The following is a 57,671-nucleotide window of genomic DNA, read 5'->3' as shown; positions in this document are numbered from 1 at the left end:
CGCACGACTGCGACCAACGGCCCGTCGGCCAAAGCGGCCGCGCGGCCCGCAGTCACGACGGGCAGCGCCCGTTCCATGCTGATCACCGTGCTGGGCGAGCTGGTGCACCCCAGCGGGCAACCGGTGTGGACGTCGTCGCTGCTGTACATGCTCGTCGGCATGGGAATCGAACAGCGCACCGCGCGGCAGGCGATCTCCCGTGCCTCGGCATCCGGCTGGATCACCGGGCATCGCCAGGGACGCGAAGTGTGCTGGGAGCTGACCGAAAGCGGCAAGAACCTGATGGACGACGGCGCCAAGCGCGTCTACTCGTTGCACGCCGACTCCGGTCCGTGGGACGGGAACTGGCTGATCCTGCTGGTCACCATCCCCGAAGCGCAGCGCTCGATGCGCAAGATGCTCTACACCGCGCTCGACTGGGAAGGCTTCGGAAATCCGACCCCAGGAGTCTGGGTCTCACCGCACATCGATCGCGAGGCCCAGGCCCGGAAGGCCATCGACGATCTCGACCTGAAGGCGTCCACCCTCGCGTTCATCGGGAAGGCGAGCGACGTCGGCCAGGCCGAGCAGGAGATCGTCGACCTCGCCTGGGACCTCAGCGAGGTCACCGAGAAGTACGAGGAGCTGCTGATCCGCTACAGCGGCATGCAGCCCGCCCAAGGCGACCCGCTGCTGTTCACCCACGTGAAGCTCGTCAACGAATGGCAGCGATTCCCTTTCATGGACCCGCAACTGCCGGCCGAACTGCTGCCAAACTGGATCGGCAGGCGCGCCGCGGTGCTGTTCCACCAACTCCGCGAGGCGTGGTACGAGGACGCCCAGCAACGTTGGCGGGAAGTGCTCAAGGAAACCTCCCCGGCCTGAGTCGCCCTTGCGGTCGTGTTGCGGTGCGGGCAGCGGAACCTTTCGCGAATACTCCCTTGTGGGGACGGCCTGGATGGATCCCGCGGCGAGAAGACCCCTGAGTTCCGCTGACCGACCCTCTGCGCGAACAAGAACAGGACCGAACGACGGACGCGACCGGGTGAGGTGGCACTGCGCCACCGCCACCCTGGCCGTCGTCCCGCCGATCGCTCCGGACTACACCAACTTCAGGACGGGCTTGATGGTCTTACCCGACTCCGCGTCCTCGCACGCCTTGTTGATGTCGTCGAACTCGTAAGCGGTGATCAGCCGGTCGTAAGGGAACCGGCCCTGCTTGTTGAGCTCGATCATCTGCGGGATGAACTCATCCGGCCGGGCGTCGCCCTCCGTGACGCCGGTGATGGTGCGTCCTGCCATCAGGAACTCCAGCATGTCGACCTGGATCTCGGTGCCCGCGGTTCCGAAACCCAGCGTCGCGCAGGTCCCCTTCAACGCAAGGCAGCCGACCGCCTGCCGGACGACGGACGTGACCGCCGTCGTGTCCACCGAGAAGTCCGCCCCGCGACCGGTGATGGCCTGGATCTCGGCCACCACGTCCTCACTGGTCTTCCCGTTGATCGTGTGCGTGGCGCCCAGCTCCTCGGCCAGCGCCAGCCGGTCCGGCACCAGGTCCACGGCAATGATCTTGGTGCAGCCGGCGACCTTGGCCGCCATCAGCGCAGCCAATCCGACCGCACCGACGCCGAACACCACCAGGCTGCTTCCCGCCTGCGGCTTCAGCCGGTTGAGCACCGTGCCCGCGCCGGTCTGAATGCCGCAGCCCAACGGCCCCACAATGGAGAGATCGGTCTTCGGATCCAGTTTGACGGTGTTGCTCTCCAGCGTGATCGCGTACGTGGCGAACGAAGACTGGCTGAAGAAGAAGCCGTTCACGTCCCCGCCTTGGCCGTGCAGAGCGGTCGTGCCGTCCGTCCGGGTGCCCGCGACGTTGCGCAGCACGAACTGCTCGCAGTAGCTGGGGTCGCCACGGTTGCACATCGTGCAGTTGCCGCAGGACCCGTAGCTCAGCACAACCTTGTCGCCCGGTTCGACCTTGGTGACGTCCTTGCCGACGGCCTCGACGACACCGGCGCCCTCGTGCCCCAGCACGACCGGCAGCGGCACTGGCAACCACTGGTTGCGCACACCGATGTCGGTGTGGCAGACACCGGCCGAGTGCACCTTGACCAGGATCTCGTCGGCGCGAGGTTCGTCGAGTTCGAGTTCCTCGATTTGGAACGGTTTCTCCGCCTCGCGGACCACCGCAGCAGTGATCTGCATGAACAACTCCCCTGAAAAGTAGAAGGTGGGTGGCAGCGCCGGGTGTCAGCCCGGCAGGTAGATGGACTTCAGCTGCTGGTAGCCCGCCAGCGCCTCCGGGCCGAACTCGCGGCCGATACCGCTGGCCTTGACACCGCCGAACGGCGCGTTCAGGTCGATGACGTAGCCGTTCACGCCGATCGTCCCGGTCTGCACCTGACGGGCCAGGCTGATCGCGCGTTCCGAATCCGCGGACCAGACGCTGCCGCCGAGCCCGTACTCGGAATCGTTCGCTATCTTCACCGCGTCGTCGTCGCTGTCGTACTTGATCACCGACAACACCGGGCCGAAGATCTCCTCACGGGCGACCGTCGCCGAGTTGTCGACGTCCGCGAAGATCGTGGGCTCCACGAACCAGCCCTTGTCGATGCCGAGCGGGCGGCCACCGCCGAGCGCCACCTTCGAGCCTTCCGCACGTCCCTTGGCGATGTAGCCCTCGACCCGCTCGCGGTGCTCGGCCGAGGCGAGCGGACCGAGCTGCGTGGCCGGATCCAGCGGGTCACCGATCTTCAGCGAGGACAGCGAGACGGTCAGCGCATCAACGACCTCGTCGTAGCGGCTGCTGGGGGCGAGAATGCGAGTGCACGCCATGCAGGTCTGGCCGTTGTTGGCCAGCGAGGCGAAGAACAGGCCGTCGGTGACCTTGTCCAGGTCGGCGTCGTCGAGGATGAGCGCGGCGGACTTGCCGCCGAGCTCCAGGTTGACCGGACGCATCAGACGTCCGCAGTTCTCCGCGATCGTCCGGCCCGCCGCCGTGGAGCCGGTGAACGCGACCTTGTCGATGCCAGGGTGCTTGACCAGGTAGTCGCCGAGCTCCCGGCCACCCGGCACCCAGTTGATCACCCCGGGCGGAACGCCCGCTTCCTCGGCGGCTTCCGCGAGGATGAAGCTGTCCAACACCGTTCCCGGCGACGGCTTGAGCACGAGCGTGCACCCGGCGGCCAGCGCGGGACCGATCTTCGTGACCGCCAGCAGTACCGGGTAATTCCAAGGCACGATCCCGGCTACGACACCGATCGGTGTGCGCTGCACGAGCGTGTCGAATCCCAGCGGGGACGGACGCCGTTCCTCGGACTCCGCCGAAGCGGCCAGGCCCGCGTAGTAGCGCAGCAGCGCCACCACGTAGCCGCCCTCGAACTGCTCGCTCAGGCTGACCGGCATCCCGTTCTGCATGCTGACCGTCCGGGTCAGCTGCTCGGAACGCTTCTCCAGCGCGTCCGCGAACCTGTTGAGCACCGCGGCACGCTCGGCCGGATCCGTGGTGGCCCAACCGGAATCGTCGAAAGCCCGACGAGCGGCCTGGACGGCGCGGTCCACGTCGGCGTTCGTGGCTTCCGGCACGCTCCCCAGCGATTCCTCGGTCGTCGCGTTGACCACCTGGATCCGGCGATCGCTGGCGGGCGTCACCCAACTGCCGTCGATGAAAAGACTGTCATGGACCACTGCCATGGTCAGCTCCTTTGCTGTGACCGTTGAAACAGGCGCGGATCAGCGCCGAGACCGCAGATCGCCCGGTCTGCCGGGGTGACCCTGCTCACCGAGCAAGGTAGGCGAGCATCAACAGATTAGTCAACATCCATTGGTACTTGGTTTCTTTATCTGTATCAGGTATCTCTCGTGTCGATCAGTTCGAACGCGCGAGAATCCGGCGGAAGTCGACGCGGGATACGGGCGGTGGCGGAGGATCAGCGAGCCAGGCGGCGGGCGCCGATCAGCTTGAGCGCGTCCTGCCAACCGGACCGCTGGGCGATCAGCCGCTGGCACTTGGCGCTGTGCCCCGGGTTGTTCATGGTGAATGCGCCGACAATGCGGTCATCCCGGCGGTACAACGCGGTGAACTTGGCGGATTCGAGGTCACCGGCGGCGATGTGGACCTCCTCAACGCCCTCCGCCACACCGGCGAACTGCATCTTCCGGTCGTAGCAGTCGGACCAAAAGTAGGGCACCTCGTCGTAGCGTTCCGCTGCGGCGGACCCGAGGGCGTTGCGCGCCGCCAGGGCTCCCTGCTCTGCGGCTGCTGTCCAGTGCTCCACCCGCAGCGACCTGCCGAACAGGCCGCTCCGCCACCTGGCGACGTCCCCCGCGGCGTAGACACCGGGGGTCCCCGCGCTCAGGGTCTCGTCGCACACCACGCCGTCGTCGACATCAAGTCCGGACGAACGCAACCAGTCCGTCTCCGGTACGGCACCGATGCCCACGACGACCAGGTCGACGTCCAGCACGCTGCCGTCGGACAGGTCCACCTGCTCCACCCGATCCGTCCCGCTGACGCCCGTGACCGTGATGCCGCAGCGGAGATCGACCCCGTTCTCCTCGTGCAGCCTGGCGACCGCCGAACCGATCTCGGGACCGACCGCGCGCACCAACGGCACCGGCATCGCCTCCACCAGCGTGACCGGCAAACCCCGCCGACGCGCCGCGGCGGCGACCTCCGAGCCGATGAAGCCACCGCCCACGACCAGAGTGCGCGCTCCGCCATCGAGCGCGGCCCGGACGGCACGGGCATCGTCGAGCGTGCGCAGGGTGTGCACGCCGCGGAGGCCCTCCGCGCCGGGCAATGATCGAGCCGCCGCCCCCGTCGCGATGACCAAGCCGTCGTACTCGATCAGCTCACCGCCTACGGAGATGCGGCGCTCCCCGATGTCCAATTCGGACGCTCGCCTGCCCAGGCGCAGATCCACCTCGAGCTCCGCGAAACGCGCTTCGCCCCAGTGCAATGCGGGCTTCGGCCTAATATCGGCGGCAAGGAAATCCTTGGAGAGCGGCGGACGATCGTAGGGCAGGTGGGGCTCATCGCCGATGAGGGTGATGCGGCCTGGATGACCGGACTTGCGGGCCGATTCCACCGCCCGCAGACCCGCGAGCGACGCGCCGACCACGACCAGGTGCGCCGCACTCATGAGCACCAACCGAAGCTATATGCGACATGATATGCCACTAAGTTTCTCATGGTGTATAGTTTAAACACGCGTCGATGCCCCTGACCAGCATCGGCCGCGTTCCGGATCACGAGCGGTTCCGGAGCGCGGCCGACATCGCCGAGGCGCGGGAAGTGACAAGCTCTACAGCCAATCGGCGGCCGGCTCGGGCGCGGCAACGGAACACCGGCTTCAAACCGGCGGCGGCCTGCCGGCAGGTCCCGCGCCGCGCCCGCTCGGTGCGTCTCACGCTCAGCGCCGCAGACCCATCGCGCCGCACAGCGGGGCGCGCCACTCCAGGTTCACCGAGCGGGCGATCTCGTGGTCCAAGCCGGCGGCGATGTCCGCGGGCAGCGGGGTCGCCCGGCGCGAGTCCATCGCGACGTGCACCATGACGATCTCCAGTGTGCAAGCGAGCCGTTCGTTGCTGCGGTCGAGCAGCATCGAAACTGCGTGCAGGGCCTTGTCGGTGCGCTCCAGGAACCGCACGTGCACCGAGAACTTCTCGCCTTCCCGCAGTTCGCGCTGGTAACTCAAATGGTGTTCCGCGGCGAAGACGCCCATGCGTCGCCGGCTCCGGTAGTCCTCGTCCATCCCGATGGCACGGCAGATCGAATCCGCGCCCACGGCCCCGTACTCCAGGTAGTGCCGGATGTTCATGTGCCCGTTCAGGTCGATGAACTCCGGCGTGACGGTGCCTTCCAGCACCGCGGGGAGCGCGATCATCTGGTCGAACCTCGGGGTATTGCCGGTCATTCGCTGCTCCGGTTGCACTGGGCGGCCGCCGTCCGGCCCGCGAGGCGATTCATGCTGAGAGGACTCGTCATTCCGGAAGAGGCGACGATCACCATCACCTCTCACGTCGGGTCGGTCCGGAATCGGCGCGGCGCACGACCGTCCGGTTCACATCGACCGGTTTGGGCCTCCACACCCGCGACGCGGCGTCGAGCCAGTTCCGCACCGCCTTGTAGCAGGTGCGGCACATCGATCCGGGCGTGTACAGCTGCAGCTCCGGGTAGTTCAGCACGCATGCCGGATCCGCCTGTTCCTGGCAGATGCCGTGATGGCCGGCCTTGTTGCACAAGCAGGTGCACAGCGTATGCATTTGCGCCTCACCCCGGTCAGCTCTTGCGCTTGGCGATCTCTTCGGTGAGCTGCGGCGCGACGTCGAACAGGTCGCCCACCACACCGAAGTCGGCGACCTCGAAGATCGGCGCCTCGGCGTCCTTGTTGACCGCGACGATCGTCTTCGAAGTCTGCATGCCCGCCCGGTGCTGGATCGCACCGGAAATGCCGAGGGCCACGTACAGCTGCGGCGAGACGGTCTTCCCCGTCTGTCCGACCTGGAACTGGTGCGGGTAGTAACCCGAGTCCACCGCCGCGCGCGAGGCACCCACCGCCGCACCCAGCGAGTCGGCGAGCTCCTCGACCACCTTGAAGCGCTCGGCCGAACCGACACCGCGACCGCCCGAGACGACCACTGAGGCCTCGGTCAGCTCGGGCCGGTCGCCGCCCTCCACCGGCTGCCGTCCCGTGATCCGCGCGGATCTCGCCGGGTCCGCCGCCGGCACCTCCACCACCTGCTCGACCGCGGCGCCCTCAGCCTGCTCCGCCTCGATCGCGCCTGGGAGGACCGTGATCACCGGCGTGCCCGTGACCACCTTGGCTTTCGCCTCGTACCCGCCACCGAACAGCGAGTGCTCACCGACGCCCTCGCCGTCGAGACCGACGACCTCCGACAGCAGGCCAGATCCGGTGCGCACGGCGAGCCGTCCAGCGATCTCCTTGCCGTCCACTGTGGCCGGTACCAGCACCGCGGCCGGCGATGCGGATCGCACCAGTTCGGCCAGCACGTCCACCGCCGGGGTCACCAGGAACCGGTCGACATCGCTCGACTCCGCCGAGTACACCTTCGCCGCGCCGTAGGCGCGCAGCGCCGCGGTGAGCTTGCCGCTCGTGCCCGGCTCGCCGACGACGACCGCGGCGGGTTCGCCCAACTCGCGCGCCGCGGTCAGCAGCTCGAACACGACCTTCTTGACCTCGCCGCCCACGTGATCGACGAGAACCAGGACCTCAGACATACGCACTTCCCCTCGCGAATCCGATGGGCTAAACGAGCTTCTGACCGATAAGGAACTCGGCGGCGGCAACGCCTCCCGCGCCCTCGTCGGCAACCCGCTGCCCCGCCTGCTTCGGCGGCCTGGGCGCGGATTCGACGACTCGCGACCCGGCGTTGGCCAGCCCGACCTCAGCGAGGTCGATACCGGCGTCGGCAGCCGACAACACCTTCACCGGCTTCTTCTTGGCAGCCATGATTCCCTTGAACGACGGGTATCGCGGCTCGTTGATCTTCTCGGTGACGGACACGACCGCGGGCAGTCCCGATTCCAGGTGCACGATCCCGGTGTCGGTCTCCCGCTCCGCCCGTATCGTCGATCCGTCCGCGGAGAGCTCGCGGACGTAGGTCAGCTGCGGGATGCCCAGCAACTCCGCCAGCATCGCGGGCACGGCGCCGACACGACCGTCGGTGGACTCGTTGCCCGCGAGCACCAGATCCACAGATTCCACGGTGCCGATCACCGCTGCCAGCGCGCGTGCGGTCGCCGGTGCGTCGGTTCCGGCCAGCGCTTCGTCGGTCAGATGCACCGCCTGGTGCGCGCCCATCGACAAAGCCTTGCGGATCGCTTCCGCCGTGCGCTCCGGACCCATGCACACGACCGTCACCTCGCCGCCCTGAGCTTCGGTGAGCCGCAACGCCTCTTCGACCGCGCGCTCGTCGATCTCGTCCAGCACGGCGTCGGCCGCCTCGCGGTCCAGCACGTGATCGGCCGGCGCGAGCCTGCGCTCGGAGTACGTGTCGGGCACCTGTTTCACCAACACCACGACGTTCACTGGTCCACGTCCCAACTTCAGATCTCGAGCTCGCGATCGACCGCGGGCCGGGCTGCGGGGCCGTTCATCGGTCTCCCGTCGATGCGAATTTTGGCCTAAACTATTAAAGGACAGACCAAAGTGCAACACTGTGCCGAACCGGAGCAGAGCCCCAGGGACCACGAGGAGCCGAGTTGACGACGAGACACCAAGAAGCCGCCGATCCCTCCGGAACCGGGTCGCCGGGACCGCTGGACGGCGTCACGGTCGTAGCACTCGAGCATGCCGTCGCGGCGCCGATCGCCACGAGGCAACTCGCCGACCTGGGTGCGCGCGTGATCAAGGTGGAACGGCCCGACGGCGGCGATTTCGCACGCGGTTACGACGACGCGGTGGGCGGGGAGCTGTCGAGCGTCTTCCTGTGGACCAGCCGGGGCAAGGAGTCCATCACCCTCGACCTCAAACAACCCGAAGGACGCGAGGCGCTGCAAGCGCTGATCGCCGGTGCCGACGTCTTCGTGCAGAACCTCAGCCCCGGTGCCATCGATCGGATGGGTTTCGGCGCGGAGGTCCTGCGGGCCCGCCATCCCCGTTTGATCGTCGTGTCCAACACCGGATACGGCGAGCCCGGCCCGTACTCGGGCCGCCGCGCGTACGACGCGCTGGTGCAGTGCGAATCCGGGATGGTCGCGACCACCGGCAACCAGGACATCATGGTCAAGCCCGGGTTCTCCGCCGCGGACGTCGCCAGCGGCATGCACATGTACTCCGCGGTCCTAATGGCGCTCTACCAGCGCGAGCGAACCGGCGAGGGAACGGTGCTCGAGGTCGCCATGCTCGACGCGATCACCGATTGGATCGCTAATCACCTCTACTACACGCGGCACAAGGGCACCGAGCCGGAACGCATCGACATCGGCCACCCCTCCCTGGTCCCCTACGGGGCATTCGACACCGCCGACGGCGACCGGGTGGTGATCGGCGTGCAGAACGACCGCGAATGGGCGAGATTCGCCAGCACGGTCCTGCGGACCCCGGATCTGATCGGCGACCGGCGAACCGCGACCACCATCGCGCGCGCGGAGAATCGGGATTACGTCGAAGGAATCGTGAATGCCGCCACGACCCGTCTCGCCACCTCGGAGCTGCTCCAACTGCTCGAGGAAGCGCAGATCGCCAACGCAAGGGTCAACGGGCTGCACGAAGCCGTTGAGCACCCCCAGCTCGCGGCCAGGGACAGATGGGTGGATGTCGACACCCCGGTGGGCCCCGTCGCCACGCTGCGGCAGGTGATCCAAGAGCGCGGCCGGGAGTACCCGGCCCGCCCGGTCCCGGCCCTCGGCGCGCACACCGACGCGATCTTGCGAGAGCTCGGCTACCCGACGGAGAAGATCGCCACCCTGCGCAGGGACGGTGTCACGTGAGACTGAGTCCGCAGCGCACTCTCACCCAGCGGCCAGCCGGGGCGCCGCGCCGACGGCCGCATCGGTGAATCCGCTCGCGCCAGCTTGACCGACCAATGTGGATCGTATCCGGTTCCTGTCCGCCATGACCGAACGATCAAATTCCCATCTCCACGAAAGGTGCCCCTCCGGTGGTTTCGTTCGCCTTCACCGAAGAACAACGCGAGTTCCAGCAGGCCCTCCAGGACTTCTCACGCAAGCGGCTGCTCCCCGGCTACCGCGACCGCGCGGCGTCCGCCGAGTTCCCCTTCGACGTCCTCCGGCAGCTCGGCGAGCTCGGCGTGCTCGGCATCGGGCTCCCCGAAGAGTACGGGGGAACCGGCGCGGAGGATCCGATCACGCTGGGGCTGGCGACCGAGACCTTGGCCTACGGCGACGTCAACCTGGCCTCCGCCCCGATCCAGATCGGCCTCATCGGATCACAGTTGGTGCACGCGACCGAGGAAATCCGGCAAAACTACTTGCCAGCGATGATCGAAGGGCGCAAGACGGTCGCCATCGCCCTCACCGAACCGGGGTCCGGATCCGACGCGGCCGCGATGACCACGGTGGCTCGCCCCGTCAACGGCGGCTGGCAGCTCACCGGGGAGAAGACCGCGATCTCCTGGGCGTGCAACGCTTCCGCGGCACTGATCTACGCTCGCGATCCGGGCAGCACGCGCGCAGCCGGCGTGAGCTGCTACCTGGTTCCGCTGGATTCCGAGCGGGTGAAGGTCCACCACATGCCGGGCATGGGGTGTCTTCCCCTCGGCTGGGGGTCGATCCACCTCGATGACGTCTTCGTGCCCGAATCGCATCTCGTCGGAGAGCAGGGCAAGGGATTCCAAGCGGTCATGAGTCATTTCGACTTCAGCCGCGCCGCCATCGGGCTGATGTGCCTGGGCGCCGCCCAGGCGAGCATGGACGAGGCCATCGGCTATGCCACCGATCGCCACGCCTTCGGCAAGCCCATCGCCGACTACCAGGGTGTGTCCTTCCAGCTCGCCGAGCACGCCACGTACCTGGAGGCCGCCCGGTGGATGTGCTATCGCGCGCTGTGGCTGCGCGAGGAGAACGAACCGCACACCGCGCTGGCGTCCATGAGCAAGTGGTGGCCGCCGGTGGTCGCGAAGAACGCCATCGAGTCGGCCATGCGGATTCACGGGAACCTGGGCTACTCCACCGAGTTCCCCCTCCAGCAGCGCTACCGCGATGTGATGGCTTACCTGGTCGCCGATGGCACCGCGGAGATCCAGAAGAAAATCATCGCGAAGGACGTGTTCGAGCACCGCGGCATCGTGTCCTGAGCGGACGAAACCCCTCGGGAGACCGATGCCGGTCTCCCGAGGGGAATACTGGCCGGGAGTCAGTTCCCTGTCATCTTCGCCGCTTCCTTGATGGCGGTTCGGATGCGGAAGTAGGTTCCGCACCGGCAGACGTTCTCGATCTCGTCGATCTCGGCGTCAGTGGGTTCACTGGTCTTGCGCAGCAATGACACCGCTTTCATGATCTGCCCCGGCTGGCAGAAGCCGCACTGCGGGACGTCGATCTCCAGCCAGGCCTGCTGGACGGGGTGCAGCTCGTCGCCGTCGGCGAGACCCTCGATCGTGGTGACCTCGCGGCCTTCGACATCGGCCATGCCGGTGACGCACGTCGTGTACGCCTCGCCGTCGATCAAACAGGTGCAAGCTTTGCACACATCCAGGTTGCATCCCATTTTCGGGCCAGTGACGCCGAGCTGGTCCCGCAGCGTCCAGAGCAGCGGGTGGTCTGCGGGCGCCTCGACGCTGACCTGATTCCCGTTGAGGGTGAAGGAATAACGTGGCACGATGTCTCTCCTCAGTGGACTGTGGTCGGCGACTCCGGTTCGGTCAGGTCCGTGCAGGGAGAGGACGCATCGGCGGACGCGGGACCGGCCCCGGCGGATACGGCTCGAAGTCCACCTCGGAGTCGATCGGGAAGCTGGCCGGCATGATCCCCGTGGCTCGCCGGTAGGCGTTGACGACCGCCGCGAACGAAACGGGGACCGCGAACTCGCCCATGCCGCCCGGCTGCCCCTCCCCTGGCTGCACGAAGATCCGCACGTCGGTCGGGGTGTTCTTCTGCCGCGCGAAGTGGAAATTGTGGTAGCTGCCCTCCAGGAAGTAGCCGTCCCGCAAGTGCAATCCGCCGCGCAAGGCCACCGAAATACCGTCGGTCAGGCCACCGAGAGCTTGCGCCTCGATCCCGCTGACGTTGATCGGCCGTCCGACGTCGACGACCATGACCGCCTTGACCACCCTCGGCTTCCCTGGGTCCCGCGCGTCGATCTCGACGAGGCAGGCGAGCACGCCCTTCATCTCGTCGTGGAAAGCGACTCCCTGCGCGAACCCGTCCGGCATCGGCCGTCCCCAATCGCCCTCGGCCGCGACCTTGTCGAGGACCGCCCGCTGCCGGTCGTCCTTGAGGAAATCGCGGCGGAACACGACCGGATCCTTGTGGAGCCGCCGGGCGAGCTCGTCGACCACGACCTCCTCGACGCCCCGGACGTTGAGCGAGTACACCGATCGCCAGCTCCCGGTGTTCATCGGGACGGAGACCTCGTGCAGGTGCGTCGCGACCGCACCGAAGTTGTACGGGCAGTGCACCATCGACCGGAACATGATCTGGCTGACGCTCTCGTTGCCGACGGCGGGGATCTTGGCGGCGGCGGTCGTGAGCGCCTCACCGAAGCCGTGTTCCAACGAGGTGTCGACGGCCGCGTTCCAGTGCTCGTAGGACAGCACCTGGTCCCGCCCGTAGTGCACCCGAACCTTGTGGTGCTTCGCGGGATGCACACGTCCGTGCCGGATGTCGTCGGTGCGATGCCAGATCAGCTTCACCGGTTTGCCCATCGCTTGGGAGATCTGCGCGGCCTCCACCGCCGCGTCGTTGAACAGGCGGCGGCCGAACGATCCGCCGCTGGGCATGACGTGGACCGTGACGGCGGTCTGCGGCAGTCCCAGCTCCCGGGCGATGTTCTCTTGCGCGCTGGTGGGAACCTGTACCGCCGTCCACACCTCCGCGCGGCCGTCCCGCACATCGGCCACCGCCGCGTTGGTCTCCAGCGGGGCGTGGCTCAGGAAAGCGAAGTCGAACTCCAGCTCCAGCGTTCCGGCCCCCGACGGCAACGTCACCGGCGGATCGCCCAGCGGTCCCACCGCGGCGCGCAGTTTGCGGCGAACGGTCTCGTCGCTCTCGTCGTCAACGGTGCCCGGTCCCCACGTGGCGTCGATCGCGTTCATGCCGTCCAGCGCCATCGCGAAGGTCTCGGCCAGCACCGCGACACCTGTCGGGATCACAGCGACGTCGATGACGCCGGTCATCCGCTTGACGGCGTCCGCGTTGTGCACCGCCTCGACGGTGCCGTTGATCGTCGGTGGCCTGCGGACCAGGCACGGCTTCGCGCCCGCCACGTCGAGGTCCTGGGTGTAGGTGTTGGTTCCCGTCACGATCCGGTGGCCGTCGAGCCGGCGCACCCTGCTTCCGATGAGCTTGAACTCGGACTCCGGCTTGAGCACCACCGGCAGGTCCGGCAACTTCGCCGAAACCGCCGCCACCGCCAGCGAGCCGAACGACGCACTCCGCCCGTCCGGAGCGTGCACGACGCCGTCGGAGACCGTGAGCCGATCACGGGACAGTCCCCAGCGCAGCGCTGCGGTGGCCACCAGCCGCGTCCGAGCGGCCGCGGCGGCGAGCCGGGCCGGGCCATACAACGAGGTGATGCTCGACGAACCGCCGGTGAGCTGACCGAACAGCAACTCCGGCCGCGCGTCCGCGAGGGGCATCTTGACGTTGGCGAGCGGGATGTCCATCTCTTCCGCGATCAGCATCGGCACCGACGTGGTGAGCCCTTGCCCCACCTCGGCCCGCGGCAGCGGAACGGTCACCGTGCCGTCCTCGTGCACCGTGATCTGGAAGAGCAATGCTGCCGTGGGGGCGCCGATCACGTTGATGACGTCTTGGAGATCGACGGTTTCCCCGATGAGCTGCGGAGGTGACGGAACGGCGGCCTCGGCGGAGTCCGCGGCTCCGGCCAACGCGACCTCGGTCGCGACCGTCAGCGTCGGAGCGGCCAGCAGGTAGCTCAGGAACCTGCGACGGCCGATGGCCGGTGTGGTCGAGGACTTCTTCGTTGGATCGAAAACCACCGGTACCTCACAGTTCTCGGTCGCTCGGCCCGTCGCGCTGATCAGGCCGTCGGTCCGGCCAGCACGGAAACCGCCGAGCTGCACTGATGATTTCGCGACCTGCCGACGCGGCGCCCCGGAAGACAGCCGTGGTGACCCATTGCCCGGCTGAAACGCCTGCGTCCGGTGCTGAAACCCGGATCAACTCGGCCACGCGGTATGAAGATAGAGCCCAAACAGTGACAAATCAAGCAACTGAGTTCACGTTCGCGTAATACTTTCTCGAGCGTCACTGCACGGGAAGCCCGACGCCTCCGGGCCGAGCGTTCCGCGGTCCCGGTTGCACGCCGCCCAACGGAAACGGGGACCATGTGGACGTGACTCGGAGTGATACAGCAGGCGCCTCGCTACTGCCCGCGGCGAGCGCCCGGTCGTTGTTGCTCACGGTGATGGGCGAATTCTCCTACCCCGAGGACGAGGCGATCTGGACTACCGCCCTGGTCCGAGTCCTCGGTGGACTCGGCGTGGAGGGGCACGCCGCGCGCCAGGCGATCTCACGGTCGGCTGATGCGGGCTGGATCGAACGGGAGCGCATCGGCCGCACCGCACGCTGGCGCCTGACCTCGTCCGGCAAGACGGTCATCGAAGACGGTTTGGAGCGAGCCACGGCATTCCTCGATCGCTCCGAGCCCTGGGACGGGCGATGGCTGGTCCTCCTGGTCTCGATACCGCAGGGCGAGCGCACCACCCGAAAGCGCCTCTACGGCGGTCTGGCATGGCTGCGGATGGGGAACCCGACACCCGGCGTATGGCTCACCCCGCACGTGAACGCCGTGGACGACCTCCGGTCGCTCATCGCGGAGTTCGACCTCACCGGCAACGCCCTCAGCCTCGTCGGGCACACCGAGGACGTCGGACTCAGCGATGAGCAGATTGTCCAGCGGGCTTGGAACCTCGCCGAGCTTGCGGACAGCTACCGAGCACTGCTGGCCCGCTACGCCGACTTCCGGCCCGCGGGAGGAGACGAAGTGCTGCTGAGCTACCTCGAACTGCGGAACTTCCTGCAGCAGTTCATGCGCCTGGACCCGCAACTGCCGGAGGAGCTGCTGCCGGAGTGGGTGGGGCACGCGGCCTCGGAACTGTTCCTCGACCGGCGCGACCGCTGGTCCCCCGGCGCCTGGGAGCGCTGGCGGGAGATCCTGCTGGAAGCGCGGCCGAACGGCGCGCTCTGAACTCATCCGCTCCGGTACGGCACGAAAACGGAGCCGAAGAGCTCCCTGGCGACGATGATCTTCTGCACCCGCGCGGTCCCGTCCGCGATCTCCAGGGCCAGGACGTCGCGCAGGCGCTGCTCGAACGGGAACGAGACCCCTTCGAAGCGGGCCAGCGGTGAGCCGAAAGCCGACCGCTCGCGCACGTACGCCGCGGTGTCGTCCAGACTCGCCTGGGCGCACCCGATTCCGGTGAGCGCGAGCAGCGGCCTGGTGCAGTCGAAACCGTTGAGCACGCTGCGGAAAGCACCCCCTTCAGCCCCGAGCACCGCGTCCTCGGTCACCCGGACCTCGTCGATGTGGACCATGCTCCGCCCCATCGGTTTCCAGCCGGTGTCCCCAATGCCGGAGGTCGCGATGCCGGGGTCGTCCATTCCGACGAGGAACGCGGACACCCCGAGGTTGACGTCGTCGCGGTACGTCCGCGCGGTCACGATCAACGCGTTCGCATTGGCCGACATCATGACCGAGATCTTCTCCCCGCGATGGCGGCGTTCGCCACGTTGACGTCGCGTACCCAGTTTCCTCCACCGCCAGGCCCGCGGCGACGAAATCCCTGGTGTCCAGCGGATTGTGGTCCGCTCCGGTCAGCACTCCGAGAACACCGAGTTCGGCCACCTGCTGGTGAACCGACCACGGGAAATCGCTCCGCTTGACGCGTGCCAGGTGCCCGGGAGCCAGCTCGGCGGTAGCGAAGCTCCGCACGCTGTCGCGCACGGAGGCCTGGTCCTCTGCCAATCCGAATCCATCCGGGTGTCCCGATTCACTCGCTCCGATTCGACCGTCCGTCCGACTCCGGTCGGTACGTGTCGACATCGAGTTCGCCGGCGGAAAGCTGTTTGCGCAGCATGTATTTCTTGATCTTCCCGGTCGGAGTGACCGGGAACTCTTCCACGAAGCTCCAGTAAAAGGGGGTCTTGTGGGCGGACATCTGCGAACGGGAGAAGGTCCGCATCTCCTCGACGGAAGGCCGGCTCACCCCCGCGCTGAGCCGGACGACGGCCGCCAGCTGCTCGCCCCACTTGTCATCGGGCACACCGACCACCGCGACGTCGGAGACGGCGGGATGGGTCATCAGGAACTCCTCGATCTCCCGCGGGTAGATGTTGATCCCACCACGGATGATCATGTCTTTCAGGCGGCCGGTGATCTGGATGAACCCGCGTTCGTCCATGCAGCCCCGGTCGCCCATGTGCAGCCAGTTCTCGGAGTCGATGGTCGCCTGGGTCGCTTCCGGCATGTCGTGATACTCAATCATGTTCTGGTAACCGCGACAGCAGATCTCGCCGGACTCCCCGAGGGGCCGGATCTCGCCCGTCACCTCGTCGGCGATCTTGACCTCTAGGTGCGGCAGCGGCTGCCCGACCGTCTCCGACTGGTCTTCAGGCGAGTCGGTCACCCGCGTCTGGGCGATGACTCCGTGCATCTCCGTCTGTCCGAACAGGATGCTCGTCCGACACCCCAAGATCTCAGCCGTGCGACGGACGAGCGCGGCCGGCACCGTAGCGGCGCCGCTCATGACGGTCTGCAAGCTGGACAGGTCCCGCTTCTCTCGGTCCGGGTGGTCGAGCAGAGCCAGCAGCATCGTGGGGACGAGAAGGGTGTGGGTCCCGCGATAGGTCTCGATCGTCTCCAACATCAGCTCTGGGAGGAACTGCGGGACGATGACGAACTTGCCGCGTTTAGCCAGTGTTCCCAACGAGGTCACCGCTCCCCCGCCGATGTGGTACATCGGCATAGAGTTCACGTTCACGCCGCCGTCGTGCATCCCGGCGCGCTCCGCGACGAGCTTCGCGGCGTTGGCGAGGCCCTTGTGGTGCAGCCGCGCTCCTTTCGGAAAACCGGTCGTGCCGGAGGTGTACTGCACCTGGATCGGGTCCGTCGGAGCGACTTCGGGCAGCTCGACATCCGCGCCGCTGTCGAGGAAGCCAGGCCACTCGGCGAAAGTGATCGCGTCGCGGAGGTCCGGTAGCCGGGGCCGAATCTCATCCACGACGGTCCTCAGGTCGAAGTCCCGGTAGGAGTCGGCGTAGAAGAGCGCGACCACTCCGGAATGCCGCAGCACGTACTCGAGCTCGCGCTCCCGGTACGCCGGATTGGCGGCCACCAAGACCATCCCTGCGAGACTGATCCCCTGCTGGAGGATGATCCAGTCCGCGCCGTTGGGCGCCCAGATGGCCACCCGGTCCCCTGGGGCATAGCGAGTCAGGAGCGCCTTCGCGGCTCGCGTGCTGTCGGCGAGGAACTCCGCGTAGGTCCAGCTCCGCCGGGCGCCCGGGTCCTCGACGGCGTCCACGAGCGCGATCCGGTCGGGCACCGTGGCGGCGGCTTCCCGGAGAAGGTCCCCGATCGTGACCTCGAGGACGTCCTCGTCCCCGTTGGCCGGCCAGTACGACTCGGTGAGGACTTTGTTCGCTGTGGTCATACCGCAACTCCCGGCGAAGTTCTCGTGGACTGACTTTCCTTCGTGGACGCAGAACGAATCCCGGCGCCGGACGTTCGACGACCTGATCCCCGACCCGCTCTCGTGATCGCCGCCTCAGCGGCACGCGGAAAGCCGATGCAGCACCCGGGGTCCATCACTGGTGACTCCGCGAGCTCCCGGGAACCTCGGCTCTTGCTGCGCGATGCACCACGAGCCCTCATGTGACATCACTTCCTATTAGCACATTACGCCTGTAGTGTGACCGTGGACACTATCTTTGGTCTTAAATACTAAAGGTCGGACCGAAGGAGAGCAACAGTCCCCACTCGCTCGGACCGCGCGAATCAGAAGCGAGGCGAGCACGATCCGCCGCTCGAGCGCGGCACGGGTCACACCGGGACGGCGCGAACAACGGCTCCCTACGGCGCTCCGCAGACCACCCGCGCACCTCACGCGTTGTGCGCGGGTGTGAAGATGGACGGCATGAGTGGTCGTCCCCGCAGTCCTCGTGGTCACGGCGAGCAGCTCCGCGTGGAGGTGCTCGCCGCGGTGAACCGGTTGCTGGCCGAGTGGGGCAGCGACGAGAAGCTCACGATGCGGGCGGTGGCGAAGGAGGTCGGAGTCTCGGCGCCGAGCATCTACCTGCACTTCGCGGACAAGGCGGAGCTGGTGTGGGCGGCGTTGGCGGACAAGTACGAGCAATTGGCCGACCGGATGGGGCTGGCCGACGAAGCAGTGGCCGGCGAGGACGCTCGCACGCGGTTGCTGGCCCAGGTCCGGACCTACTGCCGCTTCGCGATGGAGAATCCGGGGCATTACCGGTTGATGTACGAGGTCCGCCAACCCGCAGTGGACCCCGAGCGGGTCGGTCGGCACCCGTCGCGGCTGGTGGCCGCGCGTTTCCGGCTCGCGTTGCAACGTTGCCTCGACGAGGGCTACGCGATCGGGCTACCACCGCGCCAGGCGGCGCACACGCTCTGGACCGGCCTGCACGGCATGGTCTCGCTCCAGCACAGCCTGTCCTTGAACCCGGCACCCGAGTTGATCGACGGGTTGGCCGAGGGCTTGACCGGCGTGATCGTCAGTGCGAAACCGGAAGGCGGCGCCGCGGCCCCGGACACCGCGATCGAGCGGATGCTCGCGCTGACCATCACCGACGCCGAGAGCTGACTTCCGGCGCTCTTCATACGGGCGACTCTGCGACTCCTCCTTCCTCCCGCTCACTCCCGCAGCCGAAGCGTGACCGGAGACACCTGTCGCCCCGCGAGCTAATGCCCGGAGGAGAGGTCTATCGTTCTAAGTGAACTTAGTTAGGCTAGTTTGCGGCCGCCCGGTCAACGGACCGCGGCGACCCGGCGACCCGGTGAAAGAGAGGTTCTCGTGGCTGAACTTGATCCCAGAGGCCGAAGCTCGGGCCTGCCCGCCCCTGCCGTGGCCGTGGTTCCTCCGCGTACCGGTGGCCTGCGGGGGCCTGCGCGGCGCACGGTCTCCCACCGAGTCGCCGCATGAGCCCGGGCAAGGTCGTGGTGGTGGGTGCCTCCGCTGCCGGTCTGGGCGCTGCCGAGGCGCTGCGGCGCGGGGGTTTCGACGGCGGGGTGACCGTGGTCGGAGCCGAACCGCATCTGCCTTACGATCGCCCGCCGTTGTCGAAGCAGTTGCTGTCCGGGGCGTGGGAGGCCGACCGGCTGCGGTTGCGCTCGGACGAGGCGATCGACGACCTCGACCTGGACCTGCGGCTGGGCACCACCGCCTCCGCGCTGGACCCCGGCGCCCGCAAGCTCAGCCTGCACAGCGGCGAGATCGTCGGCTACGACGAACTGGTGATCGCGACCGGCGTCCGACCGCGGCGGTTGCCAGGGACCGAGGATGTGGCCGGGGTGCACGTGCTCCGCACGCTCGACGACGCCTTGGCACTGCGGGAGGCGCTCGCCGGCCACCCCCGGCTCGTTGTGGTCGGTGGCGGATTCATGGGCGCGGAGGCCGCTTCAGCGGCGCAAGAACTCGGAGCCGAGGTCACGCTGGTGACCGACACCGCGATGCCGCTCGCGGACGTGCTCGGCGAGGAGCTGGGCGGAGTCCTGACCGCCACGCACCGCGACCACGGCGTGCGGATCGAAGCGGGTGTGCTCGTCGGAGAAGTGCTGGCCGAACGCGGCCGGGTCACCGGTGTGCGGCTCAGCGATGAGCGGACCCTGCCCGCCGACCTCGTGCTTGTGGCCATCGGCGCGATCCCGAACGTCGAATGGCTGGCGGGCAGCGGAGTGCCGGTCGGCAACGGGGTCGAGTGCGATGAGACCTGCAGCGCGGGTCCGGGCGTGTGGGCCGCCGGTGACGTCGCTTCCTGGCCGCACCCGGACCTCGGGCGGCGCATCCGGATCGAGCACCGGACCAACGCGACCGAGCAGGGCATGGCGGTCGCGCGGAACCTGCTCGCCGACGACGGCGGCGGGAGCGCTTTCGCTCCCGTGCCCTACATCTGGTCCGACCAGTACGACCGCAAGATCCAGATCTACGGCCGCCCGCAGGGCGCGGATCGGGTGTGCGTGGTCGAGGGCTCGCTCACCGAGCGCCGGCTCGTCGCCCTCTACGGCAGGCAGGGGCGGGTCTGCGCGGTGGTCGGCATCAACATGGCGCGCGCCGCGCGGGGATTCCGGCCGCTCGTCGCCGAGCAGCGCCCGTGGCCTGCGGCCACCGAACTCGTCAACGCCACCAAGGGAGAACGAGCATGAAAGCACGGCAGGACGAACCCGCGCGGCTGCGCGCAGGTGTGATCGGCCTCGGGATGATCGGCGGTGGCGTCGCGGTCAGCCTGGCCCGCAGCGGCCGGGTGCCGGTCGTCCACGACATCCGGCCGGAGGCCGCGGAGCTGCCGGGCGATCCTGAACTGCTGGGCTCCCCCGCTGAGGTGGCCGCGAACAGCGATGTCGTGCTCATCGCCGTGGTCTCCGCCGATCAGGCACGAGAAGTGATCACCGGGGACTCCGGTCTGCTGGTGGGCGCACAGCCCGGATCGACCATCGTCCTGCTGAGCACCGTCGAGCTGCCGGTCGTGCGGGAGCTGGCCGCCGCGTGCGCCGCCTCAGGTGTCGGGTTCCTGGATTCCGGTGTCACCCCCGGCGACAAGGCCGCCGAGAACGGCTTGGTCACGATGGTCGGCGGCGACGCGGACACGGTCGCCCGCGCCATGCCGGTGCTGGCCGACTTCGCCAAGGAGGTCGTGCACTGCGGACCGCTCGGGGCGGGCATGGCGACCAAGCTCGCGCGCAACGTCGTGACCTACGGCAGCTGGCGGACCGTGGCGGAAGCCGCATCGTTGGCGGGCGCGGCCGGGGTCGAGCCGGAGACGCTCATGCGGGTCATCACGACCGCTGACCCCGAAGGCCACACCCTCCTGCAACTGCTGGAGATGCAGCGCGTCGACCAGGCGGGAGCACTGGCGATGAGCGAGCAGATCGCCGCGTTGACGGGCCAAGGCCTCGACGGTCCTGGGGCGCTGGCGGCGATCCGCAAGCTGGTGCGCGGTATCGAGCCGTTAATGGACAAGGACCTCGCCGCCGCGCAGAAGCTCGCCGCGGACCTGGAGGTCGAACTCCCCTTGGTGGACGTGACCCGCCGAGAAGAACGGGACACCCTCGGAATTCAGGAAGGGAAGGACGTATGAGCGACCAGTACCAGCGCGGTCTGGACGTCATGGACGAGGTCTACGGCGCCGGTTTCAGCGAGTCCCTCGACGGGCAGAGCGGCGCGTTCCTCGACGAGACGGTCGGCCACCTCTTCGGTGAGATCTGGAACCGCCCTGGTCTGTCCACTCGGGACAGGAGGTTGCTCGTGCTCGGCGCGACCGCCTCCCTCGGCCGGGCGGACCTGGTGCAGGTGCAGGCCCGCGGCGCCCTCTCCGGCGGGGACTGCACTCCCGAGGAATTGCACGAATCCGTGCTGCAGCTGGCTTTCTACGTCGGCTGGGGCAACGCCACCTCGGTGCACGAGGGAGTCTCGAAGGCCGTCGCCGAGCACACCGCCCACCAGAACTCGAACTGACCCGCCACACAGGAGAGAAGGACGAACATGACCCGGTCGATGCCCACCACGCGCGACACCGCCGCCCCGCTGGACCCGCCGCCCGAATACCAGGCCCTGCAAGAGGAACAGCCGATCCACTGGGTGACGTTCCCGAACGGCACCGAAGGCTGGCTGGTGACCCGGTTCGACGAGGGCAGCGCGGTCTTCGCCGACCCGCGCATGAGCGCACGCCGTCCGCGCCACGACAACCCCCCGGGAGAGGAACCCGAAACCGCCGGTGACGGTGAAGGGGGTCTGCCGCCGCTGTTCGTGATGATGGACGAGCCCGATCACGGAGCCTACCGCAAGCTGCTGACCGGGAAGTTCACCCCGAAGGCCGTGCAGAACCGGCTGCAGCCCTACATCGATCGCATCGTCGACGAGCACCTGGACGCCGTCGCCGCCGCGGACGGGCCGGTGGACCTGGTGCAGGCGCTGTGCCTGCCGATCCCGTGCCTGGTCATCTGCGAACTGCTGGGTGTGCCCTACGAGGACCGGGACGGGTTCCACGGAGCCACCGAACAGATGATGGACATGAGCAACCCCCGCGAGCAGCGGGACGCGGGTGCGAAGTGGCTGCTGGACTACATCGGCAAGCTGGTCGAGCAGAAGCGGCAGGAACCGGACTCGCCGGGACTGCTGGCCGAGTTGATCCGGATCGCCGACGAGGGCAACACGATCCTCACCAACGACGACCTCACCGGGATCGGCGCGCTGCTGCTGTTCGCCGGGCACGACACCACCGCGGCCATGATGGGCCTGTCCATCATGCAGCTGCTGACCCACCCACAGCAGTGGCAGCAGCTGCGCGACGAACCCGCCAAGATCGGCCCCGCCGTCGAGGAACTGCTGCGCTACCTCACGATCGTCCAATTCGGACTCGGACGAGTCGCCAAGGAGGACTTGGAGATCGGCGGCGCGCAGATCAAGCAGGGCGACCTCGTCGTTGTGGCCATGCCCGCGGCCAACCGGGACCCGCGCGCGTTCGACGACCCGGACATGGCCGACTTCGACCGCAAGCTCACCCGGCACCTCGCCTTCGGCTACGGCGTCCACCAATGCCTCGGGCAGAACGTCGCCCGCGCGGAGCTCAAAACCGTGCTGCCCCGGCTGATTGAACGCTTCCCCGACCTGAAACTGGCCGTCGACCCCTCCGAGGTCCCGATGGACACCCACGGCACCAACTACGGCGTCCGCTCGCTGCCGGTCACCTGGTAACAGGCCGACGCACCCGTAGAAGTGGCAACCACGTTCAGCGACGGCACACCTGCCGCCGCCCGCACAGGAGTGAGGAAATGAAGGTCACCATCGACGAGGACAAGTGCTGCGGAGCCGGACAGTGCGTCCTGGCCGCACCCGAGGTCTTCGACCAGCGCGACGACGACGGCGTCGTCATCCTGCTCGACGAAACCCCGGCGGAGGCCGAGCACGAGAACGCCCGCACCGCCGCGGCGCTGTGCCCGGCAGCCGCGATCGAAATCCACGAATAACCGCGCAGGGCCCGCACAACACCGGGCCTCCCTCTGCAGTTGCCGAACACTCGGCTCATCACCGGGCCTGGGCGCCACCGGGCCCGGCGATGAGCCGAATCGACCCGCTGGGCGCCGACCATCATGCTCAGGGCGTCACGACCAGCGTTCCTCCGGGCGGCCTCGCCGCCGCATCCGAAACTGCAAGTCAGCCGGTGGTCTTCTCGCCGTTACCCGTGAGACGGCGGAGGTGGTCTTGGGCGGCGTCCTCGGAGTCGAGCACTTCCATGCCGGCCAGGCGTGCCGTGGATGCGGCGGGGTATCCGGCGTATCCGGCGGAGTGGTACACAATCTCTTCCAGCTCTTCGCGGGTCACGCCGTTGACGAGGGCGATCGGGAAGTGGACTTTCAGTTCCTCGGTGGCGCCCAATGCGATCAGGATGCCGATCGTGAGGATGCTGCGGGATCGGCGGTCGAGTCCGGGGCGGGACCACAGCGCTCCGAACACGTTGTCCAGGCTCAGTTCCCCGATTTCGGCGGCGAATCCCTGTGCGGCCACTTTCGGGGTGTCGCCTTCGGTGAGCATGCCGGGGATCATTTCCTGGAGCAGTGCCAGCGCTTTCGCGCGATTGTCGGTCATCGTCAATCCTCCTGGAGGCGGAAGCGGTCCGGGGGGCGGAAAGTCGCGAACCCGGTCGCCTTCGGGTGCAGGGTGGTCATGGGGAAACGCGGGTGCCCCCCTCCCCGTCGCGGCGGCACCCGCGGCGCGCGTCGGTCAGGCCGTGAATCCGGCTCGGAGCGTGAATCCTCCGTCGACCGGCAGCACTGTTCCGGTGATGAACGCGGAGTCGTCCGAGGCGTAGAACAGCGCGGCCTTGGCGACGTCCTCGCTGGTGCCCTGGTGTCCCATCGGGACCATCGAGGCGCGCTTGGCGGCGACTGCCTCGCGGTCGGTCCCGGTGTCGCGGGCGACGGAATCGACTCCCATCGGGGTGTCCATCATGCCGGGGGCGATGCAGTTGATCCGCACGCCGTGCGGCGCGTATTCGATGGCGAGGCTGCGGGTCATCGAGTGCACCGCGGCTTTGGACGTGGTGTAGGCGATGTTCTCTCCGGCGTGCAGCAGTCCGGCCATCGACGAGATGTTGATGACGACCCCGCTGCCCTGCTCGCGCATGTGGGGCAGCACGTGTTTGCAGGTCTGCCACATGCCGGTGAGGTTCACCTCGAAACCCTGCCGCCACTTCTCCGGCGCGAGTTCCTCGGTGCGCCCGGCCGGGACGATGCCGACGTTGTTGTGCAGCACGTCGACCCGGCCGTAAGCGTTCAGCGCGGCCCGGAGGATGCTCGCGCAATCCTCGTCGACGGTGATGTCGGCGCGGTGCGCGACCGCGGAACCGCCCTCGGCGCGGACGAGGTCCGCGGTCTCCTCCGCGGAGGCCGCATCTCGGTCGACGACCACGATGTCGGCGCCTTCCCGGGCGAAGGTCAGCACGACCGCGCGCCCGTTGCCGAGAGTGGCGCCCGGCGTCTGGCCGCCGCCGACGACGACCGCCGTCCTGCCTGCGAGCTTTCCGCTCATGCGATTCCCGCTTTCTTCCGCGCTCACCAGGTGACCGGGAGTTCCTCGAGGCCGTAGGTCAGGGCGTCGTCGTGGAAGTGCAGCTCGCTCTCGTCCACGGCCAGCCGCAGACCGGGCAACCGCTGGAACAAGCGCGGCCAGGCGACCTGCATCTCCACGCGCGAGAGGTTCTGGCCGAGGCACTGGTGGACGCCGAAGCCGAACCCGATGTGCTGGCGCTGCACGCGGGTGATGTCCAGGACCTCGGGGGTGTCGAAGACCTCCGGGTCGCGGTTGGCGGCGGGCAGGTTGCAGATGATGCCCTCACCGGCGCGGATGAGCACCCCGCCGACCTCGGTGTCCTGCAAGCACACCCGGCGCGGCTCGGTCTGCACCATGCTCCAGTACCGCATCATCTCCTCGACTGCGGTGGGCGCGTACTTGTCCGGGTCGGACAGCAGGATGTCGCGCTGATCGGGTTCGCGTATCAGCGCAAGGATGCCGAGCCCGATCATGTTGGCGGTGGTCTCGTGCCCGGCGCCGATCACGAGCATGCCCAGCCGCACGGCGTACTCGAAGTCGAAGTCGCCCCTCTCGTCGACGTGGGTGTTCACCAGGCGCGACAGCAGGCCGTCGTCCGGTTCGGCGCGCTTGCGCTCAGCGTGCTTCTCCAGGACGTCGTGCATGTCCTGCATGCCGGCGAGCTTCTCCGCCTTGGGGATGCTCAGCTGCACCGTCTTCTTGGAGGCTTCGTGCACGCGTGGGCTGTCCTCCGGCGGCACGCCGAGGACCTCGCAGATGACGACGGTGGGCAGGGCGAGCGCGAACTTCTCGATCAGGTCGACCGGACGCGGATCCTGCTCCAAGTCGTCGATCAGCCGGTCGGTCAGCTCGATCATCCGAGGGCGCAGGGCCTCGGAGCGCTTCGCCGTGAAGTCGCCGTTGAGGATGCGCCGGAACGGCAGGTGTTCCTGCCCGTCCTTGCGGAAGAAGAGCTCACCCTCCACGTAGGGCTGAGCGTCACTGGTGTTCGGGAACCCGGGGTTGGTGACGTCGGCTCCGAAGCGGTCGGTCGCGCTGAGCACCTCGCGGATCTGGTCGTGGCGGGTGATCAGCCAAGGCTGGGCGCCGTTCCAGATCTGCACGCGCCGGGGAGCCCCTTCCGCGCGGTACTCGACGGCCTTCTCGGGCGGGGCGAACGGGCATCCCCGGGTCAGCGGGAACCGGGGTGTTTCGGTGGACTCGGTCGTCGTCACGACTACTCCTAGTGTGGTGGGGTGTTCGTCAAGCGGCTGAGGTGCGCGCGGCCACGGCGGTCTCCCATTCGGTGCGGTCGGCGACCACCGGACGCAGGCCGCGCAGCGGGCGGACCATGTTGACGCCGATGGCGGCGGTCACGTGGCCGTCGCGGGCGCAGAGGGCGGTGAACTTGCGATCGGCGAGGCTGCCGTCCACGACGTGGATGCGATCGGCCCCTCTGCTGCGGCCGTAGATCTGGATCTTGAGGTCGTACTGGTCGGACCAGACGTAGGGCACGCTGCTGAACGATTCCGCCTCGCGGGCACCGGCGAGGATGTTGCGGGCCACGGCCATGCCCTGCTCGCCCGCGTTGGTGCGGTGCTCGATGCGGATCCGCTCCCCGCTGGCCGGATCGGGGAAGGCGGCCACGTCTCCGGCCGCCCACACGCCGTGTCCGGCGTGCAGCGTGCCGTCGCATTCGATGCCGTTTCCGATGGGGACACCGCTGCCTTCGAGCCATTCGACGTTGGGCAGGGTGCCGATGCCGATCACCACGGCCTCGGCGTCGACGGTGCGGCCGTCGACCAGCCGCACGCCGGTGACGCGGCCTCCGTCGCTGCGGACTCCTTCGACCATCGCGTCGGTGACGACGTCGACCCCGTGGTCCCGGTGGATCTCGGTGAGTATCGCGCCGATCTCGGCGCCGACGGCGTCGGACAACGGCACGTGCTGATCGGTGATCAGGGTGACCGCACACCCCGATTCACGGGCAACGGCGGCCGCCTCAGCCCCGATGAATCCGCCACCGACGATCACCAGCCGCGGAGCCGAGGCCAGCGATTCCTTCAACGCCAACGCATCTTCGAGGGTGCGCAACAAGTGCACGCCCTCGGTGCCCTCAACACCCGGCAGAGCGCGGGCCCGCACACCGGTCGCAGCGACCAGCGCGTCGTAACCGAGGGCGGTGCCGTCGGCCAAGCGGAGCTCGCGGGCGGAGGTGTCCAAAGAGGAAGCCGGGGAGCCGAGTCTGAGCTCGACGCCGAGGTCTTCGTAGACCGCCGCATCGCGCAGTGCGAGCTTCCCGATCTCCCACTCCCCCGACAACACCTGCTTTGACAGCGGGGGCCGGTCGTGGGCAGGTGGGCTTCGTCGCCGAGGACGGTGAGCCGCCCGTCGTAACCGCCCCGCCGGAGGCCTTCGACGGTAGCGAGACCTGCCGCCGAGGCACCCACGACGACGATCTCCCGGGGTACCGCTGTCACTCGTGCACCTCGATGGCCGCCGCGGGGCACAGGTTCGCGGCGTTGCGGACGTTATCCAACTGCTCGTCACCGGGGTCGGTGTCGAGCAGGACGACGACGCCGTCCTCGTCGCGCTGGTCGAAGACCCCCGGGGCGGCCAGCACGCACTGACCGGCACCGCAGCACTTCTCCTCTTCGATGGTGATCTGCACGGGCGCTCCTGACGAAAGAGCCGGACAGCTCCGACAAGTTCAGATTACGCCCGTAACTTTACAGATGTTTACCTTTCTTGAAAAGCAGCTCCCCGTGGCCCATCGGCGTGCGGCACGGCTTCCTCCGGCGGGCCGCTGTGCGAACCTGAAGACATGGCCACGCCCACCGATTCGACCGATTCGCCCGCGTCCACGGGAGACAGGCCGCGCAACGCCCGCGGCGAGGGCGGGAAGTTGCGCACGGAGATCCTCGAAGCGATGCTCCGGCTGATCGCCGACGAAGAGCGGATGCGCCCCATCCCGTTGTCGCTGCGCGAAGTGGCCAAGGAAGCGAACATCACCGCCCCCTCTATCTACCGGCACTTCCCGGACAAAGAGAGCCTGAGCCGCGCGGCCGTGCACAGCCTGTTCGACCAGCTGCTGACCGCGATGGACCGCGCCGACGACGAAGCGACCGGAGACTCGGCTGCGCAGCGCTTCGCCGCCATCGCCCACGGCTACTGCCGGTTCGCTCAAGACAACCCAGGAGGATTCCGGCTGATCTTCACCGTTCCTCCGGAATTCCTGAGCGACGAGGGACCCGACACGACCGACGTGGCCGAGCGGTGGCACGCGGCGGTGACCCGGCTGGCAGCCGAAGGCATGCGGCTGACGCAGTCACCACAGGAAGGCGCACTCTCGCTGTGGTCGGCCGTGCACGGCCGGTTGATGCTCGACATGTCCGTGCGCGACGTGTGGCCGCAGGGCGGAGTGCACGAGTTCATCGAGGAACTCACCCGATCCGTGACCACCATCGACTGAGTGCTGCCCGAGCGAGCTGGCCGGCGGGTCCGGCGGCGGAACCGCAGCCGCGCGTTCACCGCAAGACCGACTGCGCGGACAGCTCCACTACCGTAGAAATCACCGTCCTCACGAGGAAACCGTCGCAGGCACTACGAACCTGACGCGATCAGTCGCAACTCTCGATCACGGCGGCCGACACCGCGATGACCAGCACGTGTTCGAACACCACCCGCAGGCGGAACCGCCGTTGGGCGGACTTCAGCCGCGCGCCCGGCTCAAGACCTGCCCGGCGAAACCAAGGGACGACGGCAATACCACTGAGCTCGAACTCGACCGGTGGCGGCTCGCTACGGCTGCCGGTTCGAGGTGCGCCACGTGCAAGGAACAGCGCATCCCGAACTGCGCGAGGTGGCCGACCACCTGAACAGCGGAAGCCTGCTGCGCGTGCCGTACGGGTCGGGCCATTCTTGCAACGGGCGGACGTTGTTTCGCCGCAACATCGGCAAAGCTCCGTTCACGAACATCAGGTACTTCGACTTCCGCGGATTCTCGATTGGCAAAGAGAAACCTGCCGGGAACAACGACCAACAGATCCACCAGAACCTCCCGAACCGCCGTGACCCTTCACTGTCCGCTTGGGTCGCAGGCCAGCGGCACTGTGGCTCATTCTGACGGTTCTCGGGCAGTCACAGCAGCCGGCCGCTCGTGTCGCGCGAGCTGGCGCTGAGCAGGGCACGGGTCACGTCGTACTGGAATGGCGGCACCCACAGACCGGTGCACGACTGATCACTGGATGGATCGTGTGTGCTCGGGTGGACTCGTCAGGCACTGAGGGAATAATGGAGGCATGGTACTCGTTTCAACCACGTCGGGCGCTTGGTCTTGAATCTATGCCGTTCGACCATGACGAGCCGTCTGAGGACGTCTCGTCGTTGCGTGCACGGCTAGGCGCAACGCTTCAGTCTCTCGACGACGCAGACCTGACCTGGGTACGTTCACGCAAGGACTGGCGGGAGCATCTACACAGTCACGGGTTCAACGCGCGTTGGTTCCAATGGATGGGTGATCACGCCCTTGGCAACCGCAAGCTGCCCTATTTGACCGAAAAAGAGTTCATTGGTTTCGTGCTTCACGAAACCATCCCCGATGAGCGCTTAACGCATCTAGCCGACACCCTGGACCGCTACGCGAAGTTGCAGTACACACTTCTTGAGCCCGAGGCCACGAACGACGTCCTACTCACCACGAAGCAATCGGTGGTCGACCTCCTCGGCTACATGATTGAAGGTATACTGGCCTCCTTAAAGGAGGCTCAGCGGCTCTCTCGCCTGCCTGACGGTCTTCCTTATGGACTCGGAGGCAAGGAGCTCTTTCAGATTTCCTGCGAATACTACAACGAGGACCAACGCACCGAACGACTAGCTGCTCTACTCGATAGAGCGACAGACATCCACACCACGCACGGCGCCTCCCAGCTGTTACTCCAGGGAGTATTCGAGGCTGCAGACATCGCAATCGACGTCTGCGTCCCCAACCGATCCCCTTCCGCATCCGCTTCGGCTCGCCATCTCCCGCTGTCACAGCGAAGCGGGCTCTCCCCTGGTGATGATGACCTGACTCAGTTGCTCTCATACGTCGTCACCGGATTTCTCGCAGCGAATCTAGCACAAGCGAAAAATGAAAAACCGGGCAGCGGCGTGGCATCATCATCGTCGATGGGCAACTCGCACAGTTCACCCCGTCCACCTGGCACGTTTTGAGCAAGGTAGTGTCAGCGCTAGACCTGCAGCTCATAGCCACTACTGCACGGTTCATGTCTGATCTTTTCCCGCAATTTTCACCAATCCTGCTTGTTCGCTCCGACAGAGATCCACTGTCAACCGAGTGGCGAGTACATGCCATGACACCGGTCAGCCTGGACCCCGCTTCGGATGACGGCCCACAGGACGCGAATATGACCGGCGCGATGGACGGTATCCCGTTCGAGGAAGTATTCAGCGTCCACGAGCGCACTCGGCAAACCCTGCCCATCGGAAGCGACAGCCAGGATGAGTGCACGGCGTATGCGCTGACGGCGTACGACCTCCACATCCAAGCGTCCAACACTTACGCCTTCCCTCGCACCTCCGCACCGGAGCGCGTTCGCAAGCAAGATTTGCTGCAGCCCGGCGACTTCGTAATCGCTCGAATTTGGTCAGGCGACCGGGTGCCTATCATCATCATTTCATCGGAAGAACAACAAAGAACACCATCAGATTCCTTACTTGTTCTTCGCCCACTCAAGCCGTTGTCCCCAAGCGAAGAATTCTTCTATCTGCGGTATATCTGCAGCAATTACCTGCTCGGCGGGATCACCTGCAGAGACAACCTCGCAATTATCCCCCCAGAAATTCTGAAACGCCAGCGCATCCCAAAGCCAGATAGTGCGACACTCAACGCCATTACCGAACTGACCAGCGCAGCCGAAAGTTTCGGAACCTGGAAACGCGACGCCGACGACGCTGTCCACAGCTTCTTCCAGTGGCCCGACCCCACAACTGCACGCGCCCATATGATCGAGTCGGGCCGACTCACCCGGCAGCGACGCGAAGCAGCTAGTGCAGTCAACGAGGTCGGTTCGCGGCTACGGGCCACACTGCCGTACCCGATCGCACGACGCTGGCGCGAGGTACAGGCCGCACGCCCCGATGAGGCTGGTTACAAACTGGTTCTGGAGTGCGCCGAGGCCGCTATCGCGTACTGCGCGGTCCTCGGCCTTGTCTTTGCCCGCGAAGCGCAAATTTCCCTCCACCGCGTCCATGCCCTACGTCGCCGTGTCCGCCAGGGGAACATGGCCCAGATGACCTTCGGAATCTGGCTAAACATCCTCCGCGAGGTCGCCACAGCCGCCACTGAGCAGGACATTCCCAGTGACTCGCCACTGACGCGGTTCCGCTGCTTTACCGACGCCGACATGGCGAGCGCGGTCCGCGAATTGTACGAACGACGCAACCATAAATCCCACGGCCGAGGACCAGCAGCCCACGAAATCAACGACGCCGTTCAAAATTCCCGAAGGCACCTGAAAACCATTCTCAGCGGCGTCGAATGGCTCGTCGACTACCCTCTCCGCCATATCGACGCCTGCCACTGGGACAGCTTCATCAACACCTCGCAAATCACCTACCGCGAACTCATGGGCGACCACAACATCGTCTCCCCCACCGACGAGCACACAACACAGATTCTGGAAACCGGTAGCCCTTACATCGCCGACTCCTACGGACGCTACCGACTCCTGCGCCCATTCCTACTTACCCAGCACTGCCCACACTGCGGTCAACTGTCCCTCTTCATCCTCGATCAATGGAACGCGAACACACAGGAAATCGAATATCTCGCCCTCGATCACCCAGACACGATCACAGTCACCGACATGCGAGCACCCCTGCAACATGTCGGTTTTCTTTAACCGTCAACACGGACAGATACGCGTCACCATAGTAGCCAGAACTGCCACCAACGCCGTCGCCGAGGCCGAGGCCGAGGCCGAGGCCGAGAAGCAGGTGAATACACAGGAACGGCGGCCCGCGGCAAGTTACCAATCTTGTTGATTGGGCCTGTCTCCGCTTCGAGCTCGGCTATCTCCCGTGTCGTCTCATGGCGCTGGATGGCAGACACTGGCATGTGCGGCGTCGGCTCGGCTGGCTCGGTCTGCGGTTCCCCGGATAGCTGAGGGCCGCCAGCCTCTTCGGCCTTTCGGGCTAGTTGTTCGCGGTGTTGCTGTTGCCGCTTGCGGAACTCGTTGTAGGCAGCGACGTCGGTGTCCAGCACCCACAGGCCGGTCTTGTTACCGATGCGCCCGGCCGGGTACCAGCGGCGTTGGCCGGACAGCACCTCTGTGAGGAACTGATAGCCGCTCAATGTGCCCGTGGTGAACCAGGAGACACCTGGTCCGGTCGCCGTGGGATCAGGTTCCCGCCCCCGGCGCGGCGGGCGAGCGACCGTGCCCCACACCTCGATGACGGCGCGGCGGTCAAGATCGTAATTTCCGGGTTCGTTCCAGGGTTCAATCGGTCGATGCGTCTCGCGATCGACAACTCGGAATCGCACGCCTCTTCCGTGAAACAGCGCTTGGCGGCTCTTCTTGGAGTCCAAGCCGTCACGGATGAACCAGCACACTTCGGTCCCCTTGTGATGGCGGCTGGCTGTGCGGTCGGCGAACTGGGTCGGGCGCAGTTGTACTTCCAGGCAGAAAGCTGGCTCATGGACGTACACGTCGGCGCGGGTGTGCCAGTGCTCAGCGGTGGCTTGGTAACCCTGGTGTCGAGCAATGCGGGCAAGGCGCGCTTTCACCCAGTCGTGCTGCGGGGTTTCCGGGCCGCCGCGGTTGCCGGCAGGCCAGTGGCCGCAGATGCGCGAAGCCGACTTGAACCGGAAGAACCGAGGGTTATAGCGGTTGCTGGGGGCATGGACGGCGGCCAGCTCGATGTCGCATGCAGTCTCCGGGCACACCAGTACTTGGTCTTTCTGACGTGCGGTCTCCCAGTCCTCGTCGTCACCTACCCACAGCAACGGTCCGCGCGGGTTGTGTCGCAGGCGTGCATGCCGCTTCGTGCCGCGGTGGGCTGGCCGATCTTCCACGCTTCCGTTATCTCACAGTCCCCCGACAAACCAGTGCTCTACGAGCAGCGTTGTGCCGCGGAGTTACAGCCGGGGGTAGTGGGCGCCTTCGGCGGTGAGCTCCCGAGGGGTGAAACTCGGGGCGCGTTGCGCCGGACCGTGCAGCCGCTGACTGTCGGGGCACAAGTTGGCATGGGGGCCGCGTCTCGACGTTGACCCGGGCGTTGTGCCCTCGTGGGTGACAGACGGTTGGTTCAGTCGATGTCGTGCTCCTGGAACGGAGATGCCGGATGGATGAGGTGTGCTCGGAGGCGCTGATCTGGGCACGGAGTCGTGCGCGCGGACTGGAACGCATAGATACCGGGCGACGCACTCCGGTCGGGATGTCACGCTTGATCGAGCCGGGCAGTGACCAGGTCTGGTGGGTTCCTGGCACTCCCGATGACGTGACCCCGGCGTGCTTCATGATTTGGGCATGAGCCCGCCCACGGTTGAGCGTTCAGCGTTGACCTGCGAGGTTCTTGCTTGCCGCCTTCGGTTGTGCTGGATCGACTTCAGCTCGCCTCCATGGCCAGGAATCCCGACTTCGGTGCGCGCGGTAACCGATGTGCGAGCAGCGCTTCGGCCGACCCAGTCATGGGACAAGCTGCGTGACGGGGTCACGGAAGTAGCTCGACGGCGTCAAGGTGGTTGCTCTGAGCAGAGGAAACCGGCGTCATCCGTCTTGAGCCTCGGGTCGTCACCTGGCCACGGACCGATCTTGATCTGCGATGAACATGTTCTGGAGCTCCGGCGGCAAGCTGCCCAGAGCTCACCTGCAAGCGTCCTTTACTGTCATGGCCGCGTGGTAGAAAGCCACTTGGTCACTGACGAAATTCCTCGACCACGTTGATTCATTCCTTATCAACATCCGCCGTCGTGAAGATGAAGCCAAGAAGGGACTGTCTAGTGGGTGTTATCGGAGGGGGTAGCGCAAACGCACGAGGACTGCGGTACCAGAACCTGTGCGCGCTCGACTACGCATTGCAGGCAATTGAGTCCGGGCAGGAGCATGTCACCGCGGTCGCAGTGGAGAGCCGATGTGACGAGGCAACAGGAAAGGTACTCAACGAACTGGATTTCTCGTTGCTCTCCCATGGACGGCCAGAGCTTGACGTCCAGGTCAAGAGCGGTGCCCCTTCGTCGACATACTCGTTCGCCATGGTGTGGCGGGAACTCTGGAACGCCACCAAGCAGGCAGCGGCTCCTGACTACCACTTCGTGACTAACCGGCGCCCCGGACGCTTGGTCCGTGAGCTCGCGAGCACCTTGGAACAAGATCATCGCGACGCTGAAGACCTTCGCGCCTCACTCATCGACTTGCACGCTAGTGATTCGGACATGCGATCTCAGCTCGAGATGGCTGATGCTACGCATCTATCCGTGCTGACGCGGGCTCGAATCGTGATCTCTACGGAAACCATCGACTCGTATCAGGAAAAGTTGCGACGCCGCGTCCGCTCGCTACGAACGCAATACCGCGCAGGGGCGGGGGCACGGTCGACCGGCCTAGTGTTTCGAAACCTGCTGGACCTCCTGGCTGATCGAGCCGCCCATCCTGAGAACGTAGTGCTATCGCTGGACGAACTTCGTGAGGTGTTGGGCGCAGATGAACGCGTGGTCACTGAGGCAGTCGGCGAGCGTGATTGGGATGTCCACGCCGGCCTTGCTCCGGTCGTGCCTGATGTAGACCGTGCAGATCTCCTCGGAAGAATCAGCCGTTCTCTCGCGACGACCGGAAACGACAGCGGAGTGCCCTGTTGCGTGCTGCATGGCTTGTCCGGGGTCGGCAAGACATCACTTGCTGCGGCCTGGGCCGCTGATCGCGCCTACGAGTTTGATCGCGTGTTCTGGGTATCGGCCAGCGACACCACCAGTCTGCATCGCTCCTTTGCGCTAGTCGAAGACGAGATTCGCAGATGGTTGGGTACGTGCCGACAGCAACCGCCGGCCCTCGCTGACGAAGGTGACGTGCGTGAGCGCGTACACAGCTTGCTCAGCGCGTGCCCTGGGCCGTGGCTGCTTGTCCTCGATAATGCGGTAAGCACTGAGCTCGTCCAGTCCTGGGTTCCGCGGCGCGGCTGGGGTCGCGTTCTCGTCACGACCACGGAGCGAAGCTGCTGGCACGGCCCCGCGACCAGCGACGTGGAAGTGCCTTCGATGGATCGTGCGCAGTCGATCGAGCTACTTCGCCGACGTCTCCTATCGGACTCCGATCACAGCAGCACCGAATCTAGCCTTGATGATCTCGCGGCATTCATGCAGGACTGGCCGCTCGCACTCGAGCTCGCTGCCGCGTATCTCAACAGCACGGGCCTTGGGATCAGCGGTATTGATCGCTACACCACCGAGGTTCAGCAGCGTTCCCTGGCCGACTCTGCACGGAGCCCACACGGCTACAACGGAAACCTCGTTGGTGCGATCAATATCGCAGTCGACCGCATGTCGAAATATTGCGAGCAAGATCCCGCCGACGTCTCAGCCGAGTTTGGGGAGCGAATACTGCAGAGCGCGGCGTATCTCTCCCCTCACCAAATGCCATTGCAGCTCTTGATCGGCGTGGCCTACGTCCACTCCACCGATTTGGACAACCTCGGGGCACCTGGACCTCGCCGGTGGAAGGTCGAGCCTCACACCACACCCGAGGAGGTCCTACGGGCGTTAACCCGTCAATCCCTTGCTCGGCGCGACAAAGACCTCGGGTGGTTCAACGCCGAGCAGTTTCCCGGCGGAGATCTCACGGTGCAGATGAACGAGATCGTGCAGCGCGTCCTACGCGACCGGTTCCGCTATCAAAGCCCCGATCAAGACGAAGCCATGTTCGCCCGTATTGCCCACCACCTACAGAACTGGGTTCAAGGGGCGGTCGACGCGGGCAAGACCACGCATGCAGGAGTACTGATCGACCACGCCCGAACTACCGCTGACCATGCACTGGAACGCAACGACCACGACAAGCACATGATCTTGCTCTGGGAGGCCACCGCCCACGCCCTGGTCGAGCTTGGCGACTACGAGACCGCCGTAGAGTATCTACGGACGGCACTCTCCGCGCTCAACGAGTGGCCGCTTCACCAAGTTGCGATACGTCGCGTGTACGTGCGGTGTGAACTCGCCCAGGCCCTCCTCCTGGGCACGCCACACGAGACCAAACCCCAATCACGAATGGTCGTCGACCACCTCGCGGTCGCGGCTGCTGAGATACCCGCCGCTGCCGACCAAAAACCTGACCTCGCTGCTCAGTACGCACAGCAAGCAGTCAGCATTCTCCGTCAACTGGCCATAGACGATGTCCTCGACGGGCGGAGCAGCAAGCTGATCGGGGAGTTCACCGAACTACTCCGGCATCTCCCGGAGTCGGGAGTCGGTCGCACAGCGAGGCTCCTACAGCAAGCACACACCAACTTCCACTCAGACAACGACTTGCGCATCACGGTCCAGCTATGCATCGAGGCACTCAGTGAGCCGCAAGAACCTCTCCACGCACAGCAGTTTTTCGTGCTGCTATCGGCGTCGTACATGTTCCTCGGCGAGTGGGAAATGGCCTTTCGCGCGGCTACGGAGCTGCTTGATGAACATGCGAGCCAGGGACCCTTGTACCCAGTCACGGCTGTCGAATTCCTCCACCTGACGGGCCCTTACTGCGCTGCTGCTTCGACCCTCATCCCCGAACCTGTTCCTTTCGCTACTGCCCTGCTACCAAGGCTCACCAATCTGGCTCGAACACTGCGGGAACAACACCCCGCAACGTACTCAATCGACCTTCAGGCCTTCCACGTACTTGACGCCGCGGAAGCGCTGCTCCGCGGTGATCGCACCAACGCACGGCGACTCCTCCACGAGAGCACAACAGAGCTGCAGATCCACGACGACCAACGCCTACGGATGTGGCACAGCCTGCGAGGCGAGATAGAAAGTGCAGTCCAACAAGCAAAGTAAGCGAGTCGCCGTTTCAGCAAGCACTGAACTACGGAGAAACGTCCTTGCGTGCTGCTTCCCTAACCAGGGCATTCCGTGGCCAGCACCGTGTGTACACCGACGGTTAATCGTCGATTGGCCAGCGGAGCAGGAACTTCCCCAGCGCGTCGTCGATGAGGCGTCCGCGCTCGGTCGGTTCGCCGTCGTCATCGATGTGCTCGCTGAAGGCGTCGGAGAGGATGTCTTCCACAGCCTCGCGTTCGTCCTGGCTGGGCTCGCTGCTGGCCCTTAGGGAGTTCAGCAGGTCGCTGTCGTGCTCGTCGAGGACCGCGGTGAACACGTCCTGGAGCTCGGGCGGCAAGTTGTCGATGACGTTGCTCATGGATGCCTCCATCCGTTCGAGTTGCGCGCCCACGTCGTGATCACCTGACCATCAGAGCCGAGGATCACGGTGGCGTCCTCACCGGTGTACTTGTACTTCCCACCGGCTTGTTCCTTCACCGACTTCACCGGATTCTCCACCGCGTCCTTCATGGCCTGATCCGAGACCCCGTGACCGTCACGCCCCATCGCCCGCTCTTCACCGTGCTTGGTCATCCCGGTGATCTCTTCCGGGGGTTTGGCCGGCGCCTCTTCCGCGGGTGCAGCCTCGGCACCATCGGTGTCCACGGGTTGGACTTCGTCGTCGCCAGCGGCTTCCGAAGCGAGCCCGGCCATGGCCACGCCCATCATACCGACGCCGGTAACGATCCCCGCCGTAGAGACCGCGTTGAGTGGAACCCCGGCGACCGCGCCCGCACCGGTCGCATCCAGCACCACTCCTGCGGTTTCGCCTGCTGCGCTGACCGCGGTCAGCGCAGCACCGCCGGCCAATCCCAGGACCATTTCAGGATGGTGGATCGCGGCGTTGCCCAGTGAGGCCAGGCCATTGACGACCGTGCCGGCCGCGTCGCCGATCGCGGCTCCCGCTTGTTCCACGAAGTTCGGCTGTTCAGGAGCCTGGTCCCGTGCCCGGCCAACCGCGTCGGCAGCAACGTCACCCGCATTCCTGAGCTCAGTGCGCGCGTGCTGCAGCAACGCCGTGGCCGCGCGGCGCTTCTCTTCACCCGGATCGTGGAACGGCTGCGGTGGGGTGCCCTCCGGGGCTTGTTCGTGCTCGGCCTTCGCGCTCTTGGTGGCAGCCTCGCCCTCGTCCCACAGTCGGATCGCCTCAGCCGCTTGGCCCTGTGACCAGGTGAGGGCTTCTGCGTAGCGCTCCAGTGCTGTGGCCGCGTCGTGGAAGCAATCGCCGGCTTCTAACCACCTGCCGGGTTCACCGTCGAAGGCCGAACGGAACTGCTCGGCCGCCTCGCCCCTCCACCCTTCAGTGGTGTCGATGCGCTTGAGACCTTCTCCCGCCTCATGCAGGACCTCAACGTAGGAGGCCATCGACGATGCTGTGCCGAGGATTCCATCAAGATCGCCGGGGATCAGCGCTTTCGGATCACGGGTGCGGCCGAGTTCAGCCGCCATCAGTCAGCCGCCGGGTCATCGCCAGAGGAGCGCTCGATCAGCCCTTCCAACTGCGCTCGGGCTGCTTCGTCGGTCTCCCGATACACCTGCACGCAGTGCGCCAGTTGACCCGCGACTTCGCTGCCGTCGGTCACGAGGTGAGCCACACCCAGGTCCCAACGATCACAAAAGTCGGTCACCGTCCCGGCAAGGCGGTCGTGGCCGAACTCCACACCCGTGTCCAGGTCGGCGACTCTGTCCTTCCGCGCAGCCTGAACAGTGTCGCTGACCCCCTTGGACGCTTCCTCCAAGGCATGCAGATCGACACGAAACCCCTCCGACACACGGCCCCCTCACCCCTCTACGTCCGACGCAAGCGCGACCTTAAACGAGTCAGCAGACGTCCTGTTCTCGACAAACTAAGTTCGCTCATTTGTCGGAGTCAGCAGCTCAACCAGCGTCTAATCCTTCAGCTGCAGTTCGTAGACAGCCCGGTGCTTGCCTGGACCCTTGGACCTCAACACCGTTCACGATGCGATCGCCCGGGACGTTAACGTACCCAGACGTGTCCATGTGCGGTGTGCTGCGATGTTCTCGGGCTCCGACGTCAGGTAGAGGCGCCGACACCCGAACTCGCTACTAGCCTCCTGCACCGCCCGCAGCAGGGCTGCGGAAACGCCCCGCCGACGGAGATCCGGGTCGGTGGTCACGTCTAGGAGGTACAGGCCTCCCGGACGGTCCTGGCTACGGAACGCGATCACCGCTCGAACAATCCAGACCTGCCTGCGAGCGGTGCGGCCAGCGATCTGAGCTCCAGTGTCGGTGGGGCGCGCTACGGTCACGCGCCGTGATCTGATCGATCTGGGATGAGGGTGGGTGGCCCTGTTATGCGTGAGCGGCGTCCGAATGCTGCTGCCGAGGCGTTTTTGTTTGCTGTGTCCACGCGGTGTGCGTTCCCGGAATGTCGGATTCCGACGGTCAAGCTCTCTGTAGACAAGAGGGCAGGGAAGAACGTGCAGGCCGCGCACATCGTGCCGATTTCTCCGTCGATGCCGCGGTGGCGTCCGATGGACGCGGCGGTCCGGGACAACTACTTGAACCTCGTGTTGCTGTGCGACACGCATCATCACCTCGTGGACAAGAGCCCAATCGCCCCCAAGTACACCGAAGAGATGCTACTGGAGTGGAAAGAAGAGGCTGAGCACGAGCTGCGAGAGAAGTTCAACGGGATCGACCGCTACAGCTACACCGACATCCAGGACATGATCAAGCTGGCCACGTCGCAGGGCACTGAGGTGATCATGTCCGGGATTGATGAGCTTGGCACGAAGGTCGATTCGGCCACTGCCAAGGTCCTCACGGTGCTCTATGAGCAGTTCACCGACAAGCGCCGCGATTACGAAGTCGCGGCGATGCTCAACACTGCCTCTGAGCGGCTGGCCTCGGGAAACTTCGCCGAGACCGTTCACACGCTCAACGGAGCTGTGGGCCGACTCGGCACCTTCAGCGATGACGCGGGCCAGTTCAATGCGGGTGCTTCAATGCTGCAGGATTTCGATCTGCGAGCGTTCATCATCGCCGCGGGCGAGGCCAGCGGTGCTGCTGAGACGATCGACAAAGCCCAGTTCGACACGGGCCCCGACACGCGCGAGCTCTCGCACGCTGTGGCTCGCCAGGTCACGGCCACCCTGGAGCAGAGCGGCGCCCACCAGCAGAACCGTGAGCCGCAACGGCCAGCACCAGCACCCGTGGAATCGAGCTTCGACACCAAGCACGTCTTCCTCACCGGCCTCGGACTCGGCGTCGTCCTGTGCGTGCTACTCGTCTGGGCTACCGTCTGGCTCACCCAGGGGCCGTGAGGACGTTTGCGGGACCCCGGCATCGCTTCTGCCCCAGATCTTGCGGGTACGTCACACGGACGGCTTCTCGGCAGCGGGCCGAGCCTAACCACGGGCTTCGCCCTTGTCGATGAGTCGTTGCCCGGCTTCCCAGAGTTGAGTTGACGCTTCACCGATCACGGCTTTGCGGTGGCGTACATCGTCGGCAGTGACGCCTGGTGAGTGCCATGTGCCGCCTCGGGCCAATGAGCAACATCGCCGCTGCGTAGGCCCTGAACCCGGGGCCGGTCCCGTGTCGAGGCGCTCGTGATCATGGGTGGCGGGCAGGCCGACGGGAAGGTTACGGCTTCGGCGGAGTTCAACGTTTGGGCTGTTCCGAAAGCCGCTGCGATGGTCTTCGCCGCCGGATTTCCCCGGCGCGCTCCAGGCCGTGATCAGCCGGGAAACTCGCCGTGTGCTCAACGGTCTCGGTACGCCCGCCGGGATTACTGCTGCGCGGTTCATTGAGAAGCGGATCGACGCCTATGTCGGCGCCGGATCCGAGGGCGCGGTGCCCGTGCATGACGTGGTGTGCACCGCCCACCTCGTGCGACCCGACGTGGTCAACACGCAGAATCTGCACGCTGCGGTCGAAACCACGGGTTCGCTCACGGTCGGACGGATGGCGTTCGACATGCGCCCGGAATCAGCGCCGCTCCGAAACGCCGACGTCGCGGTCACGGCAGCCCCAATATCCTCACCAACACGTTCGCACCGTAAGCCCAAGCGAAGCGCTGCTCACCGCTCTTAGCGGCCGGGAGGCACGCTGTATCCGGTAGAGAGCGCCCCGGAAAATGCGTGGCGTTCCTTCTATGATATTGGGAGCCTGCTGTGGGTGCGTCGGCTGAAGGGAACTTGATGACAATGCTGCCGTTGGAGCGGCGTACGGCGCTGGTTTCGGGGGCGAGTCGGGTTCCTGGTATCGGGGCGGCGGTGGTCCGGCGGCTGGCTTCGATGGGCGCCAGCGTGGTGGTGCACCATCACCGGGCCCATGACACGACTCAGCCGTGGGGTCCCGATGATCTCGATCAGGTTCTGGAATCGATCCGTCCGCACCTACGTGAGGGGGCGGGCTTGGTTGATGTCCCGGGCGACCTGACGGAGCCCGGCGCGCCGGAGAACCTGGTGCAGCAGGCGGTGGCCGCTGCTGGGCCGCTGGACATTCTGGTGTGTAACCACGCACGTTCCGGCGGAGATGACACTCTGGCCAACATCACCCTGGAACAGTTGGATGAGCATTGGGCCACTGACGCGCGTTCGGTGCTGCTGCTAACCAAGGCCTTCGCCGCGCAACACGATCCGGCTCGTCCTGGTGGGCGGGTGGTGTGGATGACCTCGGGGCAGCAGGACGCACCCATGGCTGGTGAAGTGGCTTACGGCGCGGCTAAGGCCGCCTTGGCAGGCATGACGTTGACCGTTGCCGATGAGCTCGCTGATCAAGGCATCACTCTCAACACCGTGAACCCAGGGCCGGTGAACACGGGGTTCCTTGATCCCGGCATGGGCATCGATGAGGACACGTTGGAATCGCTGCGCCAGCGGTTTCCCCGCGGGCGCTTCGGCACGCCGGATGATCCAGCTCGTCTAATCGCCTGGCTTGCCTCCGACGACGGGGAATGGGTTGTGGGCCAAGTCCTCAACAGCGAGGGCGGCTTCCGCCGTTGGTAGTCGCATGCTCAGCGCTTGGGGGAACTATGCGCACGATCATGGTCTGCGGGTGCGGGGGCAGCGGGAAATCCGAGGTGGCCAGCCAGCTCGGGCAACGGCTTGGCCTGCCCATCGTCCTCCTGGACATGGAGTACTGGGATGAGCACTGGAATGCTCTCGACCCTGAGTCGTTCGCCCAGCGGCAGCGCGAGCTCGTCGCCGACGACGAGTGGATCATCGATGGCAACTACGCTTCGACGATGCCGATCCGGCTCGGCAAAGCTGAGGCAGTGATCTTCCTCGATCTTCACCCGCTGGTCTGCCTGTGGGGGATCATGCAACGCCGGTACCAGCACCGCGGTGACGACGTGCATTCCCGTCACCGGCGCGGCCGCATCACCTTGGGTTTCGTCAGGTACATCCTTCGCTACCGGCGCACGATGCGCCCCTGGGTCGAGCGCTTGATCGCCGAACACGCCGTGGGCGACCTGATCCGGTTGCGCACCCGCCGTGAGGTCCGCCGCTTCCTCGCGGCGATACCCAGCGGTTCGGAATCCTCCTGACCAGGGCATCTGCCCACAGCTCGCTGCCGCACCGCTAGACACGGAAGCGCCCTGGTCATTGTCGGCTTGGCGCGGTGCGGCATGTGCGGCAACCGGGTTCGGTTGCGTAGGCGCGGGCCTGGATGGTGAACAGTTCTCGGTACAGGCCGTTGGCTTCCATCAGTTCCTCGTGGGTGCCGGTCTCGGCGACGCGGCCTGCATCCATGACGACGATGCGGTGGGCGTGGCGGATGTTGGCCAGTCTGTGCGTGACGAGGACCGTGGTGCGATGGGCGTCGTCACGGGATCCCTGGGTCGCGCGTTGCAGGCCGGCGAAAACGCGGGCTTCGGCCTTGGCGTCGAGCGCGGCGGTGGGTTCGTCGGCGATCAGCACCGCGGCGTGATCGCGGAAGATCCCGCGGCCCACGCTGAGCCGTTGCCACGAGCCGCCGGAGAGCTCATGGCCTCCCCGGAACTGCCGTGACAGGACCGTGCTGTGCCCTTTCGGGAGCTTGGCGAGGACTTCGTCGGCGCCCGATTCGCGCAACGCGGTCTCCCACGTAGCACCGTAGGGCTGCGGGGCCGCGAGGTTCCCGATGCGGATGTTCGTGTCGGCGGTCATGGGCCACCGAGCGGGATCCTGGTCGATCAGAGCGACCTGCTCGTACACGCTTCGCGCATCCGCGGTGGCCAGATCCACCTCGTCCCACAGCACGCGGCCCCGGTTCGGGGGATACAGGCCCGTGATGAGCTTTCCGAGCGTGGTCTTGCCAGATCCGTTCTCCCCGACCAGCGCCACGACCTCGCCACGATGGAAGGTCAGGTCGATGTCGACCAGCGCCGGTTCGTCAGCGTCGGGATAGGTGAACGACACGTTCTCCAGACGAATGGTCTCCGGGTCGCGAGGAGCGGCCACACCACTCGTGGGCCTGCGGCGCCGCTGCGACTCGGCGAGCAGTTGGGTGTAGAACCGCAGGTAGAACGAGTGCTCGTAGAGACGGTTGACCGACATTATCGTGGTCGACAGCGAACTCGCCGCAGCCCGCATCGCGATGACCGCGGCTCCGGCGATGGCCAGCGGCATCGCACCGATGTAGAGAAGAACGCCGAGCACGCCGTAGGCCAGACCGGTGCCAGTGCCGGCCAGAGTGCGTCCGATCAACCGCGTCCAGGTCTGCCGGTGCTCAGCCCGGATCGCCTCCTCGGTGACCTGATCAGCAATACGGCGGTGCTCGGCCAGCAACGGCTCCTGCAGGTTCAGAGCCGCGCGTTCGGTTCCCACATCCCGCGCGACCAGCAGGTTCTCAACAACGTGCAGCCGCAACCGCCGGGTCACCAGGCTCAGGAAGTTCACGTAGCCCTGTTTGGCCGCGCGCATCGACGCCCATGCCTCGGCTGCCGTGGGCACCAGAAGCGCCGGCAACAACCAGGGATTGAGCAGTGCGGCCGTGATCATCGCCGCAGCCAGCGACACCAGCGCCGAGGAGATCGAAGCGATGCTGCGCACGCTCGACTCCACGGCCTGAACACCCTGATAGCCGCCCTGCCGGGCCAGCTCCTGGAAGTCGGAATCCTCCCACGCCAACAGCTCCACCTCAGCGACCGCCGAGTTGAGCCGATCCTGTGCCGCACGGCGAACCAACGGCATCAACACCCCTTGCACCGCCGACACCACGCTGTCCAGCAAACCGCGCAAGGCGAAAGCACCCACGACAGCGATGATCGCGGGCAGCGACGCCATCACCCGCTCCGGCGTCGGCCCCGCGGTCAACAGCTGCGTCAGTACCCCGGCCGTGGCGAACAGACCGAACGCCGACGCGCAGCCCGATGCCAACTGGACCACACCCGCCAACACCGTCCGACCAGGCGAAGCCCGAAATGACAGCCCCACCACCAGCCTTGCCGCCATCGGCAGCTCACGGACTGTCTCCCACAAACCCGCGCCCGCGACCTTCTGATCCACATCCGCCCACCGAGGCGGTTCCAAGTCCTCAACGCCGATCAGCGCGCCCTCCGGCGACAGAGATGTGCGTCGATGTCCGTTCCTGCTCCCCAGCATGTAACACCTTCTCCGGACAGTTCTCGGCAACGGAACTCGAAGGAATGTCAGTCAGGCACATCCGATCGCCCCAACAACCCGCATCGCTCCACCTCCAAGCGGCCGAACGTCCCCCACGGCTGTCTTGACGGAAGCGCGGCGATCAACGCGCGATTTCTCGTGCACCCGCGCGTCGTGATCGACGCCTGCGTTCAACAGTGCCGGACGACACCGACAATCGACGTGCTGTCGCATACCGAACAACCGCGTCTGAGACATCACTGCGTGAGCAGCGTCCGCAAATGCTCTTCCGCACGATGGACCGCGGCGGTCAAGTCGTGGGCTTGATCTCCGGTCAGGGCTCGTCGGCCGAGCCCTGAGCTGGCGAGCACGGCGGTGAGTTCGTGTTCCTGGTCTGTGGTGAGGTGGGCGCACAGTGCCTGGTTCCGTAGCACATCGCGTGCGGCGTAGGCGTCAGTGAGCGCAGCGGCGACGACCACCCCTCGCAACTGTGTGATTGTCACGGTGGAGCGGTCACCGGCCAGGCCCAGCGCGGTCAGACCCAGGCGGACTCGGAACGCTGCGGTGCTGGGCTCTCTGTCGTTCATCAGTGCAAGTGTCGTGTCCACTGCGGATTCGAGTTCGCCGTGAGGGACTGATGGCCTGGCCTGTGTGCAGGACAGTCGCAGGAGGTTTCCGACGGCTGTTTCCCAGGTTTCGGTGGGCACGGTGGAGTCGATCAGGGCTCTCGCCTGCGGGTGGAGGTCTTGTTCCAGCAGCGACATGATCTTGATTTGGCGGCCGTCGAGTAGCCGGGTTCCGATGCCACGATGGGCGGCGATCGTCTCAGCAGCGCGAGTCCAGCAGCCGGCGCGCGCCAGGGCGCGGGCGCCATCGATCAGCAGCGTGCTCCACAGATCCACACAAACCCGGCGGTGGTGCTCAACGGTGCAGGTCCAGGTCGGGAGGTCGACGTTCCGGCCGCGGATCGTGGCCATCTCGCGTTGTCGGGCTGCACGATAGAGACGTTGGAGCAGTTCGTAGGCCTCGGTGGGCTGGCCTTCGCGGATGAGCAGGCGTGCGATGTTGGTCAGTGGCATCAGCGCCATCACCGCAGCATCGGGGGTGAGGTCCGGCGGCTCGGTGAAGATCGTGTGCAGACGCCAGCAGAGGTCTTCAGCGAGGTCGGCAAGCCCGATGTCGGAGGCGATGAGGGCGGCGACGTTGATGACGCCGCTGGCGCGGGCCACCTGCTGGTGGTGGTCCGCGCCAGCGGGCCAGTCGGTCAGCGCGGTGAGCTCCGCGATCCGCGTTTCCAGGGGTAGCCCGAGTGGTTTGAGGCGGCGCACCAGGGGGATCTGTTCGGCGAGTGCGGGGTTCACGGCTGGGGCCACGGTCATCGCCAGTCGACGACCAGTCGGCTGTGGGGTTTGTCGATGACGAACCGGGGATCCGTGGCCTCGAGGAGGTCGCGGTGGTCGGCTGTGGTCATCCGGAAACCGGGTTCGGGGGCGTCGTTGCCTCGTTCGCGCGCCCAGGTGGCGAATTCGGTGGCGACCTGGTCGGCGAGCTCGTTGGCGCGGGGTCCGTGGCCGATGACGCCGGGCTCCCAATAACGGCCATCCTCGTCATCGCCTTCGCGGATGGTGAGGTAGGCGAGGCTGTCGCCATCGAGCGCAGCCATGGAGCCCCATGCGAAATGCGGTGTGAAGCCTGGGCGCTGTCCGGGCATGCGGGACAAGCCGTTGGTCAGCGTGCAGGCAAGGTGCAGGTAGACCCATTCCCAGGAGAAGCCCTGGCGGAGCCTCATGCCGGTGTAGATCTTGTGCGAGGGTTGATCGAGGATGCCGCGCATCGCTTCCCGATCAACTTCCTGCTCAGTGTAGGTCTCCAAGAAAACGTCGCCGGGCCCGTCGTGGTGGACGACGGTGCGGACGTCGTCGGCGACGCCTTTGCGCAGCGGAATGAACGTGGCCATCTCGCAGGAGACCGTCTTCCACGTCAGGCCGTTGGCCTCGCGTTCGAAAGCGAACGACCGCGAGATCGATCCACGGATGCGCATGGGAATCACCAGCCGGCCACCAGGGGCAAGCTGATCCAGGATCTGGGTGGGGATGTCGCCTGCACCGACGGTGAATTGAAGCCGGTCAAACGGCGCCTGCTCAGGCAATCCCGCTGCGCCATCGCCCAGCAAGGCCGTCACGTTCTCAATACCGGCGGACGCCAGGTTGGCGGCCGCACCAGAGACCAGGTCTTCGTCGACGTCCACGGTCCACACATGCCCGCTGGGTCCGACGAGTCGGCCCAGCAGCGCGGCGTTGTAGCCGGTCGCAGCCCCCGCCTCCAGGACGCGGTGGCCAGGCTGTGGGGCGAGCTGTTCGAGTTGCGTCGCCACGATCGACGGGGCGGAGATGCAGGAGAGCGTTTCGCCATCGTCCGGGGCGCCTTTGATGGGGACGGTGCCCTCCCCATAGGCGGAGGCCAGGTCGGCATCGGGCACGAACGTGTGGCGTTCGACGGTGCGGAACGCGTCGATGATCTCCTGGGTCGTCAGGTGTCCGGATGCGGTCAGGCGGGCAACGAACTCCTCGCGGAGTTCGGCGGGGTCAGTGGTGATCATGTTGTTCATCCGCGGAAGGTTAGGGGCCGGCCAGCCCGGGTCCGAGGGCGACACGGTGGTCGAGACATCGCTGTCGAAGGTGGTGTGCTGGGCCAGCCACGCGACGGCGGCCTGCTCGGCAGGTGGGGTTCCCGCGCGGTTGAACGCGAAGATCGCGTGGTGAGCCAGCGCGGCGCGCAGGCCCCTGGTCAATCGCCCGGTAGAGGCGAGCTCGGCGAGCGCGCTCCCGGCAGCGGTGAAGGCGGTAACGCGCTCGGACCAGTGGTTTTCGGTGGTCTCGCGTTGAGCGGCATCGGCGTGCATCAGGCGCCGCATCGCAGCGAGTTGCGGGGCCCGTGCCTGCTCATCGGGTGGAGTGATCGACGGTCGGAGCGCGGCGAGGCGGGACCAGACATCACCGATCTCGAAGGGATCCAGCCCTGCGGCTCGGTGGAGCGTGGACAGCAGCAGGATGCAGCGTTCGCGGTTGCGCGAATCGCCGGTGGCAGCCAGCGCTGCCGGGCTGTCGGCGCAGAACAGCTCGTGGGCGATCGCCATGCCTTCCGCGCCGCCGAAAGCCTCGACCTCCGGCTCATAGATTCCGGGCGCCCAGCTGGTCGCGTGCTGGTCGGCGACAAGCCGGTCGAGAACATCGGCGGTGGGCTTTTCGACGCGGAGCCGGAGCTTGCCTTCCTTGCGCAGGAAGTGGAACCGCTGCCCTTCCAACCCGGCGGCCAGGGCAGTTGCGGCCTCAGGGCTGATCCCGCTGGGATCGGAGAAAGCGATGGTCGCTTGCCACCACGGTCCCTGATCGTTCGTCGTCAGCAGGTCCTCGTCGTTCCAGGTCATCGGTGGGTTCCTCGCTCCTGTTCAGCTCATTTGGGGAGAGTCGGGTTAGGTGATCAGCAGTGCTCGGGTCCAGCCGGTCCGGTCGGAGCCCTCGGTCGCGAGGAGCGCGCCGGTGCGGCCTTCGAGGAAGCCGGGCTTGTCGAGGGTGTCCAGCTCGTCTGCCAGCCGGCCCTTGAGGTGCTCGATGTGGTCGGCGAAGCGCGTCGGATGGGTGGCGTCGGCGGCGAGCGCGCGGGTGACCGTCAGCAGCCCAGCCCATCCGTGACACAGGGATGCGTCGGTCACCAGGCTGGTGCTTGCGGAGTCGGCGAGGGCAACCACGGCGATCTCCTCCGCGGCATGGCATGCCGCCTCGTCTCCGGTGGCGAGTGCGGCCAGCTGCAGGCTGCGGGCGATCCCGAGCGCCCCGTAGCACCAGGATGGCCGCGCCGGTACCGAGCCGGGTGCGCATTTCGGCTCGGCGAGCTGGTCACGGGTCATCCAGTAGTAACCGCCGAAACGGCGCAACCAGTCAGCGAACACCTTGATCGCCTCATCACCGCCGGGAGGAGCGACTCCGTGCCGGACGGCGAGGGACAGCAGCGCCAGCGGCCCGGCGATGCCGTGTGCAACGCCCTGGTTGCTGTGGCCACCGGGCACGGCGGCATCGTGTCCGAGCGTCTCGAGCGACCACCACCCAGGTAGCTCGGCGCCGTCGGCGAACTCGCCCGGGGGGACCGGGTGGGCCAGAGACACCAGATACGCCAATACCTCGGTCAGAGGTAGCGAGGGCTGTGGGCGAGCGAGGAGCAGTGCGCCGAGTCCGGTGAGGCCTCGGATGAGGTCGAATTCCGCCAAACTCGGTTGACGTCGGCTTCCTCGCCGTCGGACGGCGGAGGCCAGGCGGCTGGCCACGAGTCGATCGACCGCCTCATGAACCCCTGGCTCGGTCCGGCCGGCGCGGCCGAGCACGAATTCCAGGGCGGGGGCGCCGTGGAACAGGGACGCATTCGCACCGACGCTAACCCCGCCGTCGATCGCCTGCCGTAGCAATCGACGCGCGTGCTTGAGGTCGCCACGCTCGATCGGCAGCAGGGCCATTCCTAGGGCGTCTTCGGACAACGCCTGAGTCCGGGGTGAGGTCATCGGTTCGACCTCACGGGCACGACGATGCTGTGTGCGCGGCCATCGATCCAGCCATCGGCGTCCTCGGGCGGAGCGTCGTGCAGGACAGCCACCGGCGAAGTCCGTAGATGGGTACGCAACAGGTCCCGATCCATGTCTCGGCTGAGATCGAGCGGGAGGTGCTGATCGTCAGCGGCCAGCAGCACTCGCTCGCCTACCCCGGCTCGCTTCCGCCAGGCGTGCAGCGCATCCGTCCACTGAGCGGTCGATGCCTTCGATTCGGGTAGCGCGCTGGGGCGCAGCAGCCACCGGGCAGGGGTGAGGATGCTGCGTCGGTACCGCAAGGCCGGGGTGAACGGCAGTGTGAACGCCGCTCCCCAGTCGAACCACGTCACCTGTGGCGTGGCGGCTCGGCTGAGCTCGGCGAGGAACCGGGCGATCGGTGGGGTGTAGTTGTTCCACACGAAGTTGATCGCCGTCGGTGCCACGGGTTCGATGCGCTGTCCGGTTGCAGCGACCGCGAGATACAGGTGCCCGTCGGAAAGGCCGACGACAAGATCGGCCGGGCGCAGAACCGTCTCGTCGCCGCCGCGGAACTCGCCGACGCTGAGGACGTCGGGCAGGACCTGGGGCGCACGGGTGAGCAAATCGGCATCGCTTCGGCACGAGTGAAACGACAACTGCGCGACCTTGGCTCCAGCTGTGACAGTCGGGAGATCGGCGGGGTATCCAGCCGCCTCCGGCAGGAGGTGCCAGAACCGGCCGGTCATCGACCCAGCCGCTCGCGACACCGTCTGCACGCGCAGCCGGAAACCGCCTCGCTGCAACGCGTCCCGAGAGCGCGACTGCACCTGTGCGCACACTTCGAAATGCGGTGCCGAGGTGGTCGGCGGCGGTCCTGCGGAGGCTTCGAGTTCCTCGAGCATCGCGCCGGTGACCTGCACCTCCCGGCGACCTTCGAGCGACGCGGATCCAGCAAGTTCCAGTAGCAGTCGGTCGCGTCGCGTCATCGTCCTCGGAGGCTCAGCGACTGATCCGAAACCTGCAGGAAGCCCCAGCCCGCGGTCAGGGTCGATGACGTGCTCCAGACTGATCTCGATGCCCTCGCCCCACCGGTCGGCGAAGCGCTCAATGTAGTCACACCAAGCCGGTGTCCCCTGCGGATGCCGGGCAAGGCGCGCCAGCACAGTCGCCGCGGTCTCCACCTCAACCCCCACCGCCTCTGGAAGACGCACGTCCGCGTCCAGCCGGACATCGCACGCCTCCTTCCCAGCAAGCTCACTCCCGCGCGCGATCTCATCAGCGGGCAGAACGCTGGCAGGGTCAACGACGGTGGCCGGAGCCCGCAGTGCCGAGCGCAGTAGCCCCACCCGCAGCAATTCGGCTACCAGCGAGGACCGCCGTTCAGGCGCGGTGTCTGGGAATTCGGCGGCGAGCTTGCCCAGCAACACCTCATGGCTGATCGGAGCTTGAGCTGCATCCAGCACCGCCGCCACAGCGGGAGTCACCGCCAGCGAGAACTCCGAGGCACCTTCGGCGGGAACGTAGACACGGTCGGCGCGCACCTGCGCCAACGGGTTGACCCGCACTTCGACTGTCGCGATCAGCGCAGCGTCGGATTCACACGAAGCGATGCGAGCAGCCACCGCGCGCGGCGCGGATCGAGCGACGATCTCGTGGGCGTCGCCGAACCGCGCCTGGGCGGTCTCACCGAACTCACAGCGCGCAACCCCTGCGAACAGACCGAACGGTGTGGACCGATATCCGTACCGGATGGCGAAGCGGGCGAGTGCAAGAGCGGCCCGCCGAGCCCGTCGCACGTCCAGCGACTGGCCGGCCAACACCGCCTCCACTCGATGCGCCAAATCCGGGCTCGTGCTGCTCACCGCATGCTGGAACTCCTCGTCGGCCCACACCGGCGCCATCCAGGCCTGCCACTGCTCGACCGTGCCGCCCGGTCCCGGCCACTCAGGCAACGGTGGCGCTTTGACGTGGATTGCCGCGCGTAGCAGCCCAGCACCCGCACGCCGATACGACCGCGCTCGCGACCGCGTCATCGCTCACCAACTCCTCGATGCCAGTCCAACCAGAACCGGACAGCGCTACTGCGGCAGGGCTACGAGGTCGTGCACGCACTCGGGCAGGAGGAACCACACCCGTCCCCCGTGCTGCACATCAACACCGTCTCGGCTGCAGGCGTCCCCTCAATGAGAGTGATGTCGAGGTCAAAGGGGTCACCTCCAGCGTCAAGATCGTTCGTGTCGAGGCTGCTGAGGTGGTCAATTGCCGGAGAACTCATCAGTTTCCTTTCGCTGGTGTGGGTGAACTGGACCGTCGACGAGGACTACGTGAAGCCCACCGTCGACGTAGGAGCGGTCATCACGTGCCGGGGACCTCAGTGCCGGACGGTGTGGACGAGGAGCTCGTCTCGATGGAGATGACCAGTGGTGGCCGGAGCACGTCAGCGAGCTTGACCAACAAATCCGCCAGAAGCTCACGACGCTCCGGAGTGCCACGACCAGCCGGCAGATCGAAAGCCATCGAGTCGATCTCCCACTGCACCTCCCACAGCAACACGGCGAGCTGAGCGTCGTCGGGACGCCCTATCTGCGATACAAGGCGACGGAGCAAACCCGGGTCGGCCGACGTTCGTTCAGCTCTTGTCAGCTGTGACATAGGCACATCCCCCGGTAGACGAGCATCGCCGTCTCGTGACGATCACGTCCTCACCGTGCCCGTCACGCAGGACGGACCGGAAGACCGCGACGCACCGGAAGTGATCGGTTCTGATCAGTCACCTTGGGCCCGATACTCTGATCACAGCAAATGCCGTGCTGGGAGGAACCTGCGTGACCCGCGATCTGACGTGGAGCCCGCACGAAGTCAAGGTGCTGCGCGAGGTCCAGCACCTCAGTCAACGTTCCTTCGCCGAGCACCTCGGGTTCGCCCAGAGCACCGTCGCCAACTGGGAGAAAGCCACCCGTAACGGCAGCCTGCATCACGAGACCCGTGAAGTGCTCAACCGTGCGCTCGACAATCTTTCCGCCGAACACCGGGAACGGTTCGACCGCCGATGCTCCATTTCCCCAGGCAAGCTGGGCGTGGGATCGGCAACACGCACCAGGCACGTCATCGACTCGCTCAGCGATGTCGCATCCCCATTGCCCTACTACGTGCCGACGAGCACAGTCGAGGCGTTCCGTTCGTTCCTGTCCTCGGCGGCACGAGTCTTCCTTCTCGCCGGGCCCGCTGGAACAGGGAAAACACAGCTGACCCACCACTTCGCCGACCAGCTCGCGAACGAGGCGGATCTCCAGCTTTTCGCGGTCAATGAGTGGGCCGACGAGCACGTGGACCTGCCCAGCGAGGTTCTCCGCTACGCATCGATACCTCGTGGCCAGGACGCCCTACTCGCCCTCGAAGAGACTTGCTCAGGGCTTTCGCGTCCCTGCGTTGTGGTCATCGACGGCATCGGCAACGACCACAGTTTCGCGCTTATCGGTCGCCAAGTCGAAGCGATCCTCCGCCAAGTCACGACCATGCATCTGCGGTTTCTGATTGCGGTACGGACCCCGCTCGCCGTTGAAACGACTGCGTACCCCCTGGTGCACGCAAGCATCTACACCCCAACGAAAAGCCCGCCGGCTCGGTACAGCGTTGAACTTGCCCAGTGGACCCCGGCGGAAGCGCGCTCGCTGTGGGACCAGGCTCGAACAGAACAGACGACGCCGTACGACCAGCTTCCCCGGGGCATTGAGAATCTTGTCCTGACACCGGTCTACCTGCGGCTCGCCTTGACTGCCTCGCTGCAGACGCCGAAGGGCGACCTCAACGGGTACGCACTTCTTGATCAGTGTGTTCGCACGATCATCGGAAACAGTGACGCCGTCGCCGTCCGATCACTGCTGACCGACCAGGCCTACCGCCAGTACCGCGAGGAGCTTCCAGCCACGATGCCCGAGGCCACACCCGGGCTCACCCACGTGAACGCGACTCGGCACGCGGTTCTGCCGGCGGATGTCAAGAGGAACATCGCTTGCGAGTGCAACGGCCGGTTCGAGTTCACCCACGACATACTTCGCGAGTTTTTCGTCAGCACAGCCATCGCCGACTACCTGCACGCTCAAGACCGGAGCCTCGCCAGCGTTAGAACGCTCAACGACCTGGCGAAGCGCGCAGCCACCTCAGGTATCGCACGGAACATCATCGAGCTGGTGTTCCAACGACTCGACAACATCGCTCCCGACTTGCTCGGATACGTAGCCACAGCACCGGCCACCGCGGTGGAAACGACGTTGCCGCTGTTGATGGCCGCGGCCGACGGCAGCAGGTTTGCGACCCCGGAATTGCTGCGCCAAGTTGTGCTTCGGGCTGAGCGTGAATCGTCGCTCGACTTGTGCCGCTCCCTACTTCACGTCCGATCCGTCGCCACGGCGCTCGGGTCCGGGCTTGCGCCCTGGCTTGTTGCGCTCCTACGCCGCTTCGGAACTTCCTTGTGGCCCGACATCACCAGGTTCGTCGAGCACACCTTCGGTCTCGCTGAATCCCGCGACTTGGTCGAGGCCACAGACCTGACGGTCGGCGACGAGGCGATCTTCATCGCACGGCACTTCTACCTCTTCGCAATCGCCACGGACATCCTGCAGCTAGACGCGTTTCTCGGTCATTCGAACTGGCGGGTCCGTGCCGCGCTCGCGGAGGGAATCAATGACGATCGTGCTCCGCTGGATGTCTCGACGCACAACGTTCTCGAACGGCTCGTTCACGACCCCGATTACAAGGTCCGCGCAGCCGCGGCGCGCGCTGTTACCCGTTTGGCTGGAACCGCAGCACAGCGCCATGTCGTCGCCCTTCTACACGACGACAATTGGCACGTCCGTGAGCTTGTGCTCCGCAGCCTCGATCAACGCGCTGTTCATTACCCAGATGACACACTCGTCCAGACCGCCGTTGCCGCTGCTGATCCCAGCTGGCAACACTGCCCTCAACATGTCCGGTCCAGCTGGCACAGGCTTCACATCCTGCTCGGCACCGACACCGGACCCGGACGAAACGATGACCCCCGTGCACTGCTGACCATCCTCAGAGAAATCCGCACCGGCCATCTAGAGCTCTCGGCAACACGCGTCCACAGCGTCGTGCACAGGGCGCAGCGCAGCGATCACTGGCTCGTCCGTCAAGAAGCAGACCACCTGATCACTGAGATCCAGCAGCAGCGCGCCAGCGAGAACTCCTTGCGGAGTCACGAGCGATTCCGCAGGACACGCGACACCCGCGCAGTCCAGATCGCCCTCGACGTCCACGACGTCGATCAGGCAATCGGAATCGCACAAGCCGCGGTCAAGGCCGGAGCAGACTTCGTCGAAATCGGCGACCCCCTGATCAAGGAAGCCGGTGTCAGCGCAATCGAACGGGTCAAGACCGCAGTCCCGGACGCAACGATCGTCGCCGAGATGATGTCCGCAGACTGGGGACGCGACCAGGTGCTGCTTGCCGCAGAAGCCGGCGCCGACATCGTCCTGCTCATTGGCCCGGCCACCACAGCCAGCGTGAGCGCCGCGGTGGACGCAGGCCAGCGTCTCGGTATCCCGATCCTGCTCGACGCTCCCGCCAACACGACCAGACGATGGGTCATCGACATGGAACGTGCCGGAGTCGACGGATTCACCATCACCACGAACATCGACGTCGGCATCGGCAGCGCGACCGCATTCGAAACAGCGCAGACACTGCGCTCATGGACACGTTTGCCCGTCGCCGTCAGCGGCGGATTCAGCGTCGCCGACCACACCCAACTCGCAACCGCGGATTGGGACATCCTGATCGTGGGCCGCGGCGTGACCGACGCCGTCGACCCCACGACAGCCGCAGCCCACATCGTCGAACTCGCCCATCAGACCAGAAGGCACGCATGAAAACCCGGCCCCTCAGCCAGAACGACATCCCCGCCATTATCGACCTGATGGAACTCGGTACGCCCTTCGTCCGTCCCCGCACGGAATCCGACTACTGGCTCTACGCCAACCTGTTCTCCGGCACCTGTCCAGTCGTCGTCGACGGTGACGAACTCGTGGGAGCGATCATCGCCTTCCGCAGCCAAGACCACCCCGACGACATCTACATCCAAGACGTCGTCACCCACCCCGAACACCGCCGCCGCGGCATCACCACCGCACTGCTCAACAGCGTCCAAGACGCTGCCGTCAGTTTCAGTTGCTCGCGGCTGTATCTGACATCCGAACCCGAAAACGCACCCGCCCACCACACCTGGACGCGGCGCGGATTCACCAACGTCGCCGGCGACCACACCGTGAACGGCATCTCGGTGATCTCCGACTACAAGGGAGTCGGCAAACACCGAGCCGTCTACGAGCTCCAGCTCGCATAGAGCACACCGACGGAACTCCACACAACTCTCGGAAAGAGCCAGCAGGTCACACGGCTACGACTTCGGTCGGGACGGTGCCCGCGTGCGCGGGGCCGACACCCGGCTCGCAGGGGGACTACGTCTCGTGGCGCGGTGGCCTGACCAACGACGGTAGGGTCGCCCCCGCGCACGCGGGGGTGGTTCCCGACCGCCTGCAAGGTCGGCACGGTCCGTTCGGTCGGCCCCGCGCACGCGGGGGTGGTTCCGGATTCACTCGATCGTCAGTCTGTTTCTGTCGGTCGGCCCCGCGCACGGGGGGTCGATCCGCGGGCAGCGGTGGTTCCGGCTGCGGCTGTCCGGCCCCGCGCACGCCGGGGGTCCCACATGTCGTGCGGACTGAACCGTCCTCCATCGAGGCCAGCCACAAGGGCATCACCTGTACCGGCTGAGCAGGCACAGCCACTGGTCCCTCCGCCCTTAAAAGGCCCACCCGGCTGATTGCTCCGGGTGGGCCTGGTACCGCAGTCTCTCGAGGTCAGCGGTCGAACGTGCCGTTCTTGACGGCTCGCAGGAACGCCGACCAGTCCGAGGTGGCGAACGGCAAGATAGGGCTTACCTCGCCGAGTTTGCTGTCTCGGACGCCCGTGATCGCCGGGATCGTCGCAACCTCGACGCACGCTCCGCCGCCGCCGTTGCTACGGGTGCTCTTGCGCCAGGTCGCCTGGCTGAAGTCTGGGGCGTTCATGCTCGCTCCCTATCGTGCTCGCAGGTCCCCAGCGAGCGACGTGATGAACTCAATCGACGCCTCCGGGGCCAGCGCCTTGTCCTGTAGAGCGCCAAAGTTCAGGTTATACGACGCCAGCTCGTCCACGTCCTCCACATAGACGCACCCGGTCAGATGTTCCGAGAACGCTACATCGGGATCATCCGGCTCGGCGAAGCTGAGGATGATGAACGGTGAGCCCATCGCTGGGACACCGCCAGCAGCAAACGGCATAACCTGGATGTCAACGTTGGCCAGCTTGGAAATCTCAACGAGGTGGTCGAGCTGTTCCCGCATGACATCGGCTCCGCCAACGAACTGCCGCAGCGCCGCTTCACCAATGACCACCGAGACGGACACGGGGTCTTCGCCGATCAAGTTCTTCTGACGCTCGCGGCGAAGATCAGCTCGGTCCCGCGCGACCGACTCATCCACCTGCGGCACCCACGCTTCAACGAGAGCACCGGCGTACGCCTCGCTCTGAAGCAGGCCAGGAATCAGGTCGATGGCGAACTCCCGAACGTGCTTGGCTTCGGCCTCCAGACCGACGTACTCGCCGAAGTTGTTCGCCAGGCTGTCGCCGTAGCTCTGCCACCACCCGCGCTGACGGGCTTGCAGCGATAGCGCAACGTACTGGTCCCGTTCAGCGTCGTTGACGCCGTAGATCGCGGCGAGCGCTAGGACGTCGGCCGGTCCTGGAATCTGGTCCGCGTTCTCAAAGCGAGAGATCTTCGCTTTGGACCAATGCAGCGCAGCGGCGACGTCGTCCTGCCTCATGCCGGCGGCCTCGCGCCACACCAGCAGGCGACGGACCACCTTGCGCAGTCGCACTGTCGGGCTCACACGCTCCACCGCGAACTCCTCAGTCTCACCCAGCTCGTCGTCAACCGACAGCGTACGGCCTGATTCTTCCACGCCAAGACCCTCCCAGCCCCAATGAAGCTTGTTCCATTCGATCGGGGTTGCGTCAGTGAGAGTTTCACTTCATGATGCTTTCACGCAAGGGAACGGATGGTGCACATGTGCAAGTTGTCTCGTTCGGTGAATCAGACTTCGGCGTACTGGGTCGTCCCCCGGGGCCGATGGATGCGGCACGCGATCACGGTGTCTCCGTGCGCGCACGCCGCTAACAGTGCGGTGAAGGCGGTGTGTGGCGTGGCGGTGACGTTGCCGTTGCCGTTGCCGTTGCCGACGCCGAACGATCGCGTACCGAAGACCCGGTCGGTCACCACCCGGTGCCCTGAGTGCACCGCCGCGGTGGGGCAGCTGGATGTGCGCGATGTCGTCTGGGATTCCTGACCTGCCCATTCCCGCCTCACGCGATGGCGGGCGCGGATCGGTCTTGTCGGTGCGACGAGACCTGAAAGAAGGGAGAAGGAGATGGGGAAGGTGTGGCGCCGGTCAAGATCAGCGGGTTTCACACGTCGGTGTCCGACGGCGAGAGAGGAGTGGTGCCGCGATGTCGGGGCTGGTGATGGTGCTGTTGCTGGTCGTCGTGGCACTACTGGCGACGGCGTTGACGATGTACGCGTAGCTGCGCTTCCCGGGCCGGTGTGGGTGCGGTTGGTACGGGGCTCGCAGTGGCATCGGGCGGGGGCCGAGTGTGGTCCGCGTTCGGGTGCGGAGACGAAGTTCTCCGGTGTGTGCCCGCCACGTGCGGGCGGGTATGTGATCTGCCTCGATTGCGCGTACGTGTCCGGTATCGCTGAGCAGGCGGCGACCTATGTGCCGGAACAGCCTGCCGAGCGCACGACCGAAATCCCTGTGGTGCCGGAGGATTTCGCGGACTTGGGTACGGCGGTGGTGGTGGCGGGGCCGTGGGCCTCGATCGCGCCGGGTCGGCACCGCGCCGACGGGCCGACGGGCGAGATTCCCCGCGTGCCTGCGCACGCTCGAACGAGTCCGTCTTGGCCTCACAGCAATGTGGGCGTGGAAGCCCCCGGCAGTCGGAACCTGCCGGGGACGTCCACGCC

At 66.2% G+C, this 57,671-nt stretch carries 53 protein-coding genes and 2 pseudogenes (1 of these 55 running past the window's edge); 23 read left to right on the top strand and 32 right to left on the bottom strand.

The window, feature by feature from the left end; all coding sequences use genetic code 11:
• Window positions 1-864, top strand: the 3' portion of a protein-coding gene (locus ACWD38_RS08730; protein WP_450123730.1) for a PaaX family transcriptional regulator. It extends 18 nt beyond the left edge of the window; the window shows 864 of its 882 coding nt (coding positions 19-882); its start codon lies off the left edge, out of view; its stop codon occupies window positions 862-864.
• A gap of 216 nt (window positions 865-1,080) precedes the next feature.
• On the opposite strand, the gene ACWD38_RS08725 is transcribed toward ACWD38_RS08730, so the two are convergent.
• From ACWD38_RS08725 to ACWD38_RS08695, 7 genes are all read right to left on the bottom strand, one after another.
• Window positions 1,081-2,184, bottom strand: coding sequence for an NAD(P)-dependent alcohol dehydrogenase (locus ACWD38_RS08725; RefSeq protein ID WP_450123729.1), 1,104 nt, complete (start codon window positions 2,182-2,184; stop codon window positions 1,081-1,083).
• A gap of 45 nt (window positions 2,185-2,229) precedes the next feature.
• Window positions 2,230-3,672 (bottom strand): aldehyde dehydrogenase, encoded by a 1,443-nt coding sequence (locus ACWD38_RS08720; protein ID WP_243794874.1) that lies wholly within the window; start codon window positions 3,670-3,672, stop codon window positions 2,230-2,232.
• Window positions 3,673-3,908: 236 nt separating this feature from the next.
• The gene (locus tag ACWD38_RS08715; protein ID WP_243794871.1) at window positions 3,909-5,123 is read right to left on the bottom strand and encodes an NAD(P)/FAD-dependent oxidoreductase; all 1,215 of its coding nucleotides are present in this window, start codon (window positions 5,121-5,123) and stop codon (window positions 3,909-3,911) included.
• A gap of 270 nt (window positions 5,124-5,393) precedes the next feature.
• Window positions 5,394-5,897: a thioesterase family protein gene (locus tag ACWD38_RS08710; protein ID WP_243794869.1), complete on the bottom strand. Its 504-nt coding sequence runs from the start codon at window positions 5,895-5,897 to the stop codon at window positions 5,394-5,396.
• Window positions 5,898-5,991: 94 nt separating this feature from the next.
• The gene (locus ACWD38_RS08705; RefSeq protein WP_243794868.1) at window positions 5,992-6,246 is read right to left on the bottom strand and encodes a hypothetical protein; all 255 of its coding nucleotides are present in this window, start codon (window positions 6,244-6,246) and stop codon (window positions 5,992-5,994) included.
• Between the two features lie 16 nt (window positions 6,247-6,262).
• Window positions 6,263-7,222, bottom strand: coding sequence for an electron transfer flavoprotein subunit alpha/FixB family protein (locus tag ACWD38_RS08700; RefSeq protein ID WP_450123728.1), 960 nt, complete (start codon window positions 7,220-7,222; stop codon window positions 6,263-6,265).
• A 28-nt stretch (window positions 7,223-7,250) separates the two neighbouring features.
• Window positions 7,251-8,033 carry an electron transfer flavoprotein subunit beta/FixA family protein gene (locus ACWD38_RS08695; RefSeq protein ID WP_243794866.1) on the bottom strand — a complete coding sequence of 261 codons (783 nt, stop codon included), beginning with the start codon at window positions 8,031-8,033 and terminating at the stop codon, window positions 7,251-7,253.
• A 173-nt stretch (window positions 8,034-8,206) separates the two neighbouring features.
• Here ACWD38_RS08695 and ACWD38_RS08690 point away from each other — a divergent pair, with 173 nt between their 5' ends.
• Window positions 8,207-9,436, top strand: coding sequence for a CaiB/BaiF CoA transferase family protein (locus ACWD38_RS08690; protein WP_450123727.1), 1,230 nt, complete (start codon window positions 8,207-8,209; stop codon window positions 9,434-9,436).
• Window positions 9,437-9,606: 170 nt separating this feature from the next.
• A complete protein-coding gene (locus ACWD38_RS08685; protein WP_450123726.1) occupies window positions 9,607-10,761 on the top strand; it encodes an acyl-CoA dehydrogenase family protein in 1,155 nt (384 codons plus the stop codon).
• Window positions 10,762-10,820: 59 nt separating this feature from the next.
• Here the strand turns inward: ACWD38_RS08685 and ACWD38_RS08680 are convergent, their stop codons facing one another.
• Both ACWD38_RS08680 and ACWD38_RS08675 read right to left on the bottom strand, forming a co-directional pair.
• Window positions 10,821-11,282 (bottom strand): (2Fe-2S)-binding protein, encoded by a 462-nt coding sequence (locus tag ACWD38_RS08680; protein ID WP_243794862.1) that lies wholly within the window; start codon window positions 11,280-11,282, stop codon window positions 10,821-10,823.
• 43 nt (window positions 11,283-11,325) lie between these two features.
• A complete protein-coding gene (locus ACWD38_RS08675) occupies window positions 11,326-13,623 on the bottom strand; it encodes a molybdopterin cofactor-binding domain-containing protein (RefSeq protein ID WP_450123725.1) in 2,298 nt (765 codons plus the stop codon).
• Window positions 13,624-13,979: 356 nt separating this feature from the next.
• On the opposite strand from ACWD38_RS08675, the gene ACWD38_RS08670 reads away from it, so the two are divergent.
• Complete coding sequence (locus ACWD38_RS08670; RefSeq protein ID WP_450123724.1) at window positions 13,980-14,834, top strand: PaaX family transcriptional regulator; 855 nt, start codon at window positions 13,980-13,982, stop codon at window positions 14,832-14,834.
• A 2-nt stretch (window positions 14,835-14,836) separates the two neighbouring features.
• On the opposite strand, the gene ACWD38_RS08665 is transcribed toward ACWD38_RS08670, so the two are convergent.
• The 3 genes and pseudogenes from ACWD38_RS08665 to ACWD38_RS08655 form a co-directional block, all read right to left on the bottom strand.
• Entirely contained in the window at window positions 14,837-15,337 is a 501-nt protein-coding gene (locus ACWD38_RS08665; RefSeq protein ID WP_450123723.1) for an acyl-CoA dehydrogenase family protein, read from the bottom strand.
• A gap of 31 nt (window positions 15,338-15,368) precedes the next feature.
• Window positions 15,369-15,689: pseudogene (locus ACWD38_RS08660) on the bottom strand (acyl-CoA dehydrogenase family protein); the annotation flags it as partial.
• The gene (locus ACWD38_RS08655) at window positions 15,637-17,298 is read right to left on the bottom strand and encodes an AMP-binding protein (protein WP_258718692.1); all 1,662 of its coding nucleotides are present in this window, start codon (window positions 17,296-17,298) and stop codon (window positions 15,637-15,639) included. The gene ACWD38_RS08655 and the pseudogene ACWD38_RS08660, both read right to left, overlap by 53 nt.
• A gap of 483 nt (window positions 17,299-17,781) precedes the next feature.
• On the opposite strand from ACWD38_RS08655, the gene ACWD38_RS08650 reads away from it, so the two are divergent.
• From ACWD38_RS08650 to ACWD38_RS08625, 6 genes are all read left to right on the top strand, one after another.
• Complete coding sequence (locus tag ACWD38_RS08650) at window positions 17,782-18,468, top strand: TetR/AcrR family transcriptional regulator (protein WP_450123722.1); 687 nt, start codon at window positions 17,782-17,784, stop codon at window positions 18,466-18,468.
• Window positions 18,469-18,803: 335 nt separating this feature from the next.
• Window positions 18,804-20,027 carry an NAD(P)/FAD-dependent oxidoreductase gene (locus ACWD38_RS08645; protein WP_450123721.1) on the top strand — a complete coding sequence of 408 codons (1,224 nt, stop codon included), beginning with the start codon at window positions 18,804-18,806 and terminating at the stop codon, window positions 20,025-20,027.
• Window positions 20,024-20,959, top strand: a complete 936-nt coding sequence (locus ACWD38_RS08640) for an NAD(P)-dependent oxidoreductase (protein WP_450123720.1) — start codon at window positions 20,024-20,026, stop codon at window positions 20,957-20,959. The genes ACWD38_RS08645 and ACWD38_RS08640 overlap by 4 nt, the downstream gene beginning before the upstream one ends.
• Window positions 20,956-21,336 carry a carboxymuconolactone decarboxylase family protein gene (locus ACWD38_RS08635; protein ID WP_450123719.1) on the top strand — a complete coding sequence of 127 codons (381 nt, stop codon included), beginning with the start codon at window positions 20,956-20,958 and terminating at the stop codon, window positions 21,334-21,336. Before ACWD38_RS08640 ends, ACWD38_RS08635 begins: the two co-directional genes overlap by 4 nt.
• 27 nt (window positions 21,337-21,363) lie before the next feature.
• Complete coding sequence (locus ACWD38_RS08630; RefSeq protein WP_450123718.1) at window positions 21,364-22,575, top strand: cytochrome P450; 1,212 nt, start codon at window positions 21,364-21,366, stop codon at window positions 22,573-22,575.
• Between the two features lie 77 nt (window positions 22,576-22,652).
• Complete coding sequence (locus tag ACWD38_RS08625; RefSeq protein ID WP_243794844.1) at window positions 22,653-22,847, top strand: ferredoxin; 195 nt, start codon at window positions 22,653-22,655, stop codon at window positions 22,845-22,847.
• A 187-nt stretch (window positions 22,848-23,034) separates the two neighbouring features.
• Here the strand turns inward: ACWD38_RS08625 and ACWD38_RS08620 are convergent, their stop codons facing one another.
• From ACWD38_RS08620 to ACWD38_RS08600, 5 genes are all read right to left on the bottom strand, one after another.
• The gene (locus ACWD38_RS08620; RefSeq protein ID WP_243794842.1) at window positions 23,035-23,466 is read right to left on the bottom strand and encodes a carboxymuconolactone decarboxylase family protein; all 432 of its coding nucleotides are present in this window, start codon (window positions 23,464-23,466) and stop codon (window positions 23,035-23,037) included.
• 135 nt (window positions 23,467-23,601) lie between these two features.
• Window positions 23,602-24,408, bottom strand: coding sequence for an SDR family NAD(P)-dependent oxidoreductase (locus tag ACWD38_RS08615; RefSeq protein ID WP_450123717.1), 807 nt, complete (start codon window positions 24,406-24,408; stop codon window positions 23,602-23,604).
• 23 nt (window positions 24,409-24,431) lie between these two features.
• Window positions 24,432-25,643, bottom strand: a complete 1,212-nt coding sequence (locus tag ACWD38_RS08610) for a cytochrome P450 (RefSeq protein ID WP_450123716.1) — start codon at window positions 25,641-25,643, stop codon at window positions 24,432-24,434.
• A 28-nt stretch (window positions 25,644-25,671) separates the two neighbouring features.
• Window positions 25,672-26,733, bottom strand: coding sequence for an NAD(P)/FAD-dependent oxidoreductase (locus ACWD38_RS08605; protein ID WP_450123715.1), 1,062 nt, complete (start codon window positions 26,731-26,733; stop codon window positions 25,672-25,674).
• Between the two features lie 151 nt (window positions 26,734-26,884).
• Window positions 26,885-27,079 (bottom strand): ferredoxin, encoded by a 195-nt coding sequence (locus ACWD38_RS08600; protein WP_450123714.1) that lies wholly within the window; start codon window positions 27,077-27,079, stop codon window positions 26,885-26,887.
• 153 nt (window positions 27,080-27,232) lie between these two features.
• Here ACWD38_RS08600 and ACWD38_RS08595 point away from each other — a divergent pair, with 153 nt between their 5' ends.
• From ACWD38_RS08595 to ACWD38_RS08580, 4 genes are all read left to right on the top strand, one after another.
• The gene (locus ACWD38_RS08595) at window positions 27,233-27,880 is read left to right on the top strand and encodes a TetR/AcrR family transcriptional regulator (protein WP_450123713.1); all 648 of its coding nucleotides are present in this window, start codon (window positions 27,233-27,235) and stop codon (window positions 27,878-27,880) included.
• A gap of 318 nt (window positions 27,881-28,198) precedes the next feature.
• Window positions 28,199-28,534 (top strand): hypothetical protein, encoded by a 336-nt coding sequence (locus ACWD38_RS08590; RefSeq protein ID WP_450123712.1) that lies wholly within the window; start codon window positions 28,199-28,201, stop codon window positions 28,532-28,534.
• Window positions 28,535-28,701: 167 nt separating this feature from the next.
• Entirely contained in the window at window positions 28,702-29,622 is a 921-nt protein-coding gene (locus ACWD38_RS08585) for a hypothetical protein (protein WP_450123711.1), read from the top strand.
• 140 nt (window positions 29,623-29,762) lie between these two features.
• Complete coding sequence (locus ACWD38_RS08580) at window positions 29,763-31,313, top strand: hypothetical protein (RefSeq protein WP_450123710.1); 1,551 nt, start codon at window positions 29,763-29,765, stop codon at window positions 31,311-31,313.
• A gap of 23 nt (window positions 31,314-31,336) precedes the next feature.
• On the opposite strand, the gene ACWD38_RS08575 is transcribed toward ACWD38_RS08580, so the two are convergent.
• A complete protein-coding gene (locus ACWD38_RS08575) occupies window positions 31,337-32,485 on the bottom strand; it encodes a hypothetical protein (RefSeq protein ID WP_450123709.1) in 1,149 nt (382 codons plus the stop codon).
• A gap of 903 nt (window positions 32,486-33,388) precedes the next feature.
• Here ACWD38_RS08575 and ACWD38_RS08570 point away from each other — a divergent pair.
• Window positions 33,389-36,442 carry an NB-ARC domain-containing protein gene (locus tag ACWD38_RS08570; RefSeq protein ID WP_450123774.1) on the top strand — a complete coding sequence of 1,018 codons (3,054 nt, stop codon included), beginning with the start codon at window positions 33,389-33,391 and terminating at the stop codon, window positions 36,440-36,442.
• Window positions 36,443-36,545: 103 nt separating this feature from the next.
• Here the strand turns inward: ACWD38_RS08570 and ACWD38_RS08565 are convergent, their stop codons facing one another.
• From ACWD38_RS08565 to ACWD38_RS08550, 4 genes are all read right to left on the bottom strand, one after another.
• Window positions 36,546-36,803, bottom strand: a complete 258-nt coding sequence (locus ACWD38_RS08565) for a hypothetical protein (protein ID WP_450123708.1) — start codon at window positions 36,801-36,803, stop codon at window positions 36,546-36,548.
• The gene (locus ACWD38_RS08560) at window positions 36,800-37,933 is read right to left on the bottom strand and encodes a putative T7SS-secreted protein (protein ID WP_450123707.1); all 1,134 of its coding nucleotides are present in this window, start codon (window positions 37,931-37,933) and stop codon (window positions 36,800-36,802) included. The genes ACWD38_RS08565 and ACWD38_RS08560 overlap by 4 nt, the downstream gene beginning before the upstream one ends.
• Window positions 37,933-38,256, bottom strand: a complete 324-nt coding sequence (locus ACWD38_RS08555; RefSeq protein ID WP_266088501.1) for a hypothetical protein — start codon at window positions 38,254-38,256, stop codon at window positions 37,933-37,935. The genes ACWD38_RS08560 and ACWD38_RS08555 overlap by 1 nt, the downstream gene beginning before the upstream one ends.
• 183 nt (window positions 38,257-38,439) lie before the next feature.
• Entirely contained in the window at window positions 38,440-38,673 is a 234-nt protein-coding gene (locus tag ACWD38_RS08550) for a GNAT family N-acetyltransferase (RefSeq protein WP_450123706.1), read from the bottom strand.
• A 126-nt stretch (window positions 38,674-38,799) separates the two neighbouring features.
• Between ACWD38_RS08550 and ACWD38_RS08545 the strand changes: the two genes are divergently transcribed.
• The 5 genes and pseudogenes from ACWD38_RS08545 to ACWD38_RS08525 all read left to right on the top strand — a co-directional run bounded on the left by ACWD38_RS08545 (window position 38,800) and on the right by ACWD38_RS08525 (window position 41,999).
• Window positions 38,800-39,771: an HNH endonuclease signature motif containing protein gene (locus ACWD38_RS08545; RefSeq protein ID WP_450123705.1), complete on the top strand. Its 972-nt coding sequence runs from the start codon at window positions 38,800-38,802 to the stop codon at window positions 39,769-39,771.
• 279 nt (window positions 39,772-40,050) lie between these two features.
• Window positions 40,051-40,257 (top strand): annotated as a pseudogene (locus ACWD38_RS08540) (nucleoside hydrolase); the annotation flags it as partial.
• A complete protein-coding gene (locus tag ACWD38_RS08535; RefSeq protein ID WP_450123704.1) occupies window positions 40,205-40,540 on the top strand; it encodes a nucleoside hydrolase in 336 nt (111 codons plus the stop codon). The pseudogene ACWD38_RS08540 and the gene ACWD38_RS08535, both read left to right, overlap by 53 nt.
• Before the next feature lie 113 nt (window positions 40,541-40,653).
• Entirely contained in the window at window positions 40,654-41,457 is an 804-nt protein-coding gene (locus ACWD38_RS08530) for an SDR family oxidoreductase (protein ID WP_450123703.1), read from the top strand.
• A 26-nt stretch (window positions 41,458-41,483) separates the two neighbouring features.
• Window positions 41,484-41,999 (top strand): DNA topology modulation protein FlaR, encoded by a 516-nt coding sequence (locus ACWD38_RS08525; protein ID WP_450123702.1) that lies wholly within the window; start codon window positions 41,484-41,486, stop codon window positions 41,997-41,999.
• 55 nt (window positions 42,000-42,054) lie between these two features.
• Here ACWD38_RS08525 and ACWD38_RS08520 read toward each other — a convergent pair whose 3' ends face one another.
• From ACWD38_RS08520 to ACWD38_RS08490, 7 genes are all read right to left on the bottom strand, one after another.
• Entirely contained in the window at window positions 42,055-43,941 is a 1,887-nt protein-coding gene (locus ACWD38_RS08520; protein WP_450123701.1) for an ABC transporter ATP-binding protein, read from the bottom strand.
• 353 nt (window positions 43,942-44,294) lie between these two features.
• Entirely contained in the window at window positions 44,295-45,398 is a 1,104-nt protein-coding gene (locus ACWD38_RS08515) for a hypothetical protein (RefSeq protein ID WP_450123700.1), read from the bottom strand.
• 14 nt (window positions 45,399-45,412) lie between these two features.
• A complete protein-coding gene (fxlM, locus tag ACWD38_RS08510) occupies window positions 45,413-47,464 on the bottom strand; it encodes a methyltransferase, FxLD system (protein ID WP_450123699.1) in 2,052 nt (683 codons plus the stop codon).
• A 45-nt stretch (window positions 47,465-47,509) separates the two neighbouring features.
• Window positions 47,510-48,544 carry a lanthionine synthetase C family protein gene (locus ACWD38_RS08505; protein WP_450123698.1) on the bottom strand — a complete coding sequence of 345 codons (1,035 nt, stop codon included), beginning with the start codon at window positions 48,542-48,544 and terminating at the stop codon, window positions 47,510-47,512.
• A gap of 41 nt (window positions 48,545-48,585) precedes the next feature.
• The gene (locus tag ACWD38_RS08500) at window positions 48,586-50,544 is read right to left on the bottom strand and encodes a lantibiotic dehydratase family protein (protein WP_450123697.1); all 1,959 of its coding nucleotides are present in this window, start codon (window positions 50,542-50,544) and stop codon (window positions 48,586-48,588) included.
• A gap of 140 nt (window positions 50,545-50,684) precedes the next feature.
• The gene (locus ACWD38_RS08495; RefSeq protein WP_450123696.1) at window positions 50,685-50,867 is read right to left on the bottom strand and encodes an FxLD family lanthipeptide; all 183 of its coding nucleotides are present in this window, start codon (window positions 50,865-50,867) and stop codon (window positions 50,685-50,687) included.
• Between the two features lie 80 nt (window positions 50,868-50,947).
• A complete protein-coding gene (locus ACWD38_RS08490; protein ID WP_450123695.1) occupies window positions 50,948-51,145 on the bottom strand; it encodes a hypothetical protein in 198 nt (65 codons plus the stop codon).
• Between the two features lie 272 nt (window positions 51,146-51,417).
• Here ACWD38_RS08490 and ACWD38_RS08485 point away from each other — a divergent pair, with 272 nt between their 5' ends.
• Window positions 51,418-54,483: an orotidine 5'-phosphate decarboxylase / HUMPS family protein gene (locus ACWD38_RS08485; RefSeq protein WP_450123694.1), complete on the top strand. Its 3,066-nt coding sequence runs from the start codon at window positions 51,418-51,420 to the stop codon at window positions 54,481-54,483.
• Entirely contained in the window at window positions 54,480-54,956 is a 477-nt protein-coding gene (locus ACWD38_RS08480) for a GNAT family N-acetyltransferase (protein ID WP_450123693.1), read from the top strand. The genes ACWD38_RS08485 and ACWD38_RS08480 overlap by 4 nt, the downstream gene beginning before the upstream one ends.
• Before the next feature lie 514 nt (window positions 54,957-55,470).
• Here the strand turns inward: ACWD38_RS08480 and ACWD38_RS08475 are convergent.
• The 3 genes from ACWD38_RS08475 to ACWD38_RS08465 all read right to left on the bottom strand — a co-directional run bounded on the left by ACWD38_RS08475 (window position 55,471) and on the right by ACWD38_RS08465 (window position 56,927).
• Window positions 55,471-55,680, bottom strand: coding sequence for a DUF397 domain-containing protein (locus ACWD38_RS08475; RefSeq protein ID WP_450123692.1), 210 nt, complete (start codon window positions 55,678-55,680; stop codon window positions 55,471-55,473).
• 9 nt (window positions 55,681-55,689) lie between these two features.
• On the bottom strand, window positions 55,690-56,613 hold the full coding sequence (locus ACWD38_RS08470) for a helix-turn-helix domain-containing protein (RefSeq protein ID WP_450123691.1): 924 nt from the start codon (window positions 56,611-56,613) through the stop codon (window positions 55,690-55,692).
• A 131-nt stretch (window positions 56,614-56,744) separates the two neighbouring features.
• Window positions 56,745-56,927 carry a hypothetical protein gene (locus ACWD38_RS08465; protein WP_450123690.1) on the bottom strand — a complete coding sequence of 61 codons (183 nt, stop codon included), beginning with the start codon at window positions 56,925-56,927 and terminating at the stop codon, window positions 56,745-56,747.
• Window positions 56,928-57,390: 463 nt separating this feature from the next.
• On the opposite strand from ACWD38_RS08465, the gene ACWD38_RS08460 reads away from it, so the two are divergent.
• Window positions 57,391-57,671 (top strand): hypothetical protein (locus ACWD38_RS08460; RefSeq protein WP_450123689.1); only part of this gene is annotated, 281 nt, incomplete at its 3' end.

Source organism: Saccharopolyspora sp. NPDC002578 (assembly GCF_053592695.1).
This window is presented reverse-complemented; position numbering and strand designations above follow the sequence as displayed.

Coding starts and splice junctions, on each gene's coding strand:
- ACWD38_RS08585 (WP_450123711.1), top strand. CDS start 28,702: ATGGAGGCATGGTACTCGTTTCAACCACGTCGGGCGCTTGGTCTTGAA.
- ACWD38_RS08710 (WP_243794869.1), bottom strand. CDS start 5,897: ATGACCGGCAATACCCCGAGGTTCGACCAGATGATCGCGCTCCCCGCG.
- ACWD38_RS08640 (WP_450123720.1), top strand. CDS start 20,024: ATGAAAGCACGGCAGGACGAACCCGCGCGGCTGCGCGCAGGTGTGATC.
- ACWD38_RS08645 (WP_450123721.1), top strand. CDS start 18,804: ATGAGCCCGGGCAAGGTCGTGGTGGTGGGTGCCTCCGCTGCCGGTCTG.
- ACWD38_RS08480 (WP_450123693.1), top strand. CDS start 54,480: ATGAAAACCCGGCCCCTCAGCCAGAACGACATCCCCGCCATTATCGAC.
- ACWD38_RS08630 (WP_450123718.1), top strand. CDS start 21,364: ATGACCCGGTCGATGCCCACCACGCGCGACACCGCCGCCCCGCTGGAC.
- ACWD38_RS08545 (WP_450123705.1), top strand. CDS start 38,800: ATGCGTGAGCGGCGTCCGAATGCTGCTGCCGAGGCGTTTTTGTTTGCT.
- ACWD38_RS08720 (WP_243794874.1), bottom strand. CDS start 3,672: ATGGCAGTGGTCCATGACAGTCTTTTCATCGACGGCAGTTGGGTGACG.
- ACWD38_RS08615 (WP_450123717.1), bottom strand. CDS start 24,408: ATGAGCGGAAAGCTCGCAGGCAGGACGGCGGTCGTCGTCGGCGGCGGC.
- ACWD38_RS08560 (WP_450123707.1), bottom strand. CDS start 37,933: ATGGCGGCTGAACTCGGCCGCACCCGTGATCCGAAAGCGCTGATCCCC.
- ACWD38_RS08665 (WP_450123723.1), bottom strand. CDS start 15,337: ATGATGTCGGCCAATGCGAACGCGTTGATCGTGACCGCGCGGACGTAC.
- ACWD38_RS08525 (WP_450123702.1), top strand. CDS start 41,484: ATGCGCACGATCATGGTCTGCGGGTGCGGGGGCAGCGGGAAATCCGAG.
- ACWD38_RS08475 (WP_450123692.1), bottom strand. CDS start 55,680: ATGAACGCCCCAGACTTCAGCCAGGCGACCTGGCGCAAGAGCACCCGT.
- ACWD38_RS08530 (WP_450123703.1), top strand. CDS start 40,654: ATGCTGCCGTTGGAGCGGCGTACGGCGCTGGTTTCGGGGGCGAGTCGG.
- ACWD38_RS08650 (WP_450123722.1), top strand. CDS start 17,782: ATGAGTGGTCGTCCCCGCAGTCCTCGTGGTCACGGCGAGCAGCTCCGC.
- ACWD38_RS08505 (WP_450123698.1), bottom strand. CDS start 48,544: ATGGCCCTGCTGCCGATCGAGCGTGGCGACCTCAAGCACGCGCGTCGA.
- ACWD38_RS08635 (WP_450123719.1), top strand. CDS start 20,956: ATGAGCGACCAGTACCAGCGCGGTCTGGACGTCATGGACGAGGTCTAC.
- ACWD38_RS08700 (WP_450123728.1), bottom strand. CDS start 7,222: ATGTCTGAGGTCCTGGTTCTCGTCGATCACGTGGGCGGCGAGGTCAAG.
- ACWD38_RS08565 (WP_450123708.1), bottom strand. CDS start 36,803: ATGAGCAACGTCATCGACAACTTGCCGCCCGAGCTCCAGGACGTGTTC.
- ACWD38_RS08595 (WP_450123713.1), top strand. CDS start 27,233: ATGGCCACGCCCACCGATTCGACCGATTCGCCCGCGTCCACGGGAGAC.
- ACWD38_RS08570 (WP_450123774.1), top strand. CDS start 33,389: ATGAAGCCAAGAAGGGACTGTCTAGTGGGTGTTATCGGAGGGGGTAGC.
- fxlM (WP_450123699.1), bottom strand. CDS start 47,464: ATGACCTGGAACGACGAGGACCTGCTGACGACGAACGATCAGGGACCG.
- ACWD38_RS08715 (WP_243794871.1), bottom strand. CDS start 5,123: ATGAGTGCGGCGCACCTGGTCGTGGTCGGCGCGTCGCTCGCGGGTCTG.
- ACWD38_RS08655 (WP_258718692.1), bottom strand. CDS start 17,298: ATGACCACAGCGAACAAAGTCCTCACCGAGTCGTACTGGCCGGCCAAC.
- ACWD38_RS08620 (WP_243794842.1), bottom strand. CDS start 23,466: ATGACCGACAATCGCGCGAAAGCGCTGGCACTGCTCCAGGAAATGATC.
- ACWD38_RS08705 (WP_243794868.1), bottom strand. CDS start 6,246: ATGCATACGCTGTGCACCTGCTTGTGCAACAAGGCCGGCCATCACGGC.
- ACWD38_RS08725 (WP_450123729.1), bottom strand. CDS start 2,184: ATGCAGATCACTGCTGCGGTGGTCCGCGAGGCGGAGAAACCGTTCCAA.
- ACWD38_RS08495 (WP_450123696.1), bottom strand. CDS start 50,867: ATGAGTTCTCCGGCAATTGACCACCTCAGCAGCCTCGACACGAACGAT.
- ACWD38_RS08625 (WP_243794844.1), top strand. CDS start 22,653: ATGAAGGTCACCATCGACGAGGACAAGTGCTGCGGAGCCGGACAGTGC.
- ACWD38_RS08580 (WP_450123710.1), top strand. CDS start 29,763: ATGACACCGGTCAGCCTGGACCCCGCTTCGGATGACGGCCCACAGGAC.